The 57,004-nt window shown below is 73.6% G+C and carries 46 protein-coding genes (1 of these 46 cut by a window edge); 17 read left to right on the forward strand and 29 right to left on the reverse strand.

The genetic code is table 11. From position 1 onward, the window contains the following. Positions 1 to 83: 83 nt before the first annotated feature. On the reverse strand, positions 84 to 494 hold the full coding sequence (locus ACFVU3_RS22825) for a cobalamin B12-binding domain-containing protein (protein ID WP_030494332.1): 411 nt from the start codon (positions 492 to 494) through the stop codon (positions 84 to 86). A 302-nt stretch (positions 495 to 796) separates the two neighbouring features. On the opposite strand from ACFVU3_RS22825, the gene ACFVU3_RS22830 reads away from it, so the two are divergent. Both ACFVU3_RS22830 and ACFVU3_RS22835 read left to right on the forward strand, forming a co-directional pair. Beyond that, the gene (locus tag ACFVU3_RS22830; protein ID WP_390068802.1) at positions 797 to 1,591 is read left to right on the forward strand and encodes an esterase/lipase family protein; all 795 of its coding nucleotides are present in this window, start codon (positions 797 to 799) and stop codon (positions 1,589 to 1,591) included. Positions 1,592 to 1,832: 241 nt separating this feature from the next. Beyond that, positions 1,833 to 3,470 carry a M23 family metallopeptidase gene (locus ACFVU3_RS22835; protein WP_390068804.1) on the forward strand — a complete coding sequence of 546 codons (1,638 nt, stop codon included), beginning with the start codon at positions 1,833 to 1,835 and terminating at the stop codon, positions 3,468 to 3,470. Positions 3,471 to 3,527: 57 nt separating this feature from the next. Here ACFVU3_RS22835 and pcrA read toward each other — a convergent pair whose 3' ends face one another. Both pcrA and ACFVU3_RS22845 read right to left on the reverse strand, forming a co-directional pair. Continuing rightward, the gene (gene pcrA / locus ACFVU3_RS22840) at positions 3,528 to 6,044 is read right to left on the reverse strand and encodes a DNA helicase PcrA (protein WP_390068806.1); all 2,517 of its coding nucleotides are present in this window, start codon (positions 6,042 to 6,044) and stop codon (positions 3,528 to 3,530) included. A 113-nt stretch (positions 6,045 to 6,157) separates the two neighbouring features. After that, positions 6,158 to 6,511: a hypothetical protein gene (locus tag ACFVU3_RS22845; protein WP_390068808.1), complete on the reverse strand. Its 354-nt coding sequence runs from the start codon at positions 6,509 to 6,511 to the stop codon at positions 6,158 to 6,160. Positions 6,512 to 6,856: 345 nt separating this feature from the next. Between ACFVU3_RS22845 and ACFVU3_RS22850 the strand changes: the two genes are divergently transcribed. Further along, positions 6,857 to 7,966, forward strand: coding sequence for an NlpC/P60 family protein (locus ACFVU3_RS22850; RefSeq protein WP_390068810.1), 1,110 nt, complete (start codon positions 6,857 to 6,859; stop codon positions 7,964 to 7,966). Between the two features lie 57 nt (positions 7,967 to 8,023). Here the strand turns inward: ACFVU3_RS22850 and ACFVU3_RS22855 are convergent, their stop codons facing one another. Both ACFVU3_RS22855 and ACFVU3_RS22860 read right to left on the reverse strand, forming a co-directional pair. After that, complete coding sequence (locus ACFVU3_RS22855) at positions 8,024 to 8,764, reverse strand: LuxR C-terminal-related transcriptional regulator (protein WP_390068812.1); 741 nt, start codon at positions 8,762 to 8,764, stop codon at positions 8,024 to 8,026. Further along, on the reverse strand, positions 8,761 to 10,026 hold the full coding sequence (locus ACFVU3_RS22860; RefSeq protein ID WP_390068814.1) for a PspC domain-containing protein: 1,266 nt from the start codon (positions 10,024 to 10,026) through the stop codon (positions 8,761 to 8,763). Before ACFVU3_RS22860 ends, ACFVU3_RS22855 begins: the two co-directional genes overlap by 4 nt. 157 nt (positions 10,027 to 10,183) lie before the next feature. On the opposite strand from ACFVU3_RS22860, the gene ACFVU3_RS22865 reads away from it, so the two are divergent. Continuing rightward, entirely contained in the window at positions 10,184 to 11,551 is a 1,368-nt protein-coding gene (locus ACFVU3_RS22865; protein WP_390068816.1) for a PspC domain-containing protein, read from the forward strand. A gap of 156 nt (positions 11,552 to 11,707) precedes the next feature. Here the strand turns inward: ACFVU3_RS22865 and ACFVU3_RS22870 are convergent, their stop codons facing one another. From ACFVU3_RS22870 to guaA, 4 genes are all read right to left on the reverse strand, one after another. After that, the gene (locus tag ACFVU3_RS22870; protein ID WP_390068818.1) at positions 11,708 to 12,223 is read right to left on the reverse strand and encodes a DoxX family protein; all 516 of its coding nucleotides are present in this window, start codon (positions 12,221 to 12,223) and stop codon (positions 11,708 to 11,710) included. A 94-nt stretch (positions 12,224 to 12,317) separates the two neighbouring features. Beyond that, positions 12,318 to 13,577 carry a hypothetical protein gene (locus tag ACFVU3_RS22875; protein ID WP_390068820.1) on the reverse strand — a complete coding sequence of 420 codons (1,260 nt, stop codon included), beginning with the start codon at positions 13,575 to 13,577 and terminating at the stop codon, positions 12,318 to 12,320. A 158-nt stretch (positions 13,578 to 13,735) separates the two neighbouring features. Continuing rightward, positions 13,736 to 14,524, reverse strand: coding sequence for a class II aldolase/adducin family protein (locus tag ACFVU3_RS22880; RefSeq protein ID WP_390068821.1), 789 nt, complete (start codon positions 14,522 to 14,524; stop codon positions 13,736 to 13,738). Positions 14,525 to 14,634: 110 nt separating this feature from the next. Beyond that, a complete protein-coding gene (gene guaA, locus ACFVU3_RS22885; RefSeq protein WP_390068823.1) occupies positions 14,635 to 16,227 on the reverse strand; it encodes a glutamine-hydrolyzing GMP synthase in 1,593 nt (530 codons plus the stop codon). Between the two features lie 348 nt (positions 16,228 to 16,575). Between guaA and ACFVU3_RS22890 the strand changes: the two genes are divergently transcribed. Beyond that, entirely contained in the window at positions 16,576 to 16,866 is a 291-nt protein-coding gene (locus ACFVU3_RS22890) for a chorismate mutase (RefSeq protein ID WP_390068825.1), read from the forward strand. A gap of 758 nt (positions 16,867 to 17,624) precedes the next feature. Here ACFVU3_RS22890 and ACFVU3_RS22895 read toward each other — a convergent pair. The 6 genes from ACFVU3_RS22895 to ACFVU3_RS22920 all read right to left on the reverse strand — a co-directional run bounded on the left by ACFVU3_RS22895 (position 17,625) and on the right by ACFVU3_RS22920 (position 30,664). Further along, the gene (locus tag ACFVU3_RS22895; protein WP_390068827.1) at positions 17,625 to 19,433 is read right to left on the reverse strand and encodes a GMC oxidoreductase; all 1,809 of its coding nucleotides are present in this window, start codon (positions 19,431 to 19,433) and stop codon (positions 17,625 to 17,627) included. 53 nt (positions 19,434 to 19,486) lie between these two features. Continuing rightward, complete coding sequence (locus ACFVU3_RS22900; protein ID WP_390068829.1) at positions 19,487 to 21,151, reverse strand: succinic semialdehyde dehydrogenase; 1,665 nt, start codon at positions 21,149 to 21,151, stop codon at positions 19,487 to 19,489. A gap of 151 nt (positions 21,152 to 21,302) precedes the next feature. Further along, positions 21,303 to 22,991, reverse strand: a complete 1,689-nt coding sequence (locus ACFVU3_RS22905; protein WP_390068830.1) for a protein kinase — start codon at positions 22,989 to 22,991, stop codon at positions 21,303 to 21,305. A gap of 101 nt (positions 22,992 to 23,092) precedes the next feature. Next, positions 23,093 to 26,386 carry a protein kinase gene (locus ACFVU3_RS22910; RefSeq protein WP_390068831.1) on the reverse strand — a complete coding sequence of 1,098 codons (3,294 nt, stop codon included), beginning with the start codon at positions 26,384 to 26,386 and terminating at the stop codon, positions 23,093 to 23,095. Positions 26,387 to 26,441: 55 nt separating this feature from the next. After that, the gene (locus ACFVU3_RS22915) at positions 26,442 to 28,760 is read right to left on the reverse strand and encodes a serine/threonine-protein kinase (RefSeq protein WP_390068833.1); all 2,319 of its coding nucleotides are present in this window, start codon (positions 28,758 to 28,760) and stop codon (positions 26,442 to 26,444) included. A 197-nt stretch (positions 28,761 to 28,957) separates the two neighbouring features. Continuing rightward, a complete protein-coding gene (locus ACFVU3_RS22920) occupies positions 28,958 to 30,664 on the reverse strand; it encodes a glycerol-3-phosphate dehydrogenase/oxidase (protein WP_390068835.1) in 1,707 nt (568 codons plus the stop codon). A 293-nt stretch (positions 30,665 to 30,957) separates the two neighbouring features. On the opposite strand from ACFVU3_RS22920, the gene ACFVU3_RS22925 reads away from it, so the two are divergent. Both ACFVU3_RS22925 and ACFVU3_RS22930 read left to right on the forward strand, forming a co-directional pair. Beyond that, entirely contained in the window at positions 30,958 to 32,199 is a 1,242-nt protein-coding gene (locus tag ACFVU3_RS22925) for a nucleotide sugar dehydrogenase (protein ID WP_390068837.1), read from the forward strand. Between the two features lie 150 nt (positions 32,200 to 32,349). Then, positions 32,350 to 32,928: a hypothetical protein gene (locus ACFVU3_RS22930; protein WP_390068838.1), complete on the forward strand. Its 579-nt coding sequence runs from the start codon at positions 32,350 to 32,352 to the stop codon at positions 32,926 to 32,928. A 74-nt stretch (positions 32,929 to 33,002) separates the two neighbouring features. On the opposite strand, the gene ACFVU3_RS22935 is transcribed toward ACFVU3_RS22930, so the two are convergent. From ACFVU3_RS22935 to ACFVU3_RS22950, 4 genes are all read right to left on the reverse strand, one after another. Beyond that, the gene (locus tag ACFVU3_RS22935; protein WP_376599565.1) at positions 33,003 to 34,127 is read right to left on the reverse strand and encodes a GuaB3 family IMP dehydrogenase-related protein; all 1,125 of its coding nucleotides are present in this window, start codon (positions 34,125 to 34,127) and stop codon (positions 33,003 to 33,005) included. 106 nt (positions 34,128 to 34,233) lie between these two features. Next, positions 34,234 to 35,736 carry an IMP dehydrogenase gene (gene guaB / locus ACFVU3_RS22940; RefSeq protein WP_390068840.1) on the reverse strand — a complete coding sequence of 501 codons (1,503 nt, stop codon included), beginning with the start codon at positions 35,734 to 35,736 and terminating at the stop codon, positions 34,234 to 34,236. Between the two features lie 140 nt (positions 35,737 to 35,876). Further along, positions 35,877 to 36,479, reverse strand: a complete 603-nt coding sequence (locus ACFVU3_RS22945) for a sigma-70 family RNA polymerase sigma factor (RefSeq protein WP_030750140.1) — start codon at positions 36,477 to 36,479, stop codon at positions 35,877 to 35,879. 243 nt (positions 36,480 to 36,722) lie between these two features. Then, a complete protein-coding gene (locus ACFVU3_RS22950; protein ID WP_003948568.1) occupies positions 36,723 to 37,334 on the reverse strand; it encodes a response regulator transcription factor in 612 nt (203 codons plus the stop codon). Between the two features lie 447 nt (positions 37,335 to 37,781). On the opposite strand from ACFVU3_RS22950, the gene ACFVU3_RS22955 reads away from it, so the two are divergent. Further along, positions 37,782 to 38,165, forward strand: a complete 384-nt coding sequence (locus tag ACFVU3_RS22955; RefSeq protein ID WP_390068842.1) for a WhiB family transcriptional regulator — start codon at positions 37,782 to 37,784, stop codon at positions 38,163 to 38,165. A gap of 82 nt (positions 38,166 to 38,247) precedes the next feature. Here the strand turns inward: ACFVU3_RS22955 and ACFVU3_RS22960 are convergent, their stop codons facing one another. Continuing rightward, positions 38,248 to 39,147 (reverse strand): LysR family transcriptional regulator, encoded by a 900-nt coding sequence (locus tag ACFVU3_RS22960; RefSeq protein ID WP_390068843.1) that lies wholly within the window; start codon positions 39,145 to 39,147, stop codon positions 38,248 to 38,250. A 91-nt stretch (positions 39,148 to 39,238) separates the two neighbouring features. Here ACFVU3_RS22960 and ACFVU3_RS22965 point away from each other — a divergent pair, with 91 nt between their 5' ends. Beyond that, the gene (locus ACFVU3_RS22965) at positions 39,239 to 39,925 is read left to right on the forward strand and encodes an MOSC domain-containing protein (RefSeq protein WP_390068844.1); all 687 of its coding nucleotides are present in this window, start codon (positions 39,239 to 39,241) and stop codon (positions 39,923 to 39,925) included. A 52-nt stretch (positions 39,926 to 39,977) separates the two neighbouring features. Then, positions 39,978 to 40,751 carry an SDR family NAD(P)-dependent oxidoreductase gene (locus ACFVU3_RS22970; RefSeq protein WP_390068846.1) on the forward strand — a complete coding sequence of 258 codons (774 nt, stop codon included), beginning with the start codon at positions 39,978 to 39,980 and terminating at the stop codon, positions 40,749 to 40,751. A gap of 78 nt (positions 40,752 to 40,829) precedes the next feature. Here ACFVU3_RS22970 and ACFVU3_RS22975 read toward each other — a convergent pair whose 3' ends face one another. Then, complete coding sequence (locus ACFVU3_RS22975) at positions 40,830 to 42,665, reverse strand: DUF2264 domain-containing protein (RefSeq protein ID WP_390068848.1); 1,836 nt, start codon at positions 42,663 to 42,665, stop codon at positions 40,830 to 40,832. Between the two features lie 205 nt (positions 42,666 to 42,870). On the opposite strand from ACFVU3_RS22975, the gene ACFVU3_RS22980 reads away from it, so the two are divergent. The 6 genes from ACFVU3_RS22980 to ACFVU3_RS23005 all read left to right on the forward strand — a co-directional run bounded on the left by ACFVU3_RS22980 (position 42,871) and on the right by ACFVU3_RS23005 (position 48,918). Then, on the forward strand, positions 42,871 to 43,980 hold the full coding sequence (locus ACFVU3_RS22980) for a substrate-binding domain-containing protein (protein ID WP_390068850.1): 1,110 nt from the start codon (positions 42,871 to 42,873) through the stop codon (positions 43,978 to 43,980). A gap of 108 nt (positions 43,981 to 44,088) precedes the next feature. Further along, on the forward strand, positions 44,089 to 45,405 hold the full coding sequence (locus tag ACFVU3_RS22985) for an ABC transporter substrate-binding protein (protein WP_390068852.1): 1,317 nt from the start codon (positions 44,089 to 44,091) through the stop codon (positions 45,403 to 45,405). 4 nt (positions 45,406 to 45,409) lie between these two features. Then, the gene (locus tag ACFVU3_RS22990; RefSeq protein WP_390068853.1) at positions 45,410 to 46,300 is read left to right on the forward strand and encodes a carbohydrate ABC transporter permease; all 891 of its coding nucleotides are present in this window, start codon (positions 45,410 to 45,412) and stop codon (positions 46,298 to 46,300) included. Then, the gene (locus ACFVU3_RS22995) at positions 46,297 to 47,139 is read left to right on the forward strand and encodes a carbohydrate ABC transporter permease (RefSeq protein WP_390068855.1); all 843 of its coding nucleotides are present in this window, start codon (positions 46,297 to 46,299) and stop codon (positions 47,137 to 47,139) included. The genes ACFVU3_RS22990 and ACFVU3_RS22995 overlap by 4 nt, the downstream gene beginning before the upstream one ends. Positions 47,140 to 47,156: 17 nt before the next feature. Continuing rightward, entirely contained in the window at positions 47,157 to 48,176 is a 1,020-nt protein-coding gene (locus ACFVU3_RS23000) for a hydroxyacid dehydrogenase (protein WP_390068856.1), read from the forward strand. A gap of 43 nt (positions 48,177 to 48,219) precedes the next feature. After that, positions 48,220 to 48,918, forward strand: coding sequence for an ester cyclase (locus ACFVU3_RS23005; protein ID WP_390068857.1), 699 nt, complete (start codon positions 48,220 to 48,222; stop codon positions 48,916 to 48,918). A 90-nt stretch (positions 48,919 to 49,008) separates the two neighbouring features. On the opposite strand, the gene groL is transcribed toward ACFVU3_RS23005, so the two are convergent. The 4 genes from groL to ACFVU3_RS23025 form a co-directional block, all read right to left on the reverse strand. After that, positions 49,009 to 50,637, reverse strand: a complete 1,629-nt coding sequence (groL, locus tag ACFVU3_RS23010; RefSeq protein WP_390068858.1) for a chaperonin GroEL — start codon at positions 50,635 to 50,637, stop codon at positions 49,009 to 49,011. Between the two features lie 105 nt (positions 50,638 to 50,742). Continuing rightward, positions 50,743 to 51,051: a co-chaperone GroES gene (gene groES, locus ACFVU3_RS23015; protein WP_390068859.1), complete on the reverse strand. Its 309-nt coding sequence runs from the start codon at positions 51,049 to 51,051 to the stop codon at positions 50,743 to 50,745. A 455-nt stretch (positions 51,052 to 51,506) separates the two neighbouring features. Beyond that, entirely contained in the window at positions 51,507 to 51,671 is a 165-nt protein-coding gene (locus ACFVU3_RS23020) for a hypothetical protein (RefSeq protein ID WP_390068860.1), read from the reverse strand. Beyond that, positions 51,668 to 52,582, reverse strand: a complete 915-nt coding sequence (locus ACFVU3_RS23025) for a polysaccharide deacetylase family protein (protein ID WP_390068861.1) — start codon at positions 52,580 to 52,582, stop codon at positions 51,668 to 51,670. The genes ACFVU3_RS23020 and ACFVU3_RS23025 overlap by 4 nt, the downstream gene beginning before the upstream one ends. Positions 52,583 to 52,723: 141 nt before the next feature. On the opposite strand from ACFVU3_RS23025, the gene ACFVU3_RS23030 reads away from it, so the two are divergent. Next, positions 52,724 to 53,917, forward strand: a complete 1,194-nt coding sequence (locus ACFVU3_RS23030; protein WP_390068862.1) for a methyltransferase domain-containing protein — start codon at positions 52,724 to 52,726, stop codon at positions 53,915 to 53,917. Here ACFVU3_RS23030 and ACFVU3_RS23035 read toward each other — a convergent pair. From ACFVU3_RS23035 to ACFVU3_RS23050, 4 genes are all read right to left on the reverse strand, one after another. After that, a complete protein-coding gene (locus ACFVU3_RS23035; RefSeq protein ID WP_390068863.1) occupies positions 53,853 to 54,518 on the reverse strand; it encodes a hypothetical protein in 666 nt (221 codons plus the stop codon). The genes ACFVU3_RS23030 and ACFVU3_RS23035 overlap by 65 nt on opposite strands. Before the next feature lie 10 nt (positions 54,519 to 54,528). Further along, complete coding sequence (locus tag ACFVU3_RS23040; protein WP_390068865.1) at positions 54,529 to 55,788, reverse strand: RNA polymerase sigma factor; 1,260 nt, start codon at positions 55,786 to 55,788, stop codon at positions 54,529 to 54,531. Positions 55,789 to 55,804: 16 nt separating this feature from the next. Continuing rightward, positions 55,805 to 56,170 (reverse strand): YciI family protein, encoded by a 366-nt coding sequence (locus ACFVU3_RS23045; RefSeq protein ID WP_390068866.1) that lies wholly within the window; start codon positions 56,168 to 56,170, stop codon positions 55,805 to 55,807. Positions 56,171 to 56,266: 96 nt separating this feature from the next. Further along, a protein-coding gene (locus ACFVU3_RS23050; RefSeq protein WP_390068868.1) for a polysaccharide deacetylase family protein crosses the window boundary here: on the reverse strand, positions 56,267 to 57,004 show its 3' portion. 99 nt of this gene lie beyond the right edge of the window; the window shows 738 of its 837 coding nt (coding positions 100-837); its start codon lies beyond the right edge, outside the window; its stop codon occupies positions 56,267 to 56,269.

Here is a 57,004-nt window from a genome sequence, read left to right on the forward strand (position 1 = left end):
GGCCGGCGTGCCGCCGGCCCGCGCACGGGGACGGCCGGGAGCCCCGTCGGAGGGGGCTCCCGGCCGTCGGGCCCGGGCGGGTGTCAGGCGGCCGTCACGCGGACGTTCGCGTTCACCCAGTCGACGATCGACGCGGTCGTGGCGCCCGGCGTGAAGATCTCCGCGACACCCTTCTCCTTCAGCGGCGGGATGTCCGCGTCGGGAATGATGCCGCCGCCGAAGACCTTGATGTCCTCCGCGTCGCGCTCCTTGAGGAGCTCGATGACCTTGACGAAGAGCGTGTTGTGCGCGCCCGAGAGGATGGAGAGGCCGATCGCGTCGGCGTCCTCCTGGATCGCGGTGTCGACGATCTGCTCGGGCGTCTGGTGGAGCCCGGTGTAGATCACCTCCATGCCGGCGTCGCGCAGGGCGCGCGCGATGACCTTGGCCCCGCGATCGTGGCCGTCGAGACCCGGCTTGGCGACGACCACGCGGATCGGACCGGTCACACCCATCACTGCCTCCACATGCGACCCCCGCGCGTCTGTGCCGGGGAGGTGAACGAACGTTATCGACAGCATCCCGCAACGGACCGTTTCGCGGTGCCCGTCGAGGGGGAAATCACACGTGGGACACGTTCGTTCCGCGGCCTACCCCGCTCCGGGCCCTCCTCCTGGGCCCTCCAGCCGCCCGCGGGGCCGGTCGCGAAAGGAGCCGCGACGCCGGTCGCCGGGGCTCCGTGCCGCCGTCCGTACGGCACGGAGCCCCGGCGTCCCGGCGTACCGCACGGCCCCATGTGCCGCACGGGAGGTCGGCGATGGAGCTCGCCAAGGTCACCGCCCTGTTGAAGGCCACCACGCTCGAGGTCGCGATCCTCACCGGCCGTCTCGTGCTCTATCCGTCGGGGATCGTCCCCGACGGTCACGGGCGGCCCGACGACTCCGCGAGCCCGCCCGTGACCGTGGGGGACGGCGGTGGGCGGCCGGTCGTGCTGCTGCACGGCTTCGTCGACAACCGCTCCGTCTTCCTGCTGCTGCGCCGCACGCTCGCCCGGCACGGCCGCACCCGTGTCGAGTCGTTCGACTACTCACCGCTCACGTGCGACCTGCGGTCCGCCGCCGAGGCCCTGGGGCGGCGGATCGACGCGATCCGGGAGCGCACCGGACGGGCGGAGGTGGATCTGGTGGGCCACAGCCTGGGCGGACTGATCGCCCGTTATTACGTACAGCGGCTGGGCGGTGACGCGCGGGTGCGGACCCTGGTCACGCTCGGCACCCCGCACGCGGGGACGACGGTCGCGCCGCTCGCCTCGGCGCACCCGCTGGTGCGGCAGATGCGGCCGGGGTCGGAGGTGCTGCGGGCGCTGGCCGCTCCGGCGCCGGGCTGCCGGACGCGGTTCGTGAGCTTCTGGAGCGACCTGGACCAGATCATGGTGCCGGTGGAGACGGCCCGCCTCGACCACCCCGACCTCCTGGTGCACAACGTGCGGGTGAGCGGCATCGGCCATCTCGCCCTGCCGGTCCATCCGACGGTCGCGGCCGGGATCCTGGAGGCGCTGGACGCCGGCGGGACGGAGGAGGCGGCCGACGAGGGGACGGCCTCCGTGGCCTGAAGTCGCCAGGACACGCGACACCCCCGACCCTGTTCTTCGAACGTTTCTCGAACACAAGGCCAAAGCTCTGTGCATGAGCTGGCGAAACACGGCCGATTGCCCGTTTCCGGCGCCCGCGAACCCTTCCGAAGATTGTCGGCCCCGCATACCGCCGGGTACAGTCGCGCCACTGCTTCCCCCCGGGACACCCCTGTCGGGCCCGCCCCGGACTGGTCCTGCTGCCGAGGCGAGAGAGACGTTGGTGAACGACCAGCACCCCCACGCCGGGTACGCCGGAGACGGCGCCCACACCACCGGCTACGCGACCGACCCGCTCTTCGGGACCTGGTCCGACCCCGGGCAGACCGGCCACAGCGGCCAGTGGGACCTCGGCCAGTACGCCGCCACCGGTACGTACGACACGACCGGCGCGTACGAGACGGGCGCCTGGGCCGCCACCGCGGCCGGCCACGACACGACGGGCCAGTGGGACACCACCGGCCAGTGGACCACCGCCACCACCACGGACGCCTACGCGCAGGGCACGGCGTACGCGCAGCCCGAGCAGTACGACACGACCGGCCAGTGGGACGCCTCCGCCTGGACCGAGGCCCGGCACACCGGCCAGTACGAGACCCTTCACTCCGGCGCCTACGCGGCGCAGGGCGCCTACGGGCACGAGCAGTACGACGCGACCGGCCAGTGGGCCGCCCCCGCCTTCGCGACCGACACCGGCGCCTACGACGCCACCGCCTGGAACCAGGCGTCCGCCCCGGCCGAGCCGGTCGTCCCCCAGCAGTACGTCCCCCAGGCCGAACAGGTCGACCGGACCTCCGAGTTCGCGTTCTCCTACGAGCCGCACCCGGAGCCGGAAGCGGCCTACGAGACCGGGACGTACGAGACCGCCGGGTACGAGGCCGGGACCTACGCGCCGGAGACGTACGAGGCCGAGACGTACGAGGCCGAGACCTTCGAGCCCGAGGCGCACGGGACCGGGGCCTACGGGACCACCGCGCACGAGGCCCCCGAGGCCGGATCCGGGGACGACGCCGAGGACGCCGGGACCGAAGGCCCCGCGCCCGCCGCCGAGGTCCGCACCGACGCCGCCGCGGCCCGCCCCGTACGCCGCTCCTCCGGCGGCAGCCGCGCCCGGCGCCGTACCCCCGCCAAGCGCTCCGCCCTGCTGACCGTCGCCGTCCCCTCCGCCTGCGTGATGGGCGTCGCCGGCATCGCCGCCGCCTCCGTCAGCGGACTCACCGGCGCCGGCACCGAGGGCCAGAAGCAGAAGGACACCACCGCGCTCGCCGCCGCCGACCCGGCCGCCGTGAAGCAGGTCCCGGCCAACACCGCGCTGGACACCCAGCTCAGCGCCCTCGACGCCGACGTCCGCGACTTCGGCGACCGCGCCAGCCGCACCCAGGAGCGCATCGACCTCAAGGCCCGCCAGGCCGCCGAGAAGAAGAAGCGCGAGGAGGAGGCGGCCCGCAAGGAGGCCATGCGCCCCAAGTACATGCTTCCGGTGAAGCTGCACCAGCTCAGCGCCCGCTTCGGCCAGTCCGGCGTCAACTGGATGTCCGTGCACACCGGCATCGACTTCCCCGTGCAGTACGGCACCCCCGTCATGGCCGCGACCGACGGCACCGTCCGCACCCAGTGGAACCCGGCCTACGGCAACATGGCGATCGTGACCGCCGCCGACGGCACCGAGACCTGGTACTGCCACCTGAGCAGCACCAAGATCCGCTGGGGCCAGGTCAAGGCCGGCGACGTCATCGCCTACTCCGGCAACTCCGGCAACTCCACCGGCCCGCACCTCCACTTCGAGGTCCGGCCCGGCGGCGGCTCCGCGATCGACCCGCTGACCTGGCTGCGCAGCAAGGGCCTCGACCCCACCAGCTGACACCCGCGCGTACGGGAGAGGGCCCGGTCCGATGGACCGGGCCCTCTCCCGTACCGCCTACAGCTTCTCGACCGGCGCGTACCGCAGCAGCAGCCGCTTCGGCTTCTCGTCGCCGAAGTCGATGGTCGCCTGCGCGTCCGAGCCGGAGCCCGTCACCGCGAGGACCGTGCCCAGACCGAACTGGTCGTGGGTGACCCGGTCGCCGATCGTCAGCGAGACCACCGGCTTCTCCGTCCCGCCCGCGCGGCGCGTCGCGAAACCGGACGGGCCGGAGCGGGCGCGCGAGGAGGAGAGCGAGGACGTCAGCGAGGAGGTGATCCCGGACGTCGGGCCCGCCGGCTTCGCCACCGGCCCGGTCCGCTTCCACTCCAGGTACGCGGGCGGGATCTCCTCCAGGAAGCGGGAGGCCGGGTTGTACGAGGGCTGGCCCCAGGCGCTGCGCATCGACGAGCGGGTCAGGTAGAGCCGCTCGCGGGCGCGGGTGATGCCCACGTACGCCAGGCGCCGCTCCTCCTCCAGCTCCTTCGTCTGGCCGAGGGCCCGCATGTGCGGGAAGACGCCGTCCTCCATGCCGGTGAGGAAGACGACCGGGAACTCCAGGCCCTTCGCGGTGTGCAGGGTCATCAGCGTGACGACGCCGGCGCCCTCCTCGTCCTCGTCCGGGATCTGGTCGGAGTCGGCGACGAGCGCGACCCGCTCCAGGAACTCGGCGAGCGTGCCCGCCCCGGCCGCCGGCGTCCCGGCCTCCGCTTCTCCGGCCCCGTCCTGCCCGGCGGCCTGCGCCCGCTCCTGCTCGAACTCCAGGGCCACCGCGGCGAGTTCCTGGAGGTTCTCGATCCGGGTCTCGTCCTGCGGGTCGGTGGACGCCTGGAGCTCGGCGAGGTAGCCGGTACGCTCCAGGACGGCCTCCAGGACGACGGCGGGGCCCGCGCCGGACTCGGCGATGGTGCGCAGCTCGTCCATGAGCGTGTTGAACCGCTTCACGGCGTTGGCCGAGCGGGCGGCCATGCCGTACGCCTCGTCGACCCGCTTGAGGGCCTGCGGGAAGGTGATCCTCTCGCGCAGCGAGAGGGCGTCGATCATCGCCTCGGCGCGCTCGCCGATGCCGCGCTTCGGCACGTTGAGGATCCGGCGCAGCGGCACGTTGTCCTCGGGGTTGGCGAGGACGCGCAGGTAGGCGAGGACGTCCCGGACCTCCTTGCGCTCGTAGAAGCGCACGCCGCCGACGACCTTGTAGGGCAGGCCGACGCGGATGAGGATCTCCTCGAAGACGCGGGACTGCGCGTTGGTCCGGTAGAAGATCGCCACGTCGCCGGCCTTCGCGTCGCCCGCGTCGGTGAGCCGGTCGATCTCGTCGGCGACGAACTGGGCCTCGTCGTGCTCGGTGTCCGCGACGTAGCCGGTGATCTGCGCGCCCGCGCCGGCGTTGGTCCACAGGTTCTTGGGACGGCGCGACTCGTTGCGCTCGATGACCGCGTTGGCGGCGGAGAGGATCGTCTGGGTGGAGCGGTAGTTCTGCTCCAGCAGGATCGTCGTCGCGTCCGGGTAGTCCTCCTCGAACTGGAGGATGTTGCGGATGGTCGCGCCGCGGAAGGCGTAGATCGACTGGTCGGCGTCGCCGACGACGCACAGCTCGGCCGGGCCGAGGTCCTCGTAGCCGGTGCCGACCAGCTCGCGCACCAGGGTGTACTGGGCGTGGTTGGTGTCCTGGTACTCGTCGACGAGGACGTGGCGGAAGCGGCGGCGGTAGTGCTCGGCGACGTCCGGGAACGCCTGGAGCAGATGGACCGTCGTCATGATGATGTCGTCGAAGTCCAGCGCGTTCGCCTCGCGCAGGCGCGCCTGGTACATCCGGTACGCCTCGGCCAGCGTCTTCTCGAAGCCGTCGGCGGCCTGGTCGGCGAAGGACTCCTCGTCGATCAGCTCGTTCTTCAGGTTGGAGATCTTGGCGCTGAAGGACTTCGGCGGGAACTTCTTCGGGTCGAGGTCCAGGTCGCGGCAGACCAGCGCCATCAGGCGCTTGGAGTCGGCGGCGTCGTAGATCGAGAAGGACGAGGTGAAGCCGAGCCGCTTGGACTCGCGGCGCAGGATGCGGACGCAGGCGCTGTGGAAGGTCATGACCCACATCGCGTTCGCGCGCGGGCCGACCAGGTGCTCGACGCGCTCCTTCATCTCGCCGGCGGCCTTGTTGGTGAAGGTGATCGCCAGTATCTGGCCGGGGTGGACGTGCCGGGTGCCCAGGAGGTGGGCGATGCGGTGGGTGAGGACCCGGGTCTTGCCGGAGCCGGCGCCGGCCACGATGAGCAGCGGGGAGCCGGTGTGGACGACGGCGGCGCGCTGCTGCTCGTTCAGCCCGTCCAGCAGGGCCGCCGGGTCCACGACCGGGCGGTGCGCCCCGTCGCGGTAGTACGGGTCACGGGGCGGGGGCGCGTCGAAGTGCTCCCCGAACAGGTCGTGCGGAACCTCCTCCGCGGCCGGGGCGCCGTGCTCGTCGTCCTCGGGCGGGGGCGGGGCGTCCTCCGGGGAGTGGGACTGGAGGCCGGCCAGGAAGCTGTCGTCAAAGAGGCTGCTCATCGCCTCACGAGTCTAGGACGCCGCGCCGACAACCGGGCCCGCCTTCGGCGTGCTCCCGGTGTGAGCGCGCACACCGGGAGGGACCGGGACCGTGCCCCGGAGGGCCCGGGGGCTCAGACCCAGAGGGTGGCGATGAAGATGTTCGCCATGGTCAGGCCGCCGACGGCGGCGAAGAGGCCCTTGTCGGCGGTCTCCTCGTCGCGCTTGACGTAGACGATCCCGAGGATCACCACGAGGATCAGCAGCTTGATGCCGACCTTGAGGTTGTTGACCGTCTGGTCGTCGGCCTGGTTGAGGCCGACGAGCGCGACGCCGGTGACCAGCATGGTGAGCGCGCCGTGCAGCATGGCCGGGGTGAAGCGGGCCGTGCCGGCCCCGATCGCCTTCATCTGGGTGAGGAATCCGCCCAGGAGGGAGGCGATGCCGATGATGTGGAGCGCGACGAAGACATTGATGAGGACGTCCATGGGGCGGAGCCTAACCGGGCCCTTAGCACCGCTCTCCGGCCGGGTCCACCCACTCCCGCGCTTCGGTCGCCCGCCCCATGGAAACCATCGCCGAACGCCCTGGCGGACGACAACGAACGGTCCCCGAGGGTCATCCGTCGCCAATAGCGGTCAACCCGCCGCCGGGGCGTGACCCCCGGGTCTAGCGTCCTGCCCCAGGTGGTCGGCTCCCCACCCCGCCGGACCACCCGGCGGTGCCGGCCGCCCCCGCCGGAGAACCCCGGCGGCGGTCCGTCTCCCCTGTGCGGTCCGCCGCCGGCCCCGGCCGGCACCGTCCCCCACAGGCAGAGGATGTGACCCGCCCTCGTGGCAGCTCACCGAAAGCCCCGGCCGTCCCCGCTCGGCCGCCCCGCGGCCCGCACGGCCGCCACGCTCGCCCTGGCCTCGGCCGCCACCGCGACCCTCTTCGAGGGCTCGGGACACGCCGACCCGGCCCGCCCCGAGCGCACCCCCGCCCAGGTCAGGGCCGAGGTGGACCGGCTCTACCAGGAGGCCGGGGCCGCCACCGAGCGCTACAACGGCGCGAAGGAACGGGCCGACGCCGCCCGCACCTCCTTCGACGAGCTCCGCGACGAGGCCGCCCGCCGCACCGAGCGGCTCAACACCGCCCGCCGGAGCCTCGGGGCCGTCGCCGCCGCGCAGTACCGCTCCGGCGGACTCGACCCGACCGTCCAGCTCGCCCTCACCTCGGACCCCGACCAGTACCTGGAGCGGGCGGCGCTCGCCGAGAAGGCCGGCGACCGGCAGGCCACCACCGTCACCGCCGTACGCCGGGAGCTCGCCGCCCTCGCCCAGCTCCGCGCCGAGTCCGCCGGCCGGCTCACCGCGCTGCGCGGCCACGAGACCGAGCTGCGCCGCCAGAAGGCCGCCGTCCTCGGCAAGCTCGCCGCCGCGCGGGAGCTCCTCGCCCGGCTCACCGCCGAGGAGCGGGCCCGGTACGAGGCGGCCGTCGCCGCCCGCTCGGGCACGGCCACCGCGACGGCCGCCACGGCCCGCGCCGGCACCACCGCCCCGGCCACCCGCGCGGACCGCGCCTCAGGCGACCGGCTGCCGGTGACCGCCACCACCGGCCGCGCCTCGGCCGCCCTCGCCTTCGCCCGCGCGCAGATCGGCAAGCCGTACATCTGGGGCGCCACCGGCCCCTCGGGGTACGACTGCTCGGGGCTCACCCAGGCCGCCTGGCGCGCCGCCGGCGTCTCCCTGCCGCGCACCACGTACACCCAGATCAACGCCGGACGCCGGGTCTCCCGCTCCGAGCTCGCCCCCGGCGACCTGGTCTTCTTCTACTCCGGGATCAGCCACGTCGGCCTCTACATCGGCGGCGGCCAGATGATCCACGCACCCCGGCCGGGCGCCCCGATCCGCATCGCGCCCATCGACGAGATGCCCTTCGCTGGCGCCACCCGGGTCGCCTGACCCCGGGCGGAGCCGGGCTGCGGGGCGGAGCCGGGCTGCGGGGCGGAGCCGGGCGGCTCAGACCAGACGGCGGGCGGTGGCCCAGCGGGTCAGCTCGTGCCGGTTGGAGAGCTGGAGCTTGCGGAGCACCGCGGAGACGTGCGACTCGACGGTCTTCACCGAGATGTAGAGCTGCTTGGCGACCTCCTTGTACGCGTAGCCGCGGGCGATCAGCCGCAGCACCTCGCGCTCCCGCTGGGTCAGCCGGTCCAGGTCCTCGTCCACCGGGGGCGCGTCGGTGGAGGCGAAGGCGTCCAGGACGAAGCCGGCCAGGCGCGGGGAGAAGACGGCGTCGCCCTCCTGCACCCGGAAGATCGAGTCCACCAGGTCGTCGCCGGTGATCGTCTTGGTGACGTAGCCGCGGGCGCCGCCCCGGATCACGCCGATCACGTCCTCCGCCGCGTCCGAGACGGAGAGCGCGAGGAAGCGGACCGGGTCCTCGGCCGCGCCCATCAGCCCGACGCACCGGCGCAGCACCTCGACCCCGCCGCCGCCGGGCAGGTGGACGTCGAGGAGGACGACCTCCGGCCTGGTCGCGGTGATCACGGTGACGGCCTGGTCGACGTCGGCGGCCTCGCCGACGACCTCGACCCCGGTGATCTCGGTCCGGCCGATCTCCGCCTGCACACCGGCACGGAACATGCGGTGGTCGTCGACGAGGACGACCCGCACCCGGCGCCCGGCCCCGTCCGCCGCACCCGTCGTGCCCGGCCCCGTCGCTCCGTCGGCCCCGGTCGTCGCCCCGGTCTCGTCGCTCATCCGTCCGCCCTCTCCATCTCCAGCTCGACTTCGGTGCCCCCGCCCGGTACGGCCCGCAGGCGGGCCGTACCGCCGTTGCGCTGCATCCGGCCGATGATCGATTCTCGTACGCCCATTCTGTCCTCGGGGACCTCGTCCAGGTCGAATCCGGGGCCCCGGTCGCGCACCGAGACGAACACCGCGCGCCCCTCCACCTCGGCGTACACCTGCACCGCCCCTCCCTCGCCACCGTACTTCGCGGCGTTGACCATCGCCTCGCGCGCGGCCTGCATCTGCGCGGTCAGCTTCTCGTCGAGGGGGCAGTCGCCGACGACGACGACCTCCAGCGGCACGCCGTGCTTGTCCTCGACCTCGGCGGCGGCCCGCTTCACCGCCTCGGCGAGGGTCTCCGGCTCCTCGTCCTTGCCGGTGCCCTCCGGCTTGTACAGCCAGTTCCGCAGCTCCCGCTCCTGGGCGCGGGCGAGCCGGCGGACCTCGCCGGCGTCGTCGGCGTTGCGCTGGATCAGGGTGAGGGTGTGGAGCACCGAGTCGTGGACGTGGGCGGCGACCTCGGCCCGCTCCTGGGCCCGGATGCGCAGGGTGCGCTCCGCGGTGAGGTCCTGCGACATCCGTATCAGCCAGGGGCCGGCGAGCAGCGCTATGCCGGTGAGGACGGCGACGGAGGCGGTCAGCGCGGTGCCGATCTGGGCGACCGAGCCGCGCACCACGACGAAGACGGCGAGGCCGGTGCCGACCAGGGCGACGCCGACGAGCCCCCGCAGCAGGTGGAAGCCGCGCCCGTGCTTGACCGCCCGGCCCTTCCAGGTCTCGGCGCGGGCGTTGTCGGCCTGGCGCCACACCAGGACGACGCCGACGCCGATGAGCAGCGTCGGCCACACGTAGCGGCCCGTCTCGCCGTCGATCCGCAGGTTCGCGATGAAGATCGCGGCGCCTATCGCGAGGGCGACGAGGGCGAGGATCTGGCCCCGGTCGGGCTTGCGGAGCCGGCGTCTGCCGTCCTCGGTGATCTCGAAGACGGGGCGGGGCTCGGCCCGGCCGCCGACGCCGAGCGGGACGACGATCCAGAAGACCGCGTAGAGCAGCAGCCCGAGGCCCTCGGTGAGGACGAGCACCGCGAAGACGGCGCGCACCCAGGCGACGGGCAGGCCGAGATGTCCGGCGAGGCCGCGGGCGACACCGCCGAGCCACCGCCCGTCGGCGCTCCGGTAGAGCCTGCGCACGGGAGGTTCGTCGAGGTCGGTGACGCGAGCGGTTGCGGACATGCACCGATCGTCACACGCCCGGCCCTCCCGGGGTATCAGGGTCGGCCCTGAGATCCACCCCGGGTTCGCCTCGGGGTCGGCGCGCCGTCGAATCTCAGGGTCGTGCCAGGGTCCTTCCCGGTGTCGGCCGGGGGACACGGGGAGTCACCATGGACGCATGACGAGTTCGACGCCTCCGCGGCCCGCGGAGCACGAGGCCCCACCGGCGACCGAGGACGCCGCCGCAGCCCCGCTGCGCCGCTCGCGCGGCAGCCGGGTGGTCGGCGGCGTCTGCGGCGGTCTCGGCCGGCACTTCGACATGGATCCGGTGATCTTCCGGATCGTGCTGGCGGTGCTGGCGGTGACGGGCGGCATAGGACTGATCTTCTACGGCTTCGCCTGGCTGCTGATCCCGCTCGCGGGCGAGGAGGAGAGCGAGGCGCGGCGGCTGCTGACCGGCCGGGTGTCGGGCGCCACGCTCGCGGCGATACTGATGGCGCTGGTCGGCTGCGGGATCTTCCTGTCGATGCTGCGCACGGGCTCGCTGCTGGGCTTCGCGGTGGTGCTGCTGCTGGTGACGGCCGGTGCCGCGTACTGGTCGCAGCGCCGGCACACGGCGGAGGCGGAGACCGAGGGCGACGCGGAGGTGCGGCCGAAGGCCCCGCACGGGCGGGTCCCGGTGCCGCCGGAGGCGAAGGCGCCGCCGCTGACGCCGCTGGAGGCCCAGATGACGTCGTGGTGGCGGGATCCGATCGTCAAGGACGGTTCCACGGGCCGGGTGGCCTTCGGCTACATGTGGGGGCCGCACGGGATCGTCGACGCGGAGGGCCGGGTCGGCGGCGAGGTGCCGAAGCCCGGCAGCCGGTGGGCCGCGCCCGCCGATCCGGCGCGGCCGGAGCCTTCGGTGCGGCGCAGCCCGTACTCGATCGCCGGTCTCGTCCATCTCTGCGCGCTGGCCGCGGCGATCACGGGTACGGCCCTGACATGGGAGTCCCAGCCGCTGGGCACCAGCCTGGCGACGGGTCTGGCGGCCGCGCTGGCCGTGTTCGGTCTCGGTCTCGTGGTCAGCAGCTTCCTGGGCCGCACCGGGTTCGGCACGATCCTCCAGGTGGTGGTGACGGCGGCGCTGCTGGCCGGTGCGGTCGCGCTGCCGGACCGGATCACCACGGACTGGACGCGCCAGACGTGGACGCCGGTGACGGTGGCCGCCGTGCAGCCGCACTACGACCTGGGCGCGGGGGTCGGGACGCTGGATCTGTCCCGGCTGTCGGTGCCCGAGGGGACGACGGTGTCGACGGCGGTCGACGTGGGCGCGGGGAAGCTGGAGGTGGTCGTGCCGGAGGACGTGGTGGTGAAGCTGCGCGCGCAGGTGGGGCTCGGTGATCTCCAGCTGCCGGGGCAGGCGCCCGACGACATCGACATCGCTCCGGACCGCGACGAGACGCGGACGCTGAACCCGCCCGCCGGTACGGAGCCGGCGGGGACGCTGGACCTCTCGCTGGAGGTCGGTCTCGGACAGGTGGAGGTCACCCGTGCTGCTTCATGAGTTCCGTCCGGGCCGGCTGGTCGTCGGCGTGGCCGCCCTCGGTCTCGCCGGGGCGTACGGCGGGGACCTCGCCGGCTGGTGGTCGGTCCCGTGGTGGCTGGCGATCCCGGTGATGTGCGGCGGCCTCGGGGTGGCGGGCCTGCTGACCTGGATCGCCTACGGCATCCGGCGCCGTTCGGCGAGGAGCCGGTCGGCGGAGAGCACCGGGGCCCCGGCGAGCAGCAGCGGCAGCCAGGCCATGAGGTAGGCGAGGTCGTTGCCGAGGTAGTACGGGGTCACCTGCCAGCTCACGGTGAGCCAGAGGCTCAGCGAGATGAGGGCGCCGCCGAGGGCGGCCACTCGGGCGAAGAGGCCGAGGAGGGTGCCGAGGCCGACGGCGAGCTCGCCGAGGGAGATGGCGTAGCCGAAGGCGGTGGGGCTGTTGAGGGCGAGGTCGACGAGCCAGGGGACGGCCGAGGAGTCGCGGACCCCTCGCATGGTCTCGCCGATGGAGCCGGTGCCGGAGTCGGCGAGGAAGGCCGGGTCGGTGAGTTTGTCGAGGCCGGCGTAGACGAAGGTGACGCCGAGGAAGATCCGGAGGGGCAGCAGGGCGTAGCGGGAGGCGGTGGCCCGCCACCCGTCCAGGCGGCCTCGCAGGGAGGTCCCGCCGGCGCGGCCCGGATACTCGGTCATGATCGCTCACCTCTCCACACCCCGTACGACAGTTCGCGGATCGATTGTCTCCGCTGGCCCTGTGAACGGACACAGGAGGAGGGGATTCGGGTGTTCAGTCGGCGACGTCGATCGTGACGCGGTTGGTCTCGAAGCCGGCGGCGGTGACGACGGAGACCTCGACCCGGCCGGGCTCGACGTCGGCGGGGAGGGGGACGGTCAGGACGGTGTCGGAGGGGTTGGCGAAGCCGCCGGGGACCGGGACGAGCGGGACGTGGGTGTGGACGGGCCCGATGCGGACGACGAGCCGGGTCAGCGGGTCGGGGGCGGCGGCGCCGGGCGGGACGAAGCCGTGGCCGCGGATCTCGATGTCGTCGCCGGTGCGGATGGGGGCGTCGAGGTCGCCGGCCTCCCGGGCGCGGACGACGGCGTGGACGGCGGGCCGGCCGCCCTCGGTGCACTTGGCGGCGAGGTGCCAGGCGGCGGAGACGGCGACGAGGAGCGCGAGGGACCAGGGCAGCGCGGGGAGGCGGGCCGGGTCGGCGGCGAGGCGGACGGCGGCGAAGACGAGGACGGCGCCGGAGACGAGGACGTACTGGACGTCGGCGAGGTCGGCGCGGCCGTTGTCGTCGCAGAGGAGGTCGGCGGCGCGGGGCCGGTCGGCGCGGACCTTCTGGAGCCGCAGGGCGGCGATCCGGGTGGAGACGACGAGCCGGGCGGTGACGGCGACGGCGGAGACGACGGCGAGGACGGTGACGAGTCCCGCGGCGCCGGCGAGGCCGAAGGCGGTGGTGGTGAGCGAGCGGAAGGTGAGGAGAAGGGGGAGGAGGAGGGCGTAGCAGAGAAGGAGGAGCCAGGCGGCGGCGACGGCGCGGGTGGTGGAGAGCCGGTTGTCCTCGCCGGTGAGGGCGGCGAGGAGGCCGCCGCGGGCGCGATGGGCGTGGGCGGCGGCGGTGAGCGGGACGGCGAGCAGGAGGGCGGTGCAGAGGCCGGCGGTGCGGGCGGCGGTCCAGCCGGTGCCGAGGGCGGTGAGGGCCTGGCCCAGCAGGAGGGCGAGGACGGCGGCCCAGATCGCGGCGAGGCTGCCGGTGCGGACGCGGGCGAGCCAGGCGAGTCCGGCCTCCCGGCCGTGGGCGGTGACGGCCCGGGCGGACTGGGCGAGTTCGTCGGAGACCCACTGTCGGGCGGCGACCGGGGAGTGGGCGACGGCGGCGGGGACGCCGTGGCCGGCGGCGAGTTCCTCGCGGCGGGCGAGGAAGGCGGCGACGGCGCGGCGGTGGCCGGTCTCGCCGCAGTGGGCGCAGCCGGCGCAGGCCGTCGGATGCTCGCCGGCGCCGTGGCGCCCGCCGTACTGTCTCGCCTCTTGGATCGCCACGGTGCCGCCACTTCCCGAGTCCGAGGTTTCGAGCTCAACCTGCCGCTGATTCCTGGGAATTGTGCCGCACCGAGGGTGCTCGCGAGGGCTGCGTGCGCCCCGCCGGAGAGTGATTGCCGCGCCATCGCATTGACGTACAGAAGGGTGAAGCGATGGTGTTACGACAGGAGTTCGGGCTCCGCTCGGCTGATCCTGCGCCAGAGGGGCTGGTAGTTGATCCAGGCGACGAGGTCGCTGCCGAGCTGTTCGCGGGTGGCGACGGCGTCCTTGTGGTCGATGAGGACGGGTTTGCCGGCGGCGCGGGCGGCGAGCTGGATGCGGGCGCAGCGGTCCATGGCGATGAACCACCAGGCGGCGGCGTCGACGGTGGAGCCGACGGTGAGGAGGCCGTGGTTGCGCAGGACGATGCCCTTGAAGGGGCCGAGGGCGACGGCGACGCGGCGGGCTTCCTCGGCGTCGACGGTGACGCCGGTGTAGGCGTCGTAGAGGGCGTGGTCCTGGTAGAAGGCGCACGCCTCCTGGGTGAGGGGGTCGAGGAGTTCGCCGAGGGCGGCCAGGGCGCGGCCGTGGGTGGAGTGGGTGTGGGCGACGGCGACGGCGTCCGGGCGGGCGCGGTGCACCTGGGCGTGGACGGTGAAGGCGGCCTGGTTGACGTGCTGGCCGCCGAGGACGACCTGGCCGTCCCCGTTGGCGAGGACGAGGTCGCTCGCGGTGAGGTCGCCGAAGGGGGCGCCGAAGGGGTTCACCCAGTAGCAGTCGTCGTACTCGGGGTCGCGGACGGTGATGTGGCCGGAGACGCCCTCCTCGTACCCGAGCCGTCCGAAGAGCCGGAGCGCGCCGGCGAGCCGCTGTTTGCGGTGGGCGCGTTCCTCCTCGGCCGTCGCGTGGACGGGAGGCATGGCGAAGTGGAGCCGGTCGACGGGGACGGGGGCCGGTATCTCGGTCATGCGCCGGAAGGTAACGCCCGGCCGGTCAAGTCACCAGAGTCCGGACGGGATCACGGCGAAGCCGCCGCCCCCGGGGCGGGGGCGGCGGCTTCATCGGCGTGCGGGAGGGGTCACTCCCACTCGATGGTGCCCGGGGGCTTGCTGGTGACGTCGAGGACGACGCGGTTGACGTCGGCGACCTCGTTGGTGATGCGGGTGGAGATCCGGGCGAGGACCTCGTAGGGCAGGCGCGACCAGTCGGCCGTCATGGCGTCCTCGGAGGAGACCGGGCGCAGGACGATCGGGTGGCCGTAGGTGCGGCCGTCGCCCTGGACGCCGACGGAGCGGACGTCGGCGAGCAGCACGACCGGGCACTGCCAGATCTCGCGGTCGAGACCGGCGGCGGTCAGCTCCTCGCGGGCGATGGCGTCGGCGTCGCGGAGCAGGTCCAGGCGCTCCTTGGTGACCTCGCCGACGATGCGGATGCCGAGGCCGGGGCCCGGGAAGGGCTGGCGCTGGACGATCTCCTCCGGAAGGCCGAGCTCCTGGCCGACCATGCGGACCTCGTCCTTGAAGAGCTGGCGCAGCGGCTCGACGAGCTCGAACTCGATGTCGTCGGGGAGGCCGCCCACGTTGTGGTGCGACTTGATGTTGGCGGTGCCGGTGCCGCCGCCGGACTCGACGATGTCCGGGTAGAGGGTGCCCTGCACGAGGAAGGCGACCTCGGGGCCCTCCTCCTGGAGGATCTCCAGCTGCGCCTGCTCGAAGACGCGGATGAACTCACGGCCGATGATCTTGCGCTTGGTCTCCGGGTCGGAGACGCCGGCGAGGGCGGTGAGGAAGCGCTCCTGCGCGTCGACGACGACCAGGCGGGCGCCGGTCGCGGCGACGAAGTCCTTCTCGACCTGCTCGGTCTCGCCCTTGCGCATCAGGCCGTGGTCGACGTAGACGCAGGTGAGCTGGGAGCCGATGGCCCGCTGGACGAGGGCGGCGGCCACGGCGGAGTCGACGCCGCCGGAGAGGCCGCAGATGGCGCGCTTGTCGCCGACCTGGGCGCGGATGGCCGCGACCTGCTCCTCGATCACGTTGCCGGTGGTCCAGGTGGGCTGGATGCCGGCGCCGCGGTAGAGGAAGTGCTCCAGGATCTGCTGGCCGTGCGTGGAGTGCAGCACCTCGGGGTGGTACTGGACGCCGTAGAGCTTCTTCTCGTCGTTCTCGAAGGCGGCGACCGGGACCACGTCGGTGGAGGCGGTGACGGTGAAGCCCTCGGGGGCGGCGGAGCAGGCGTCGCCGTGCGACATCCACACGGACTGCTCGACCGGGGTGCCCTCGAAGAGGGTGGAGCCGGCCTTGGAGACGTGCAGCGGGGTGCGGCCGTACTCGCGGGCGCCGGTGTTGTCGACGGTGCCACCGAGGGTCGTCGCCATCAGCTGGAAGCCGTAGCACATGCCGAAGACGGGGACGCCGGCCTCGAAGAGCGCGCGGTCGAGGCGCGGGGCGCCCTCCGCGTACACGGAGGACGGGCCGCCGGAGAGGATGATCGCCTTCGGGTTCTTGGCCAGCATCTCGGCCACCGGCATGGTGGACGGGACGATCTCGCTGTAGACCCGTGCCTCGCGGACGCGGCGGGCGATGAGCTGGGCGTACTGGGCGCCGAAGTCGACAACGAGGACTACGTCCGGGTTGGTGACGTCGGGCGCGGCAGCGTGGGGCGCTGAGGACACTACGGCGGCCTTCCGGCGGGAGAGGGTTCCCCCGAAGGGGGGCTATTTGTCGATTCTACCGGCGCGCGCGTGACGCTTTTCGTCTCACCATCCGAACCCGGGTGGCTTTCGTCTCACCATCCGGGCCCGGTTTGCCCCGGGGTGGAGCGCGGGGTCCATACTGGGCGCCATGCGCAAGCACCCGACCTTCCTGTTTACCTATGGCAACCGGCCCACCGGCTGCCATGGTCGTGCTGCTTGAGCAACTGACAAGCGACTTCCCAGGCGCCCCGGGCCGACAAGGCCCGGGGCGTCTGGCGTCTCCCGGGCCGTGCCGATCCGGGGCCTCCACACCACCAGGAGCCCCGCATGACCACGAAGACCCCCACCGAGCAGACCGGCGCCCGCACCGACGAGGCGGCCTCGCTGATCGGCGACGCCCGCGAGCGGATCGACGCGCTGGACGACCGGATCATCGGCCTCATCCAGGAGCGGGTGGCGATCTCGGCGGTGATCCAGGAGGCCCGGATCTCCTCCGGCGGCCGGCGGGTGAACCTGGCGCGCGAGATGGACGTGCTCGCGCACTACCGGGACGCGCTGGGCAAGCCCGGTACGGCGCTGGCGATGACGATGCTGGAGCTGTGCCGCGGCCGCATCTGAGGGGCGCGGGGGCGTGGCGGTGCGGGCGGGACGCGTCTGAGTGGGCGCCCGCACCCGCGTTCGGTGCCGGTCTCACCCGTACGGCGCGTGACCGGCGCCCGCCGGGCTTCGTTGAGCGGGGTGTCCGTGCCAGCCAGGGGCGGGCCCGCAGAAACCACGCGTGGCTTTCGCTGGGGCGTGTGGCGTGCTTCTGGCACGTCGTGGGACCTCGCTCCAGCGCGCGTGACCGGACGGCAGGGGACAGCAGCCCGGTCACCCAGAAAGGGCGGTCGGTCCCGGGGACGCCCGGGGCCGGCCGCAACCGGCTCACCGGTCGCGGCTCCCGCGGCCCGCACCCCCTTCTCCGTACCGGTCCCCCTCGACCCGTCCCCCTCGGTCCGTCCCCCTCCGCCTTCCCTCCCCCGACGCGGCGCGACCCCCCGGCGCCGCTCCGTTCGGCACCGCCGCTGCCCTGACACCGGTGCCGATCCAGGGCCCGTGCCGCGACCGGAATCGCGGCACGGGCCCTTCTCCGTGCCGCCCGGCATACCCCTCCACCCTATGTGACGCGCGTCACACGAAGATCGGGCGCAACGCCTACAACCAAAGGCGGGGGCCGGTGGTCATCTATGCAGCAACACCGGAAAGCCGGAAGGGCGCTGCACTCGGAGGGGGGTGCAGCGCCCTTCTGTCGTCCGGATCCGGCTTGCGCGTCCGGCTTGCGCGTCCGGCTTACGCCCGCGGGCCCGCACGGCCCGCGGCGGAAGCCGGAGACGGCTCTAGGGGGCGTTCTTCGGCGGGACCGCCGGGATGCCCAGGAAGGGCAGCCGGAGGGCGCCGAACGCCTCGGCCGGGACCGCGGGGGACTTCGGCTCGACCGCCGCCACGCGCGCGTACGCCTCGCCCTGCCGCGGGCGCGGGTCCTCCTCGCCCTTGTTCGGCCAGAAGGACATGGCCCGCTCCGCCTGGGCGGTGATCGTCAGGGAAGGGTTCACGCCGAGGTTGGCGGAGACCGCCGAGCCGTCCACGACCGAGATGCCGGGGTGTCCGTAGAGGCGGTGGTACGGGTCGATGACGCCGGACTCCGCGTCGGCGCCGATCGGACAGCCGCCGAGGAAGTGCGCGGTCAGCGGGGTGCCCACCAGTTCGCCGACGTTGGAGCCGGCGAAGCCGTTGATCTCCTCGGCGAGCCGGGTGGCGGCCAGGGTCGCCGCCTCGATCTGCGTCGGGTTCGGCGCCCCGTGCCCCTGGCGGGCGGTGAGCAGGCCCTTCCCGATGCCGCCGGGCTTGCGGTAGGTGGTGAGCGAATTGTCGAGGGACTGCATGACGAGGCCGATGATGGTCCGCTCGGACCAGCGCCGGTTGGAGAGCGAGCGGAGCGCCAGGAGGGGGTGGCGGGCCATGTTGAGGGCCCAGTTGCGCACCCGGTGGGCGCCGTAGGGGACCTGGAGGACGGTGAGGCCGCCCATCGAGTTGGAGCCCTTGCCGTAGCGGACCGGCTCGATGTGGGTGTTCTCGTCGGGGTGGACGGACGAGGTGATGGCGACGCCCCGGGTGAAGTCGGCCTTCGCCGCGCCGTGCTTGCGCCGGTACCGGCGGTCGGTGGTCTGCGCGCCGACCAGGCCCTCGGAGTTGGTGCGGGTCAGCTCGCCGAGGCGGGCCGAGACGCGGGGCAGCAGGCCGCTGTCCTTCATCCGGTGGAGCAGGGTCTGGGTGCCGTAGGTGCCGGCGGCGATCACCACCCGGCGGGCGGTGAAGGTGCGGCCCTTGCCCTTCTTCCGGTTGTCGGTGGGGAGGGTCTTCACGGCGTAGCCGCCGCGCGAGTCCTCGGTGAGGGCGACGACCGAGGTCATCGGGTGGACGACCGCGCCCGCCTTCTCCGCGAGGTAGAGGTAGTTCTCGTTGAGGGTGTTCTTGGCGCCGTGGCGGCAGCCGGTCATGCACTCGCCGCACTCGGTGCACGCCTTGCGGGAGGGGCCGGCGCCGCCGAAGAACGGGTCGGCGACCTCGGCGCCCGGCTTCGCCCTCGCCGCGCCGTCGGCGTCCTTCCCGTCCCCGAAGAAGACGCCGACCGGTGCCATGTGGAAGGTGTCGCCGATGCCCATGGCCTGGGCGGCGGACCTCAGGTGCACGTCGGAGGGGGTCATCGTCGGGTTCAGCCGGACGCCCAGCATCCGCTTCGCCTGGTCGTAGTGCGGGGCGAGTTCGTCCCGCCAGTCGGTGATGTCCTTCCACTGCGGGTCGTCGAAGAACGGCGCGAGGGGCTCGTAGAGCGTGTTCGCGTAGTTGAGGGAGCCGCCGCCGACGCCCGCGCCCGCCAGCACCATCACGTTGCCGAGCAGGTGGATGCGCTGGATGCCGTACAGGCCGAGGGCGGGGGCCCACAGGAAGTTCTTCAGGTCCCAGGAGTTCTTCGGCAGGGTCTCCCGGGTGAAGCGGCGGCCGGCCTCCAGGACGCCGACCCGGTAGCCCTTCTCGGTGAGCCGGAGGGCGGTGACCGAACCGCCGAAGCCGGAGCCGACCACGAGGACGTCGTAGTCGTACGAGCCTTCCTCGTCCAGATTTCGGGCAGGGGGTACCGCGGTCATGGCTCTCCTCGTAAGGAAAAGGGCGAAAACGGGCAGGGCGTGAGGGCGGTGCGTCAGCTGAGACGCAGGGCCTTCAGCGCCCTCAGGGAGAGGGTCATCACCTTCGCGTACGCCTCGTCGTCCATCCCGAAGGAGGGCGCGAGCGGCATCAGGCGCTGCTGGGCGACGGTCTGGGCCTCGGTGTACTTGAGGATGCCCTCGGAGCCGTGGCGGCGGCCGAGACCGGAGTCCTTCATGCCGCCCATCGGGGCGCGGACGCTGCCGTACGCGGGCGAGTACCCCTCGTTGATGTTGACGGTGCCGGTGCGCAGCCGGGCGGCGACGGCGTGGCCGCGGCGCGCGTCCTTGGTCCAGACGGAGGAGTTGAGACCGTACGGGGTGGCGTTGGCGCGGTCGACGACCTCGTCCTCGTCGGTGAAGCGGTAGACCGAGACGACCGGGCCGAAGGTCTCCTCGGCGCAGACGGACATCGGGGCCTCGACGCCTTCGAGGATGGTCGGCTCGTAGAAGAGCGGGCCGATGTCGGGGCGGGCGACGCCGCCGGCGACGAGCCGGGCGCCCTTGGCGACGGCCTCGTCGACGTGCTTGACGACGGTCTCCAGCTGCCGTTCGCCGACGAGGGAGCCCATGTCGGCGCCGTACGCGAGGGAGTTGCCGAGCCGCATGGCCTTGGTGCGGGCGGCGAAGCGCTCGACGAAGGCGTCGGCGATCGACTCGTGGACGTAGAGGCGCTCGATGGAGATGCAGAGCTGGCCGGCGGAGGAGAAGCAGGCGCGGGCGGCGCCGGCGGCGGCCTTCTCGATGTCGGCGTCCTCGAGCACCAGCATGGCGTTCTTGCCGCCGAGTTCGAGGGTGACGCCGACGAGGCGGGCGGCGGCGCCCTGGGCGATCTCGCGGCCGGTGCGGGTGGAGCCGGTGAAGGAGACGTAGTCGGCGTGGCGGACGACCTCGGGGCCGACGACCGGACCCTCGCCGAGCACGACCTGGAAGACCTCGGCGGGCAGACCGGCCTCGATGAGCAGGTCACGGGCCCACAGCGCGGTGAGGGCGGTCTCGGTGTCGGGCTTCATGACGACGGCGTTGCCGGTCACGAAGGCGGGCAGGGCGTCGCCCGCGGAGAGTTCGAGGGGGTAGTTCCAGGGGGAGATGTGGCCGACGACCCCGCGCGGCTGGCGCAGCTCGGTGACCTTGGTGAGGGTCGGGACGACGCCGGTGTGACGCTTGGGGCGCAGGTACGAGGACGCCTTGCGGCCGTAGTGACGGGCGACGAGCGCGACCGCGAGCACCTCCTCGTGGGCGTGCAGGCGGGCCTTGCCGGTCTCCAGCTGGATGAGGTCGAGGACCTCGGACTGGCGGGCGAGGACGAGGTCGTGGAAACGGAGCAGCACGGCGGCGCGGGCCCGGACGGGGGTGGCGGCCCAGGCGACCTGCGCGGCGCGGGCGCGCGCGAACGCCTCGGCGACGTCCTCGGGGGTGGCCTCGGGCAGGTCCGCCAGCTTCTCCCCGGTGAAGGGGGTGTGGTTGGCGGTGCGGCCGGAACCGGCGACACCACGGGTGAGCCGGGCGACCAGCTCGGGCGTCACGACGTCGGCGGCGGTCCGGGCGCCGACCGGAGCGGGCGCGACCGGGTTGGTCGCGCCGGCCGGCGCGGCGGGGCGGGCCGCCTGCGCGGCGTCGGCGGTAACCGTGGGGGCGGCGGTGGCCTGCGTGTCCGTCATGACGCCGAGGGTAAGCGCCGTTCCGGTCTTTGGGTACCCGTCGGTAACGCGTTTTCACCCCCCGCGCACATCACGCCAGTGATCACTGGCACATAAGCCCTGATCAGGGGCTTACGGCCGCCAGGGGCCCGGCGGGAAGATTTCCCCGGCGTCACGAGGCGGGCGGCCGCCAGTGCTGGAGGACCGTGTCGAACTGCTCACGGGTCGTGTCCCAGCTCTCCTCCGGGGAGGCCATGTAGATCGCGTACTCGGTGCCGTTCGCGTCGAAGTACATCTGGTCGATCGCGTGCCGGGGGCCGGGGAAGTTCTGCTTCTCGGTCCAGGTGAACTCCCAGAGCGCGGCCTTCACCTGGTCGCGGTAGGTGTTCTGGTTCAGCCACACCCGCCGGTAGTCCATCCGCTTCTGGAGCGTCTTCTCCAGGTCCAGGAGGTGCATGTACGGGTTCTCGAAGTCCGGGCTGCGGTCGATGCTGATCCGCAGCCGGTGGCGGCCGCCGTCCGGGGTGTAGTCGATGTTGGTGTCACCGTCCGCCTGGCGCTTCCAGCCGTCCGGGACGATCAGGCTGAAACCCGCCGGGTCCTCGACGCGGTGCCAGCCGTCCGGCACGCCGTCCGCGGACACGCCCTTGCGGTCGGTGGGGGCGGGGGCCGCGGTGCTGCTGGTGGTCGGGGCGGGTCCGGGCGTGCCGCCCCCGCCGCCGTACTGCATCACCGCGAAGACGGCGCCGCCCGCGACGGCGGCGGCGAGCACCGCGGTGAGCACGGCGGAGCGCCAGCGGCCCTTCCCCGCGGCGGGCGGGGGCGAGGACGGGGCGAGGGTGGGCGGCGAGACCGGGTGCGGCCGCCGCGGGTCGGACGCCTCGGCCGGCGTGGGCCACTCGACGGTGCGGGGGGTCACGGACGACACCGGGGTCGGTACGTCCTCCGGCTCCGCCGCCCCGGGCGTCCGCCCCGTGTCCAGGTTCATCCGCTGCGTCGGCACGTACGCCTGGGCGGTCTCCGGGCTGCGGCCCTCCATCGCGTCGAGCAGCATCCGCTCGGCCTCGTCCGCGTGCGGCCGCTGGTCCGGGTCCTTGCGGAGCAGCGCCACGATGACGGAGGCGAGCGGTCCCGCGCTGGCCGGGTAGGGCGGCTCCTCGCCGACGACGGCCTGCATGGTGCTGATCGGGGAGGTGCGGCGGAACGGCGAGGAGCCCTCGACCGCCGTGTACAGGGTGGCGCCGAGCGACCAGAGGTCGGAGGCCGGGCCCGGGTCGCCGCCCCGCACCCGCTCGGGCGCCAGGTAGTCGATGGAGCCGACGAGTTCGCCGGTCCGGGTGATGGTGGAGTCGCCCTCGATCGCCGCGATGCCGAAGTCGGTGATGAGGACCCGCCCGTCGCGGGCGAGCAGGACGTTGCCGGGCTTCACGTCCCGGTGGAGGACACCGGCCGCGTGCGCGGCGCGCAGCGCGCCGACGACGTGCAGGCCGACCCGGGCCGCCTCGCGGGGCGCGATCGTCCCGGCCTCCTTGACCGCGTCGGCGAGCGAGGGGCCGTCGACGAACTGCATGACGATCCACGGACGGTCGTCGTGTTCGAGGACGTCGTGGACGGTCACCACACCGGGGTGGGTGATCCGGGCGGCGGCCCGCGCCTCCTTCTGGGTGCGGGCGTGCAGCACCAGCCGGTCCGCCTCCGCGACGAACCGACCCGCCGTCAGCTCCTTCACCGCCACCACGCGGTGCAGCACCTCGTCGTGCGCGCGCCAGACCTTGCCCATGCCGCCGCGCCCGATGGACTCGCCGAGGCGGTACCGCCCGGCGAGCAGCAGCCCCGCCCCTGTGCCCTGAGAGTGTTCCACGTGCCCCCGCCCCGTTGCTTCGGATGCCAGGTTACGGAGGAGGGGACGGCGGACGGAACCGCGGGGCCCGCAAAGGAACCGCACTGTGACCGCCGACGGCCTCAGCGGCCCGCCCTGAACCCCTTCACCGCCTCCTCGTACACCTCCGAGACCTTGTCCCGCTCGCTCTCCGGTCCGATCACCTGGACGACGTGGTACCGGCCGCCGTCGATCAGCGCGAGGTTGCGGACGAAGACCTCGCGGCCCGTGCTGTCCAGCCAGGTGTAGTGCCCCTCGGCGGTGGGCGTGCGGCCGATGTCCACCCGCCGGGCCTTCACCAACTGCGCCCAGCTGGACTGCCGGTAGGGCTCCAGCTCGCGCTCCTTGGAGCTCTGGTACTCCAGCGGGTCGGAACCGTGGTCCCGGACGCTGTCCCGCCCCGGGACGACGATCATCGTGAAGTCGCCGCCGGTGTAGCGGACTTGCCCCGCGTCGTTGATCGGGCTGCGCCGCCAGTCGCGCGGGACGCCGATCCGGAAGCCCTCCGGGTCCTCGCGCAGCACGTAACCGGCGGCCAGGGCCGGGCCGGAGGCGGGCGGGGCGGGCTTCCCCGACGGCGTGGCCGGGCTCCGCGGCGGTGTCGTCCGCGGGGCGGGCGGCGCGGTGGTCGCGGGGGCGGACGGGGCCGTGGCCGCGGGCGCGGTGGCCGTCGGGCGGGCGCCGGCGGGCTCCTCGCCCGTCCGGGGCAGCGCGACGGCGGCGTACGCGAGGGCGCCGCCGAGCAGCAGGAGAACCACCATCAGCAGCCGCCGCCCGAGCGAGCGCGGGGCGGCCGGGGCGCGGGAGGACCCGCGCGGGGGCCCGGGCTCGGCGTCCTCGTCTCCGTACGCGTACCCCGTCCCGGACTCGTACCCGCGCCCGGTCTCGTACCCGCGCCCGGTCTCGTACCCCGTCCCGGTCTCGTAGCCCTGGCGGGGCTCGTACGGCCCGTACCGCGGCTCCGGCTCGTGCGGCGGCTGCGGCTCGTAGGGCGGCTCCGGCTCGTACGTCGGCTCCGGTTCGTGGCGTCGCCGGAAGCCGTCCTCGTACGCCTCGACGCGCTGCGCCGGCGGCTGTTCCTCGGCCGCGGGAACGGGCGGGGCGGCCTGCTCGCGGCGGGGCTCCTTGCCGCGCCGGTGCCGGTGGCGGCCGGAACCGGCGGCCGCGCGGCGACGGCGCACCAGCTCGCCGCGGCGGCGCAGGATCGGCAGCCGCTTCGCGTCGAAGCGGGGCGGGGGCGCGGCCGCGAGGTCCGGCTCCGGTTCCGGCGCGGAGCGAACCAGCGACCGCAGCCAGCCGCGCAGCTCCTCGAAGTCCGGCCGCTCGGTGGGGTCCTGGCGCAGCAGCGACTCCACCACCGGGCGCAGCGGGCCGCACTCCTCGGCGAAGGCGGGCGGCTCGGCGCAGACCAGCTGGACCAGTTCGGCCGCGTTGTCCTCGGGGTACGGGGCGTGGCCCTGGACGGCCCGGTAGAGCAGCGCCCCGAGCGCCCACAGGTCGGTGGCGGGGCCGATGGGCGGGGCGAGCCGCCAGTTCTCGTGCACGGGGCCGGCCTGCTCCGGCGCCCAGCGCTCGGTGACGGCGCCGACGACCGCGATCCGGGTCTGCCGGGCCCGCTCGGCGGCGAGCCGGGTCGCCGGACCGCGGTACCGGTCCGCCGGGGGCCCCGGCCGCGCGGGGACGCCGTCCCCGGCGGGCGGCGGGGCCGGCCGGCCGGGCCCGGGGGCGGCGGCCGTGTACCCGGCGGGCAGCGCGGGCCGTCCGGAGCCGGGCAGCACGGAGCCGCCGCCGGCCGGGACGTGCGGGGCGCCGTCCCGGGAGGCGTGCGGGCCGTCGCTCCAGGTGCCCTTGAGCATCAGGCGGGGCGGGCGCGGACCGCCGCCGTACGGCCCCCGGTCCCGGCCGTCGCCCTCGGCGTCGTCCTCGTCGTCCCCGTCGTCATCGTCGTCCTCGTCGCTCGCCGTCCGCGCCCACCACTGCGGGGCCGGACCGGGCCGGGTGGCCCCCGGGAGGACGGGCACCCCGGGCGCGGGCTCGGGGCCGGGCTCCGTCGCGGAGTCGGCTCCGGGTGCGGGTGCGGGTGCCGGTACGGGGTCGAGGCCGGGTCCGGGTTCCGAGGGGCGCTGGGCCGGGAGCGGGCCGGTGTCGCCGAGCCGCGCGGCGGCGGCGCGGGTGGCCGCGCGATAGGCGGCGATGGCGCCCGCCCGGGCCGCCCGCAGATCGGCGCTGGGCGGCACCGCCGGAGCCTCCGGCGGGCTCGCGGGGCGGGGCACGGGCGTCGCCCGGCCGTAGGGGTCGGCACCGTACGGGACGGGCTCCGGGTCCTGCGGCGGCTCGGACGCGGCCGGCCCGGGCCCGGCGGGCAGCGCGGCGACGGCCCCGGGAGCCGCGTACTCCCCGGTCTCGTACACCTCGGCCCCGTAGGGCTGGGGCTGGGGCTGGTGGGTCCCGGTCTCGTACGGTCCGGTCTCGTACGGTCCGGTCTCGTACACCTCGGGCTCGTACGGTCCGGTCGCGTGGGTCCCGGTCTCGTGCGGCTCGTACGGCCCCGGTTCGTCCACCTCGGCCTCGTACGCCGCGGCTCCGTGGGTCTCGTACGCCTCCTCCGCGTACGCCTCCTCCGCGTACGCCTCCTCCGCGGACGTCTCCCCGGCGTACTCCTCCCGCTCCTCGTCCTCGTACTCCTCCGGGTCCCCGTACTCCCCCGATGCGCCGTACGGCTCGTCGTCGCCGTACGCCTCGTGGTCCGGCGCGGGTGCCCGGAAGGCGGGGTCGTCGGGGTCCGGGACGGGGGCGTAGCCGCAGAGGGCCTCCTCGGCGGCGCCGGCGGCGAGGCCGGTGAGGAGGACACGGCCGTCGTCGCAGACCAGGACCGTGCGGGCGGTGATGTTGCGGTGGACCCAGCCGTGGGCGTGGAGGACGCGCAGGGCGGTGAGGACGTCCGCGGCGATCTCGGCGGCGCGGAACGGGTTGAGCGGGCCCTCGGCGAGGAGGGCGGAGAGGGGGCGGGCGGCGACGTGTTCGCTGACTATCCACAGCGAGCCGGCTTCCGCGAAGACGTCGAAGACCTGGTCGAGTAAGGGGTGGTCGGGGATCTGGGCGGCGGCCTGCGCCGCCTCGATCGCCCGGCGCACCACCGGCTCGGCCGGTCTGCGGGTGGCGCCCCCGCCCCCGTACGGGCCCGCGGGGGCGGGCCCTTCGCCGAGGACCTCGGCGTCCACGATCTCGGGCAGCGGGACCTGACGGACCCGCACCTCCTGCCCGCTGTACGTGTCGAAGGCGCGGGTCTCGACGAGGTCCACGAGGGCGCCGGCGCCGGCGGGCGGCAGCGGAAGGCGGTAGCGCTCAGCGAGCACTCTTCCCGCGTACTCGTCCACGGCGCCTCCCCCTGCGCGTCGGTCGTCCCCCGTCCCTCACGATACGGGGCCCCGGTCAGTCCTTGGGGCTGAACGTGGCGAACGCCGTGTCACGCAGCGTCCGGCACTCCGCGCCGTCCCACTCGGCGGCCTTGCAGGTGATCATGATCGAGTAGCCGTGCTTCGCGTCCGCCTTGAAGCCGCGGTTGAGGACGCGGACCCGCTCGCCCTTCTGGTTCCGCTCGAACTTCCAGTCCGCGACGGTCGGGTAGCCCTTCCACGACACCGTGTCGATGCCGAGGTGCCGGTAGCCGCTGCTGGTGAGCCGTACCCCGCCGACGGCGGCGAGCCAGGCGGCCTTCGCGTCGTCCTTGGGGCTGCCGTTGAAGTCGACCTGGACGCGCGGGAAGCCGCCGCTCTCGCTCCATATGGCGCCCCCGCTGTACCCGTCTATGGGCCGCATGACGAAGGACGAGGGCATGGCCATGGAGAAGTGGAAGCGGTCGTTGGTGACCATCGCGTAGCCGGCCGGGAGGGCGGCGCCCGCGCCGCCGCTCGGCTTGGCGCTGGGCGTGGCGCCGGTCTGGCCGGTGGACGTGCCCGGGGAGCCCGTCGAGCCGCCCGTGGCCGCCGCGCCGCCGTCGGCCGCCGCGCCCTCGCCGCCGGGCTGGGCGCTGCCCTGCTGGCCCGGGTCGCTGGGCGAGCCGCTCGTGCCGCCGTCGGTGCCGGAGCCGCCGTCGCCGCCGGCGGTGGTCCCGGCGGAGGCGGTGGTGTCGCCGCCCTTGCCCTGGTCGCCCTTCTCGTCGTCGCCGTTCAGGGAGACCGCGAGGATGGTGCCGAGCACGGCGAGGACGGCGATCGCGGCGATGATCACCAGGGTGCGCCGGGGGACGACGTCGGTGAGCGAGGCCCGGGACGGCGCGGGGCGGGAGCCGCCCCGCGGGGCCGCGGCCCCGGCCGCACCGGCGGCCTTCGCCGCGTCCTTGCCCTTGGCCCGGTCCTTCGCCTCGGCCTTGGCCGTCGCGGCCGCGTTCCGTACGGAGGCGAGGGCGCCCCGCATCCGGTCGGCGGCGGGCTCGGCGGCCTTCTCCCGGGCGGCGGCCGGGACGGCCGGGTCCCGCTCGGGGCGGGCCGGCAGCGGAACGACCCTGGTCACCTCGGGCGACGGCTCCGGCGCCGCCTCGGGGGCGTCGAGCACGGCACGCAGCAGCACCCGGGCGCGGGCGTCGTCGAGCCGCTGCGCCGGGTCCTTGGCGAGCAGCCCGTAGATGACCTGCTCCAGCTCGGGGCCCGCGTTCTTCGGCGGGTCGACGGGCTCGGTCATGACGGCGGTGAGGGTCGCGATCGCGGAGCCCTTGTCGTACGGCGGGCAGCCCTCGACCGCCGCGTACAGCAGACCGCCCAGCGACCACATGTCGGCGGCCGGGCCGGGCTTGTGGCCGCGGGCGCGCTCCGGCGAGATGTACGAGGGGGCGCCGACGAGCATGCCGGTGGAGGTGATGGAGGGGTCGCCCTCCACCTGGGCGATGCCGAAGTCGGTGAGGACGACGCGGCCGTCGTCGGAGATGAGGACGTTGGACGGCTTCACGTCGCGGTGCAGGATGCCCTCGCGGTGCGCGGAGCGCAGCACGTCGAGGATGGCGAGGCCGACCTCGGCGGCGCGGCGCGGGGTGAGGACGCCGTCCTCGCGCACGGCGTCGGCGAGCGACTTGCCCTCGATGAGCTCCATGACGATCCAGGGGCGGTCGTCCTCGTCGACGACGTCGTAGACGGTCACGGCGCCGTTGTTGCGGATCTTGGCGATGGCCTTGGCCTCGCGCAGGGTCCGGGTGATGAGGCGGCGCTTCTCGTCGTCGTCGATGCTGGTGGGGAAGCGGAGTTCCTTGACGGCGACGGTGCGGCCGAGGGTCTCGTCGACGGCGCGCCAGACGGTGCCCATGCCGCCGCGGCCGAGGAGGGCGCCGAGCCGGTAGCGGCCGGCGAGCAGCCGGCCCTCGGTCTCGGCGGTGGTGGACGAGGCGCCCTTGCGGAGCCGGTCGGCCGCGGGCCGCTGCCCGTCGCCGTCCCCGGCGCCGAAGCCGGCCCGGCCGGTGGACGGCTCGGTCCCCGGCACCCGGTCCCGCGGCGCGCCCGCGCCGCCCTGCGGCTTCGCGTCCCGAGGCGCGGCGTCCCGAGGCGCGGCGTCCTGGGGTACCGCGTCCCGCGCCGTGGCGTCCTGGGGCTGCGTGCCCTCCGGCGCGGCGTCCTGGGGCTTCCCGGCCCCGGCGGACCCGGTGTCCCGTTCCGCCTCGCGCGCGGCCGGAACCGTCCCCCGACCGCCGTCGGTCGCGGCCCCCGCGGCGGCGTCCCGCCGGGGGTCCTTCGCCGTGTCCCGCGACTGCTCCGACTCCGACATGCGTCCCCTCTGCGATCCCTGATCTCCGCCGCGCCCGCCGCACTCCGCACGCTGCGGCAACCCGCCCTGGAAGAGAGCCCATTGTCCCTCACCTCGCGGCGGGGGGCGCCCCCGGGTCCAGACTCCGGTATGACGACGCGCCACCGGCGCCCCCGGGTTCCCCGCCGCCCCGGACGTACCGTCAGACGGAACCCCCGTCAGATCGGGACGATGTCGGGCGCACCGAGCCGCGCGGCGTCCGCCGTGAGGTCGTCGGGCTGCCGCTGGGACTCGCGCTCCGCCTCCACCCGCTTCTCGTAGTGCTCGACCTCCTTGTCGATCCGGCTCTCGTCCCAGCCGAGGACCGGCGCCATCAGCTCCGCCGCCTCGCGCGCGCTGCGGGTGCCCCGGTCGAAGGTCTCGATGGAGACGCGGGTGCGGCGGGTGAGGACGTCGTCGAGGTGGCGGGCGCCCTCGTGGGAGGCGGCGTAGACGACCTCGGCGCGCAGGTAGTCGTCGGCCGCGGCGAGCGGCTCGCCGAGCGAGGGGTCCTCGGCGACGAGGGCGAGCAGTTCCTCCGTCAGGGAGCCGTACCGGTTGAGCAGATGCTCCACGCGGACGACGTGGAGGCCGGTGCGGGCGGCGATCCTCGCCCGCGCGTTCCACAGCGCCCGGTAGCCCTCGGCGCCGATCAGCGGGGTGTCCTCGGTGACGCAGGGGGCGACCCGCTGGTCGAGCCCGTGCACGGCCTCGTCGACGGCGTCCTTCGCCATCACCCGGTAGGTCGTGTACTTGCCGCCGGCGACGACGACCAGGCCGGGCACGGGGTGGGCGACGGTGTGCTCGCGGGAGAGCTTGCTGGTGGCGTCGGACTCGCCGGCGAGCAGCGGGCGCAGGCCCGCGTAGACCCCCTGGACGTCGTCGCGGGAGAGCGGGGTGGCGAGCACCGTGTTGACGTGTTCGAGGAGGTAGTCGATGTCGGCGCTGGAGGCGGCGGGGTGGGCCTTGTCGAGGTCCCAGTCGGTGTCGGTGGTGCCGATGATCCAGTGCCGTCCCCAGGGGATGACGAAGAGGACGGACTTCTCGGTGCGCAGGATCAGGCCGGTGGTGGAGTGGATCCGGTCCTTGGGGACGACGAGGTGGATGCCCTTGGAGGCGCGGACGTGGAACTGGCCGCGCTCGCCGATGAGGGCCTGGGTGTCGTCGGTCCACACCCCGGTGGCGTTGACGATCTGCTTGGCGCGGACGACGTACTCGCCGCCGGTCTCGACGTCCTGGACGCGGGCGCCGACGACCCGCTCGCCCTCCCGGAGGAAGCCGACGACCCGCGCGCGGCCGGCGGCGAGGGCGCCGTAGGAGGCGGCGGTGCGGACGAGGGTGAGGACGAAGCGGGCGTCGTCCATCTGCGCGTCGTAGTACTGGAGGGCGCCGGTGAGGGCGTCCTTGCGCAGGCAGGGGGCGACGCGGAGGGCGCCCTTGCGGCTGAGGTGGCGGTGGACGGGGAGGCCACGGCCGTGCCCGGAGGAGACGGACATGGCGTCGTACAGGGCGACGCCGGAGCCGGCGTAGAACCGCTCCCAGCCCTGGTGCTGGAGCGGGTAGAGGAACGGCACGGGCTTCACCAGGTGGGGGGCGAGCCGCTCCAGGAGGAGTCCGCGCTCCTTGAGGGCCTCGCGGACCAGGGCGAAGTCGAGCATCTCCAGGTAGCGCAGCCCGCCGTGGATGAGCTTGCTGGAGCGGCTGGAGGTGCCGGAGGCCCAGTCGCGGGCCTCGACGATGCCGGTGGAGAGCCCGCGCGTGACCGCGTCGAGGGCCGTGCCGGCGCCGACCACGCCGCCGCCGACGACGAGCACGTCCAGCTCGCGCTCGGCCATGGCCGCCAGCGCCGCGGCGCGCTCGGCGGGTCCCAGTGTCGCTGTCCTCACGGCTGCCGCCTCCCGTCGTCCCGTGCGTCCGTCCGTGCCTCGCCGCGGCGGTCACGGCCTCCGGTCCGGTCCGGTCCGCGTCCGCGCAGCGGCGAACCGGACCGCGATGTGGCCCGGCTCACAGTCCCGATTCTGGACCGGTCCGCCCGCTTCGGCCACCGCCCCCGCGCAGACCTGTGGATAACACTCGGCGACCTTCGATCATGCAATGCCGCATATCGGTCATATTTACTCCTAGTCTGACATTGCTTACGCACCAGGCAACGGCTATCGGGAAGGACGGCCCACCCCCCATGCCCGCAGACCTCGCCGTCATCGGCCTCGGCCACCACGGACTCCCCCTCGCCCAGGCCGCGACCGCCGCGGGCATCGCCACCGTCGGCTTCGACACCGACCCCCGCCCGGTCGCCGAACTCGCCGCGGGCCGCCCCCCGGTGGACGGCTCCCTCACCGCCTCCGAGATCCGCCGCATGCTCTCCCGCGGCTTCCGGGCCACCACCAGCCCCGCCGAGCTCGGCCGGGTCCGCACCGCCGTCCTCTGCGCCCCGACCCCCCTGGGCCCCGACGGCGCCCTCGACCTCACCGCCGTCACCGACGCCGCCCGCGCGCTGGCCGCCCGGCTGCGCCCGCACACCACCGTGGTCCTGGAGTCCCCCGTCCCGCCGGGCACCACCGAGGGCCTCCTCCGCGACCTCCTGGAGGAGGGCTCGGGCCTGCGGGCCGGCCGCGACTTCCACCTCGCCCACTCCCCCGGCCGCATCGACCCCGGCAACCGTCTGCCCGGCCTCGCCGGCACCCCGAAGGTCATCGGCGGCCTCACGCCCGCGTGCACCGAGTCCGCCGCCGCGTTCTACGGCCGCTTCACCGACAAGGTGGTGCGCGCGCGCGGCCCCCGCGAGGCCGAGACGGTCAAGCTCCTGGAGACCAACTTCCGGCACGTCAACATCGCCCTCGTCAACGAGATGGCGGTGCTCTGCCACGAACTCGGCGTGGACCTCTGGGACGTCATCCGCTGCGCCGAGACCAAGCCCTTCGGCTTCCACGCCTTCCGCCCCGGCCCCGGCGTCGGCGGCCACGGCGTCCCCGTCGAGCGGCTGGGGACCCACCGCCCGCTCCGCCTCGTCGAGCTCGCGGGCCAGGTCAACCAGCGGATGCCGCAGTACGTCGTCCAGCGCGCCGCCACGCTCCTCAACGAGCACGGCAAGTCCGCCCGCGGCGCCCGGATCCTGCTGCTCGGCGTCACGTACAAGCCCGACCTCGCCGACCGCGAGGGCTCTCCCGCCGACGAGATCGCGGGCCGCCTCATGGACCTCGGCGCGACGGTCGGCTTCCACGACCCGCACGTCCCCGACTGGCGGGTCCGGGACCTGCCCGTCCCCCGCGCCGACGCGCTCTACGAGGCCGCCGCCCACGCCGATCTGACGATCCTGCTCCAGCACCACCGCGTCTACGACCTCCAGGGCCTCGCGGTGAAGGCCCAGCTCCTCCTCGACACCCGCGGCGCCACCCCCGCCGGCACGGCGCACCGCCTCTGACCAGCGCCGGAAAGAAACGAAAGGAACCGGCCACGGCCCGCCCCCGGGCGGCACCCCGGGTAACGGGTGGGCCACTGTCCGAACGGACTGCTAGTCTCCGGCCCTCTCGATCGCACACCCGTGCGTCATCCACCGTAGGGGGACCCCGTCATGAGCCAGCCCGTTCCGCCGCCCGGCAACCCGTACTCCGACGGCACGCCCGGCCAGCAGCCGGCCGGCCAGAACCCGTACGGCCAGCCCCCCGTCGGCCAGAACCCCTACGGCCAGGCTCCCGCGGGCCAGAACCCCTTCGGCGCCTACCCGCCGGCGCCCGCCCCCCGCCGGAACAACGTGGGCCTCGGCATCCTCACCGCCGTCGTCGCCGCGCTGGTCACCGCCGGCATCTACGGCGCCATCCTCGGCGGCATCGAGGCCGAGATCGGCTGGGCCGCCGTCGGCGTCGGCTTCGCGGTCGGCTTCGCCGCCGGCAAGGTCGGCGGCAACAACCCGGTGCTGCCGGTCGTCAGCGCGATCCTCTCGCTCGGCGCCGTCTACCTCGGCCAGCTCGTCGGCATCGCCGTCTTCGCCTCCAAGGAGTTCGGCGCCTCCTTCACCCAGCTCTTCTTCGAGGAGTTCGGGATGCTGACCGAGGCGTGGAGCGAGGCCAAGGACCCGCTGACCTTCCTCTTCCTCGCGCTCGGCGCCGTCGCCGCCTTCTCCGGCGCCAAGAAGGCCGGCGCCTCCGACTGACCCCGGAGCACGCGTGTACGCGAGAGGGCCCCGCACCGGTCGGTGCGGGGCCCTCTCGTCTGCGTGCCGGGGCGTCAGCGCTTGTGCTGCGCGTCCGCGACGGTGACCTCGACGCGCTGGAACTCCTTGAGCTCGCTGTAGCCCGTGGTGGCCATCGCGCGGCGCAGGGCGCCGAAGAAGTTCATCGAGCCGTCCGGGGTGTGCGACGGACCGGCGAGGATCTCCTCGGTGGTGCCGACGATGCCCAGGTCGACCAGCTTGCCGCGCGGCACGTCCTCGTGGACGGCCTCCATGCCCCAGTGGTGGCCCTTGCCGGGCGCGTCCGTGCCGCGCGCCAGCGGGGAGCCGATCATCACGGCGTCCGCGCCGCAGGCGATGGCCTTGGGCAGGTCGCCGGACCAGCCCACGCCGCCGTCGGCGATGACGTGCACGTACCGGCCGCCGGACTCGTCCATGTAGTCGCGGCGGGCCGCGGCCACGTCGGCGACGGCGGTCGCCATCGGGACCTGGATGCCCAGGACGTTGCGGGTGGTGTGCGCGGCGCCGCCGCCGAAGCCGACCAGGACGCCCGCGGCGCCGGTCCGCATCAGGTGCAGGGCGGCGGTGTACGTGGCGCAGCCGCCGACGATGACCGGGACGTCCAGCTCGTAGATGAACTGCTTCAGGTTGAGCGGCTCGGCCGCGCCGGAGACGTGCTCGGCGGAGACCGTGGTGCCGCGGATGACGAAGATGTCCACGCCCGCGTCGACGACGGCCTTGGAGAACTGGGCGGTGCGCTGCGGGGAGAGCGCGGCGGCGGTGACGACGCCGGAGTCGCGCACCTCCTTGATGCGCTGCCCGATCAGCTCCTCCTTGATCGGAGCGGCGTAGATCTCCTGCAGACGGCGGGTGGCGGTGGCCTCGTCGAGCTCCGCGATCTCGTCGAGCAGGGGCTGCGGGTCCTCGTACCGGGTCCACAGGCCCTCGAGGTTCAGCACGCCCAGGCCACCGAGCTCGCCGATCCGGATGGCGGTCTGCGGGGAGACGACCGAGTCCATCGGGGCGGCCAGGAAGGGCAGCTCGAAGCGGTAGGCGTCGATCTGCCAGGCGATCGAGACCTCCTTCGGGTCCCGGGTGCGCCGGCTCGGTACGACGGCGATGTCGTCGAACGCGTACGCCCTGCGGCCGCGCTTGCCGCGCCCGATCTCGATCTCAGTCACGATGTGTGGCCTTTCCCTCTATGTCTGCGCCTACCAGTATCCCCGACACACGCGCGGGGGGCGGCTCCGGCCACATGCCGGAACCGCCCCCTCCCGTGCGCGCGGACTACTTCCTGCTGTAGTTCGGCGCCTCGACCGTCATCTGGATGTCGTGCGGGTGGCTCTCCTTGAGGCCCGCCGAGGTGATCCGGACGAAGCGGCCCTTGGACTCCATCTCCTCGATGGTGGCGGCGCCCACGTAGCCCATCGTCTGGCGCAGGCCGCCGACGAGCTGGTGGACGACGGAGGAGAGCGGACCGCGGTACGGCACCTGGCCCTCGATGCCCTCGGGCACGAGCTTGTCGTCGGAGGTGATGTCGGCCTGGAAGTAGCGGTCCTTGGAGTAGGACCGGCCCTGGCCGCGGGACTGCATGGCGCCGAGCGAGCCCATGCCGCGGTACGACTTGAACTGCTTGCCGTTGATGAAGAGCAGCTCGCCGGGCGACTCCTCGCAGCCCGCGAGGAGGCTGCCGAGCATCACGGTGTCGGCGCCGGCGGCGAGCGCCTTGCCGATGTCGCCGGAGTACTGGAGGCCGCCGTCGCCGATCAGCGGGACGCCCGCGGCGCGGGCCGCGAGGCCCGCCTCGTAGATCGCGGTGACCTGCGGGACGCCGATGCCGGCGACCACGCGGGTGGTGCAGATGGAGCCGGGGCCGACGCCGACCTTGATGCCGTCGACACCGGCGTCGATCATCGCCTGCGCGCCGTCGCGGGTGGCGACGTTGCCGCCGATCACGTCGACGTTCACGCTCGACTTGATCTTCGCCATCCAGCTGAGGGCGTTGCTGTTGTGGCCGTGCGAGGTGTCGACGATGAGGAAGTCGACACCGACGGCGGCGAGCGCCTGCGCGCGCTCCAGCGCCTCGGGGCTGGCGCCGACGGCGGCGCCGACGAGCAGGCGGCCCTCGGCGTCCTTGGCGGCGTTCGGGTACTTCTCCGCCTTGACGAAGTCCTTGACGGTGATGAGGCCCTTGAGCACGCCCTCGCCGTCGACGAGCGGAAGCTTCTCGATCTTGTGGCGGCGCAGCAGCTCCATGGCGTCGACGCCGGAGATGCCGACCTTGCCGGTGACCAGCGGCATCGGCGTCATGACCTCGCGGACCTGACGGCTGCGGTCGGTCTCGAAGGCCATGTCGCGGTTGGTCACGATGCCGAGGAGCTTGCCGTCGGGCGCGGTGACCGGGACGCCGCTGATGCGGAACTTGGCGCAGAGCGCGTCCGCCTCGGCGAGGGTCGCCTCCGGGTGGACCGTGATCGGGTCGGTCACCATGCCGGACTCGGAGCGCTTGACGAGGTCCACCTGGTTGACCTGGTCCTCGACGGACAGGTTCCGGTGGAGCACGCCGACGCCGCCCAGGCGGGCCATGGCGATCGCCATGCGGGACTCGGTCACCTTGTCCATCGCCGCGGAGAGCAGCGGGATGTTGACCCGGACGTTACGAGAGATGCGGGACGAGGTGTCGACCGCGTTGGGGAGTACCTCGGAGGCTCCCGGCAGCAGCAGCACGTCGTCGTAGGTCAGCCCGAGTGTCGCGAATTTTTCGGGCACTCCGTCGACGTTGGCAGTCATGACACCTTCCCAAATGGCCTTGATCGGTGCGGGATGTCCATGCTAACGGGCTGGAGCGGTGTCTCATTCCACGATCAAGATCAGCGGCAAGCTTTGGACGTTCGCACGTGGACGAAAGGGACGACGGGGCCCGGCGAGGCTTACTGCTCGGCCAGGGCCCGCAGCCGGCTGAGGGCGCGGTGCTGGGCGACCCGGACGGCGCCCGGGGACATGCCGAGCATCTGGCCGGTCTCCTCGGCGGTCAGCCCGACGGCCACCCGGAGGACGAGGAGCTCGCGCTGGTTCTCCGGGAGGTTGGCGAGGAGCTTCTTGGCCCATTCGGCGTCGTCGCTGAGGAGGGCGCGCTCCTCGGGACCGAGGGAGTCGTCGGGCCGCTCGGGCATCTCGTCGGACGGCACGGCGGTGGAGCCGGGGTGGCGCATGGCGGCCCGCTGGAGGTCGGCGACCTTGTGCCCGGCGATGGCGAAGACGAACGCCTCGAAGGGGCGGCCGGTGTCCTTGTAGCGCGGCAGGGCCATCAGGACGGCGACGCAGACCTCCTGCGCGAGGTCCTCGACGAAGTGGCGGGCGTCGCCGGGCAGCCGGTTGAGCCGGGTGCGGCAGTAGCGCAGCGCGAGGGGGTGGACGCGCGCGAGCAGGTCGTGCGTGGCCTGCGCGTCCCCTTCGACGGCACGGTGGACGAGCGCACCGATCTCCCCCTGCCCGGCAGGCATGGGGGAACCCATGGTCTCGTCGTCGCGCATCGCTCCATGGTGCCTTGACGCCTGTCCGTCCGTGGCACCCTGTCCGTAGTTGTGCACCGAAGCGTTATGAGCAGGTGCGCCGGTATTCATCTCTGGCGCCCTCCCCTTCCGCTCGATCGACTCGTCCCCGAGGAACTCCACACCTCAAGGATGCGGCATCGGGCGGGGAAGTGACACAGGCCCGCCCCGTCCGCCCCTCGGCGGACGGGGGAACGGACGGGAGGGCGGGCGGTGTCCGCCGATTCAGCGGACCAGGCCCCAGCGGAATCCGAGCGCGACGGCGTGCGCCCGGTCGGAGGCTCCGAGCTTCTTGAAGAGGCGTCGGGCGTGGGTCTTGACGGTGTCCTCGGAGAGGAAGAGCTCGCGCCCGATCTCCGCGTTGGACCGGCCGTGGCTCATGCCTTCGAGGACCTGGATCTCGCGCGCGGTGAGGGTGGGCGCGGCGCCCATCTCGGCCGAACGGAGCCGGCGCGGGGCGAGCCGCCAGGTCGGGTCGGCGAGCGCCTGGGTGACGGTGGCCCGCAGCTCGGCGCGCGAGGCGTCCTTGTGCAGATAGCCACGGGCACCGGCGGCGACCGCGAGGGCGACGCCGTCGAGGTCCTCGGCGACGGTGAGCATGATGATCCGGGCGCCGGGGTCGGCGGAGAGCAGCCGGCGGACGGTTTCCACACCGCCGAGGCCGGGCATGCGCACATCCATCAGGATGAGGTCCGAGCGGTCCGCGCCCCAGCGGCGGAGGACTTCCTCGCCGTTGGCCGCGGTGGTCACGCGCTCGACGCCGGGCACGGTCGCCACCGCGCGGCGCAGCGCCTCTCGGGCAAGCGGGGAGTCGTCGCAGACGAGGACGGACGTCATGACTGACCTCCGCGGCTCTCGCAGCTGTAGCGCGTCACCTTGAGCCTCCAGGGCTGTACGTATCGTCACCTGTGCGGTTGACGCTCCCGGACACCTGCCCGATCGCTTGTTCATTCAACCGCCTCGCACTCTCAACGATGGTCACTCGAAAGAGTTACGGGTCGGACGAGACCTTCGGCACTCCTCGTGAGGGGCCGTGCACGGAGAAGAGCGTCGCCGGCCATACGTCCGTCGCCAGATGCCATCACCAGAAGCTATGCCCCATTTAGCGGGTTTTCTTCCCTTTTCGCGGTGTCTGTGGCTAGATTCGCAATGAGTCATATTTACATCTACTTCGACAGCAGTCGGACACATCCGGACCCACCGGGGCCCGAGGAACCCCGAAGGGCAGCCAACTCCCGCCCACCCACCAACCCGTTTCGACACGGTTTCAAGGGGACTAGCGCAATGGCAGATTTCTCCCGGCTTCCCGGACCCAACGCCGATCTGTGGGACTGGCAACTGCTCGCGGCCTGCCGCGGGGTCGACAGCTCCCTGTTCTTCCACCCCGAGGGAGAGCGCGGCGCGGCACGGAGTGCGCGTGAGAACTCGGCGAAAGAGGTCTGCATGCGGTGCCCGGTCCGCGCGGAGTGCGCGGCACACGCACTCGCCGTGCGGGAGCCCTACGGCGTATGGGGCGGCCTCACCGAGGACGAACGCGAGGAACTCATGGGACGCGCGCGCAACCGCCTGATCGCGGCGGCGCCGGCGACGTCGGTCGCCGGACGGACGACGCCCGCGGCGGCGGCCACGGCGTCGTCGGCCGTACGACCGATCCTGGGACACGCCTGAAGGAACGTTTCCTCATGAGATGAGCCCCTGAGCCAGGCCCTGGAGGGCCCGGGCCGCCACGCGCGTGGCCCCCGGGCGCGGGCTACGCGCGCGCGGCGGCCCGGGTCAGCTCGTCGAGGGTGGCCGCGACCGCCGGGACCTGGGCCAGGTCCGGCAGGGTCAGCGCCACGATCTCCCGCTCCACTGCGGGCTCGACCGCGACGGTCCGCGCGCCCTTGGGCCGCACGGACTCGATGGCCAGCTCCGGCAGGACGGCCACGCCGAGCCCCGCGCCGACCAGGCCCACCACCGCCGGATAGTCGTCGGTGGCGAAGTCGATGCGCGGGGCGAAGCCGGCCTCCTCGCAGACGTCCACGAGCTGGCGGCGGCAGCGGGGGCAGCCGGCGATCCAGGAGTCCCCGGCGAGTTCGGCGATGCCGACGGAGCCGGCCCCGGCGAGCGGGTGCCCCTCGGGGACCAGGCCGACGAGCCGGTCGGTGAGCAGCGGGCGCACCACCAGGTCGTCCCACTCGCCCGGCGTCTGGCCCGATCCGTACCGGAAGGCGAGGGCGATGTCGCAGTCGCCCTCGCGGAGCATCTCGACGGAGCGCGGCGGTTCGGCCTCGACGAGGGAGACCCGGGTGCCGGGGTGGGCGGCGCGCAGGGCGGCGAGCGCGGTGGGGACGAGGGTGGAGCTGCCGCTGGGGAAGGAGACCAGGCGGACGCGGCCGGCCCGCAGGCCCGCGATGGCGGCGACCTCCTCCTCGGCGGCGGTGAGTCCGGCGAGGATCCCGGCGGCGTGCCGGACGAGGACCTCGCCGGCCTGGGTGAGGCGCATCTCGCGGCCGGTCCTGATCAGCAGCGGAGTGCCGGCCGAGGTCTCCAGGGCCTTCATCTGCTGGCTGACGGCGGGCTGGGTGCAGCCGAGTTCGCGCGCGGCGGCGGAGAAGGAGCCGGTGGCGGCGACGGCCCGCAGGACGCGGAGATGGCGTGCCTCGATCATGAGTCGAGCATAAGCGACGCTTGGGTCCGGATGTGAATGTTCGATCAAATCTTTGAGGTCGTGGGCGAAAGGACCCGCCTACGCTGCCCTCATGACCTTGCTGAGTGTGAACGCGGGCCGGGCGAAGCGCGTCGGCTACACCGACTCCGCCTCCGGGATGACGGGCATCGACAAGCACCCGGTCGACGGGCCCGTACGGATCGAGGCGCCGGGTCCCGCCGGGACCGGGGCGAGCGGAGTCGCCGGGGACGACGTGTGCGACCTGCGCTTCCACGGGGGCGCCGACCGCGCGGTGTACGCCTTCGCGCGCGAGGACCTGGACCGGTGGGAGCGGGAACTGGGCCGGGAGCTGGCCAACGGCTCCTTCGGCGAGAACCTGACGACGAGCGGCCTGGACGTGAACGGGGCGCTGATCGGCGAGCGCTGGCGGATCGGCGAGGACGTGGTCGTCGAGGTCACCGGCGGCCGGATCCCCTGCCGCACCTTCCAGGGCCATCTGGAGGAGCAGGGCGTCGACGCCAGGGGCTGGGTGCGCAGGTTCACCCGGGCGGAGGCCGGTCCGGGCGCGCTGCTGCGGGTGATCGAGCCGGGCGAGGTGCGGGCCGGCGACCCGGTCACGGTGGTGCACCGGCCGGACCACACGGTCACGGTCGCCTTCCTGCACCGGGCGGCGACCACCGAGCGGGAGCTGCTGCGGGAGACGCTGGTGGCCGCCGAGTGGATGGAGTCCGGACTCCTCGCGCTCGCCCGCCGGCACGCGGAGAAGCACGACGGCTGAGGCCGGCCCGCGCGGTGGCCGGGGGTCCGGTTCCGGGCACTACGGTTCCGGTATGACGACTGCACTGATCACGGGAGCCACCGCCGGCATCGGGGCCGCCTTCGCACGCCGGCTGGCGGCCGACGGCCACGATGTCGTCCTGGTGGCGCGGGACCTGAAGCGCCTGCGGGAGCAGGCCACCGAGCTGCACGACCGGCACGGGGTGGAGGCCGAGGTGCTCGCCGCGGACCTCTCCGGGGAGGAGGGGATCGCCTCGGTCGAGGCCCGCCTCTCCGACCCGCGCCGCCCGGTCGACCTGCTGGTGAACAACGCGGGCTTCGGCAACAAGGGCCGCTTCCTCGACGTGTCGATGGCCGACGAGCTGAAGATGCTGACCGTGCACTGCGAGGCGGTGCTCCGGCTCACCTCGGCCGCGGCCGCCGCGATGAAGGGGCGCGGGCGCGGCGGGGTGGTGAACGTGGCCTCGGTGGCGGCCTTCGTGCCGCGCGGCACCTACGGGGCCTCGAAGGCGTGGGTCGTGCAGTTCACCCAGGGCGCTGCCCGCGACCTCGCGGGCAGCGGGGTGCGGCTGATGGCGCTCTGCCCCGGCTTCGTGCGCACCGAGTTCCACGAGCGGGCCGGGATGGGGACGGACAACATCCCCGGCTGGATGTGGCTGGACGCGGACAAGCTGGTGGCGGCGGCCCTGTCGGACCTGGCGCGGGGGAAGACCCTGTCGATCCCGGACCCGCGCTACAAGGCCCTGATGGGCGTGGTGAAGCTGGCGCCGCGCGCGCTGCTCGGCGGGGTGTCGTCGAAGGCGGGCCGCAAGTACGGCCCGCAGTAGAACGGGGCCGGGCACGGGCACAGGGCCGGGAACGGGGCGCGGGGCCCGGCGGGACCGTGCGCGTCGCGCGGGCGCCGGTCACGGCGTGGGCGGAGCGGCGGGGCCGGGCAGCGCGAGGCGCGAGGCGGCACCGTCCCGCCATGTGACGTGCAGGGTGGGTCCGTCGGTGATCCGGACGTCCGCGAGCGCGGCGGCCGGGGCCGGGCCGGGCTCGCCGGTGAGCGAGGCGAGGGCGACGAAGAGGGACGCGGGTCCGCGGGTGGTGCCGTGGACGGCGGGGGTACGGGTCGGGGCCGGGCCCTGGAGGGTGGTCCCGCTCGGCAGGGCCGCGGTCCCGGGGTCGTAGCCGTGGACCGGGTGGAGCTGGGAGACCGGCGCGCCCGGTCCTTCGGAGACGGCCCAGCCGGTCTGCCGTACGGGGGTGCCCTCGGGGGCGTCGAGGACGAGGTGGGCGCGGAGTTCGGCGCGGCCGTGGGCGAGGGTGGCGGAGACGACGCGGACGCCGGGGAGCGGGCGGTGCGCGGAGAGGGCCCGGTCGGGGCCGCCGGGGAGCGGTTCGGCGGGGCCCCGGTCGGTGGCGGTGCCGTCGGGGCGGAGCAGCGCGAAGTGGTTGTCGGCGGGGGCGGGGGCGGCGGTCGGGCCGGTGCGGGTGGCGTAGGCGAAGCGGGCGTAGCCGGGGTCGTCGCCGTCGGCTCCGCCGCCGACGTGGTTGCTGCCGTGGTTGTGGAGGCGGACGAGACCGTCGGCGGCGGTGGTCTGGACGAGCAGGCCGGTGGGGCCGAAGGGGCGGACGGTGTCGGCGCGTTCGGCGGGGAGCGGTTCCTCGGGGGCGGTCCAGGCGGGGTGGTCCGGGGGGAGCAGCAGGCCGAGGAAGCCCTTGGCGGCCCAGTAGGGGGAGCCGGGGCCGGAGTAGGGCTGGACGAGCGGCGGGTGGGGGCCGTGCCAGCCGAGGGTGAGCAGGCCGCGGTCGTCGGTGGCGCCGCGGTCGAGGAAGTACCGCAGGGAGCCGGAGGCGAGGCGGCGGGTGGCGCCCGGGGTGAGCGGGGTGTGGCCGGTGAGGGTGCCGAGCCAGGGGGCGGCGGCCGCGGCGAAGCGGTAGATCAGGGAGCGTCCGTACGGGACGGGGGCGCCGTTCGCGTCGAAGAGGCGGGTGTGGTCGTCGAGGTGGGCGCGGAGCCGGGGCCCGTACCGGTCGAGGAGGACGCGGTCGCCGGCGAGGTGGGCGTGGAGCACCGGGTAGAGGTGCAGGGCCCAGGAGTTGTAGTGGTCGAAGGCGCGGTTGGCGCCGTCGCTGTACCAGCCGCCGCCGAGGTACCAGTCCTCGATCCGGGCGAGGGAGCGGGCGGCGGTGGCGGCGGCGCGGTCGGTCTCGACGCCGGCGTCCTGGAGGAAGCCGGCGACGGTGAGGCCGAAGAGCCACCAGTTGTTGTCGACGGGGGACGGGCCGAGGGCGGGGAGCAGCCAGTCGGCGACGCGGTGGCGGGTGCGGTCGTCGAGGCGGTCCCAGAGCCAGGGGCGGGTCAGGCGCAGGGCGAGGGCGATCGAGGCGGACTCGACGATCGCCTGGCGGGTGCCGGCCATCGGGGGCCAGGCGTCGGGGTCGTGGTCCGCGCCGGGCGCGGCGGTGCCGGCGGCGAGTCCGGCGGCGTACCGGTCGAGGTGGCCGTGGGGGTCCTCGCCGCGGGCGCCGGCGACGCGGAGGGCGGCGAGCAGGAAGGTGCGGGCGAAGCCCTCCAGGCCGTCGGAGCGGGCGCCGGACCAGCTGGGGCGGGGGCCGGGGAGGTCGATCCGGCCGCCGCGCGGTGAGGCGTGGGGGCGGACGGCGAGGAGGAGCCGGTCGGCGGCGTGCTCCCAGTGGGCACGGGTCCAGCCGGTGTGCGGACTGAGCTCACGGTCCTCCGGTGGCATGGGCATGATGCTCCCTGGGATCCGTGGGGGTGACGGCCGCGCCGCCGGGGCCCCGGCGGGCTTCGGCCGGTCGCCGGAATCCTCGGCGGGGGCCGATCGAATCGTCAAGAGATCTGGATCGAATGATCGAAACTCCCGCCGTTCGATCATTTCGTCTATGGTCAGGGGATCCCAGGCCGGGAACCACCACCACCGCGAGGGGGAACCGCACGTGCGCGAGAGTGCCGCCGAACGACACGCCCGACTGCTGGACCTGGTGCGCGAGCGCGGCACCGTCCGCGTCGCCGAGCTGGCCGGCCTCCTGGGGGTCTCCCCCGTCACCGCCCGCCGGGACGCGGAGGCGCTGGCCTCGCGGGGCCTGCTCGACCGGGTGCACGGCCAGGTCTCCTGGCCGCGCGCGACCGCGCCGGGCGCCCCGCACTCCGGGCCGGGGGCCGGCGAGGGCCTGGTCCTCGGCCTGCTCGCGCCCTCCGCCACGTACTACTTCGCCGAGGTCATCCGGGGGGCGCACGAGGCGGCCGCCCGGGCCGGCGCGCGGCTGGTGCTGCGGATCTCGGACTACCGCCCCGAGGAGGACCGGGCGCGCACCGAGGGGCTGCTCGCGGCCGGCGCCGAGGGGGTGCTCGTGGCGCCGGGCTGGCGCGGCCCCGAGGACCGGCTCGCCTACGGGGACTGGCCGGCCGGCCTGCCGGTGCCGGTCGTGCTCCTGGAGCGGCGGGCCGAGCCGGGCAGCGCGCTCGACGGGCTCGACCGGGTCTCCTCGGACCACGCCCACGGGGTGCTGCTCGCCCTGCGCCACCTGCTCGGCCTCGGTCACGCGACCCCGCTCCTGGTGGCCCGGAGGGACTCGCCGACGGCGCTCGCGGTGCGGGCCGGGTACACGGAGGCGCTGGCGGTGCTGGGCCTGGAGGAGCCGCGGCCGGTGATCGACTCGGTGCCGGCCGAGGCGGATCCGGAGGGGTTCGAGCGGGCGGTGCGGGCGCTGTACGAGGCGGTCCGTTCGGGGTCGGCGAGCGCGGCGCTCGTCCACAACGACGTGGACGCGATCGAGATCATGCAGCGGCTCGCCCCGCTCGGGGTGCGGGTCCCGCGGGACCTCGCCCTCATCGCGTACGACGACGAGGTCGCCGCGCTGGCCGACATCCCGCTGACGGCGGTCGCCCCGCCGAAGCGGCAGGTGGGCAGGCACGCCACGGAACTGCTGGTGGAGCGGCTGACCGGGGGCGCGGACGAGGACGCGGCGGGCCGGCACGTGAGCCTGCTGCCGCGGCTGCGGGTGCGGGCGTCCTGCGGGGCCGTCCCGCCGGTCTCCCTCCGCTGATCGATCTGATCTTTTTTCGATCATTCAATCTTTCGCTCTTGACTTCGTTCACGAACGGTCCCAGGATCACGGCCAACCCCGTCCACGCCGCCGATCAGGAGCCGTGCCGTGAGCCTCACCTGGAGCAGAACGTCCCGCGTCATAGCCGGCACCGCCACCGCCCTCGCCGTGCTCACGGCCTGCGGCGGGGGCGGTGACGACGCCGATTCCGCCGGCGGGAAGCCCGTGACCATCACCTTCTGGGGATGGGCCAAGGGCTCCAAGGACGTCGTCGACGCCTTCAACGCCTCCCACACCGACATCAAGGTGACCTTCGAGGAGATCCCCTCCGGCAACGCCGGCGGCTACGCCAAGATCTCCAACGCCGTGAAGGCCGGCAACGCCCCCGACCTCGTCTCCATCGAGTACCCCTCGCTCCCCGAGTTCGTCTCCTCCGGCGCCCTCCAGGAGATCGGCGACGTCTTCCCCGAGTCCGCCCGGGCCGGACTCCTCCCCCAGGCCGTCGAACTCACCACCCTCGGCGGCAAGAACTGGGCCGTCCCCTTCGACGCCGCCCCGCAGGCGTTCTACTACCGCAAGGACCTCTTCGAGAAGCACAGGATCGAGGTCCCCGCCACCTGGGACGCCTTCCGGAAGGCCGCCGAGCAGGTGAAGAAGGCCGACGCCGAGGCCCGTATCGCCACCTTCTTCCCCGACGACCCCACCACCTTCGAGGCCATGGCCTGGCAGGCCGGCGCCCAGTGGTTCAAGGCCGAGAACGACACCTGGAAGATCGACACCACCGACCCGGCCACCACCAAGGTCACCGGCTACTGGCAGGGCCTCCTCGACGACGGCCTCGTCCACAAGAACGCCTCCTTCAGCCCCGAGTGGACCGGCTCCCTCAAGAACGGCACCACCCTCGGCTACCTCGGCGCCTCCTGGGGCGCGGGCGTCCTCAAGGGCACCCTCCCCGAGCAGACCGGCAAGTGGGCCGTCGCCCCCATGCCCACCTGGGACGGCGAGCCCGCCTCCGGCATGCTCGGCGGCTCCACCTTCGCCGTGCCGAAGAACAGCGCGAAGAAGGCGGCGGCCGTCGAGTTCGCGACCTGGATGGCCACCACCGAGGAGGGCGTCAAGGCCCGCATCACCTCCGGCACCTCCAGCGCCTTCCCCGCCGCCACCGCCCTGCGCCCCGCCGCCAAGAAGGCGTTCGACGCGAGCTTCTACGGCGGCCAGGACATCTACGCCCTCTTCGAGACCGCCGGCGCCTCCATCTCCTCCCAGTGGTCCTGGGGCCCCACCACCGGCACCACCAACACCGCCATCAAGGACCGCTTCGGCGCCGTCGCCGCGGGCGGACCGACCCTCGCCGACGCGGTGAAGGCCGGCCACGACGCCACCGTCGCCGAGCTCACCAAGCGCGGTCTGAAGGTCGAGGGCTGAGCACGTGAAGGCCCGCACCCGTGCCGCGGCACTCCTGCTGACCCCGTTCTTCCTGCTCTTCACCGCGGTGCTGGTGGTGCCGATCGGATACGCGGTCTGGCTGAGCCTGTTCACCGAGAAGCAGTCCGGACTGGGCTTCGGCGGCTCCGAGACCGTCTTCACCGGACTCGGCAACTACGCCGCGGCACTGGGTGACCGGGCCTTCCGCGACGGCTTCGGCGTCCTGCTCGGCTACTGCCTGCTCTACCTGCCGCTGCTGCTCGGCGGCGCCCTCGGCCTCGCCCTGCTCCTCGACACCGCCCTCGCCCGCGCCCGCCGCTTCTTCCAGCTCGCGCTCTTCCTGCCGCACGCCGTGCCCGGCATCATCGCCGCCCTGATCTGGGTCTACCTCTACACGCCCCAGCTCAGCCCGGTCGTCCAGGCGATGGAGGCCGGCGGGATCGGCTTCGACTTCTTCTCCCCCGAGGGCGCCCTGCCGTCCGTCGTCAACATCGCCCTGTGGGAGTGGCTCGGCTACAACCTGATCATCTTCTACGCCGCCCTCCAGGCCATCGACCGCTCCGTCCTCGAAGCCGCCACCGTCGACGGGGCCGGCGCCTGGCGCACCGCCTTCTCCGTGAAGATCCCGCTGCTCCGCGGCTCCCTGGCGATGGTCGGCCTCTTCACCGTCATCGGCTCCCTCCAGCTCTTCACCGAACCGCTGATCCTCAGCAGGGGCACGGGCTCCGCCGTCACCTCCACCTGGACGCCGAACATGTACGCGTACTCCGCCGCCTTCGACCGCAACGACTACGGCCTGGCCGCGGCCGCCTCGATCCTGCTGGCGCTGACGGCCGCGCTCCTCTCCTTCGCCGTCACCCGCCTCACCAGGGACCGGAAGGAGAAGGCCGCGTGACCACCTCCCGCTGGCTCTCGAAGACCGCCGTCAACGGCGTCCTCCTCCTCGCCACCTGCTACATGCTCTTCCCGCTCGTCTGGCTGGTCACCGCCGCCACCAAGGACGCCGGCGGACTCCTCGCCGGGAACGCCTTCTCCTTCGACGGCTTCGACCTCGGCGGCAACCTCGCCCGGCTCGCCGAGTACAACGACGGCGTCTACTTCCGCTGGTACCTCAACAGCCTGCTGTACGCCGGGGTCGGCGCCGCCGCCTGCGCGCTGATCAGCGTCGCCGCCGGATACGCCTTCCACGTCTACGACTTCCGCGGCAAGGAGAAGCTCTTCGGCCTCGTCCTCCTCGGCGTCCTCGTCCCCACCACCGCGCTCGCCCTGCCGATGTACCTGCTCGCCAGCGAGATCGGCATCGTCAACACCTACGCCGCCGTCCTCCTCCCGGTCCTCGTCAACCCCTTCGGGGTCTACCTGTCCCGGGTGCTGTGCGCCGCCTACGTCCCCGAGGAGGCGCTGGAGGCGGCCCGGATCGACGGCGCCGGCGAGATGCGCGTCTTCTGGTCGATCGGTCTGCGCACGGTCATGCCGGGCTTCGTGACCGTCTTCCTCTTCCAGTTCACCGCCGTCTGGAACAACTTCTTCCTCCCCCTGGTGATGCTCTCGGACCAGAAGCTCTTCCCGCTGAGCCTCGGCCTCTACGCGTGGAACAGCAACGCCCACGCCGAACCCGACTACTACCCGCTCGTCGTCACCGGCTCGCTGCTCGCCGTCGTCCCCCTCGTCCTCGCCTTCGTCTCGCTCCAGCGGCACTGGAAGGCCGGTCTGACCGCCGGCAGCGTCAAGTGAGGAGCCCAGGTCCCCCCATGCGTCCCACCACCGACACCCGCCCGTCCCTCCTGCTCGCGATGGGCCCCGGCGTCGCCGGCCGGCTCCTCACCGACGTCCACCGCGGCCGCCTCGCGGCCCTCACCCGCACCGATCCGCATCTGGTCGCCCACGACCTGACCGCCCCGGACCCGCGCACCGCCGCCGCCCTCGCCGAGGCCGAACTGCTCCTCACCTGCTGGGGCGCCACCCCGCTCACCCCGGAGGTGCTGGCCCGCGCACCGCGCCTCAAGGCCGTCGTGCACGCGGCCGGTTCGGTCAAGCACCACATCACCGACGCCTGCTGGGAGCGCGGCCTGAAGGTCACCAGCGCGGCCGCCGCCAACGCGCTGCCGGTCGCCGAGTACACCCTCGCCGCGATCCTCTTCGCCGGGAAGCGGGTGCTGCGCTCCGCCCAGCGGTACGCCGAACTCCGCGCCGGCCACGCCTGGCTGGCCGAGTCCGCCACCTGGGGCAACTACCGCCGCACGGTCGGCATCGTCGGCGCCTCCCGCATCGGCCGCCGGGTCGTCGAACTCCTCCGCCCCTTCGACGTCGAGGTGCTGCTGTACGACCCGTACCTGACGGTCCCGCCGCCGGGCGCGGTCCTCGCCGGCCTGGACGAACTCTGCTCCCGCAGCTCGGTCGTCTCCGTGCACGCGCCCCAACTCCCGTCCACGTACCGCATGATCGGGGCCCGCCAGCTCGCCGCCCTGCCCGACGGCGCCACCCTGATCAACACCTCCCGGGGCTCCCTCGTCGACGAGGACGCCCTCCTCCCCCACCTGACCACCGGCCGCCTCCACGCCGTCCTCGACGTGACCGACCCCGAACTCCCTCCCCCTGACTCCCCCCTCTACACCCTCCCCAACGTCCTGCTCACGCCCCACATCGCCGGCTCCCTGGGCAACGAGCTCCACCGCATGACCGACCAGGCACTGGACGAGGTCGCCCGCTACACCCGGGGCGAACCCTTCGCCGAGGAGGTCAGGGCCGCCGACCTGACGCACTCGGCCTAGACTGGAGGGGTCCATCCGCGGCTTCGCCCGGTCGGAGGCGGCCATGACCTTCGTGCAGATCATCGATTGCAGGACGAGCCGGGTCGAGGAGCTCAACCGGCTCATGGACCGGTGGGTCGAGCAGACCCGGGGGAAACGGACCGCCACCCACAGCATCGTCGGGACCGACCGGTCCGACGCCTCGCACGTCGTGGAGATCGTCGAGTTCCCCTCGTACGACGTGGCGATGCGCAACTCGCAGCTGCCGGAGACCGACCGGATCTTCCGGGAGATGGTCGCCCTCTGTGACGAGATGCCGACCTTCACCGACCTGGACGTGGTCCGGGACGAGGCGCTGTACAAGGCGAACGCGCGGCAGATGTTCGAGCGGTTCGCGAACGGATCGGACCTGGCGCTGCTCGACAGCCTGCTGGCCGAGGGGTACCACGACCACGATCCGACCAACCCGGTGGACACCCTCGGGATGGACGCGGTCCGGCGCGAGGTGGAGCAGTGGCGCGCGGGCTTCGACTTCGCGTTCACGGTCGAGGACCAGATCGCCGACGGCGACCGCGTGTGCACCCGGTGGACCTGGAAGGGGACCCACGTCGGGGACTTCATGGGCCTCCAGCCGACGGGGATGGAGGTCACCATGACCGGGACCACCATCCACCGCTTCCGCGACGACGGGAAGATCGTCGAGGGCTGGTGGCAGTACGACCTGCTCGGGCTGATGGGACAGCTCGGCGCGGTGGAGGGCTGAGGAAGGCTCCGGCAGGGCCCGGGGAACGGGCGAGGCCCGGTGCTCCCGCGACGGGAGCACCGGGCCTCGTGACGCGCGGGGCGTCAGGGGTCAGTGGGAGTGACCGTGACCGTGGCCGTGACCGTGGTCCGCCGGCTCCTCCTCCTTCTTCTCCACCACGAGGGTCTCGGTGGTGAGGAGCAGGGAGGCGATGGAGGCGGCGTTCTCCAGGGCGGAGCGGGTGACCTTGACCGGGTCGATGACGCCGGCCTTGACCAGGTCGCCGTACTCGCCGGTGGCGGCGTTGAAGCCCTGGCCCTTGTCGAGCTCGGAGACCTTGGAGGTGATGACGTAGCCCTCCAGGCCGGCGTTCTCGGCGATCCAGCGCAGCGGCTCGACCGCGGCGCGGCGGACGACGGAGACACCGGTGGCCTCGTCGCCGGTCTTGCCGAGGTTGTCCTCCAGCACCTTCACGGCGTGGACGAGCGCGGAGCCACCGCCGGAGACGATGCCCTCCTCGACCGCGGCGCGGGTCGCGGAGATGGCGTCCTCGAGACGGTGCTTCTTCTCCTTCAGCTCCACCTCGGTGGCGGCGCCGACCTTGATCACGCACACGCCGCCGGCCAGCTTCGCGAGGCGCTCCTGGAGCTTCTCGCGGTCCCAGTCGGAGTCCGTGGCGTCGATCTCGGCCTTGATCTGCGCGACGCGGCCCACGACGTCCTCGGACTTGCCGCCACCGTCGACGATGGTGGTGTCGTCCTTGGAGACGGTCACGCGGCGGGCGGTGCCCAGCACGTCCAGACCGGCCTGGTCGAGCTTGAGGCCGACCTCCTCGGCGATGACGGTGGCACCGGTGAGGGTGGCCATGTCCTGGAGCATCGCCTTGCGGCGGTCACCGAAGCCGGGCGCCTTGACGGCGACGGCGTTGAAGGTGCCGCGGATCTTGTTGACGACGAGGGTGGAGAGCGCCTCGCCCTCGACGTCCTCGGCGATGATCAGCAGCGGCTTGGAGCCACCGGACTGGATGACCTTCTCCAGGAGGGGCAGCAGGTCCTGGATGGAGGAGATCTTGCCCTGGTTGATCAGGATGTACGGGTCGTCGAGGACGGCCTCCATACGCTCCTGGTCGGAGACCATGTACGGGGAGAGGTAGCCCTTGTCGAAGGCCATGCCCTCGGTGAACTCCAGCTCCAGGCCGAAGGTGTTGGACTCCTCGACGGTGATGACACCGTCCTTGCCGACCTTGTCCATCGCCTCGGCGATGAGCTCGCCGACCTGCTGGTCCTGCGCGGAGAGCGCGGCGACGGCGGCGATGTCGGACTTGTCGTCGATCGGGCGCGCGGTGGCGAGCAGCTCGTCGGAGACGGCCTTGACCGCGGCGTCGATGCCCTTCTTCAGGGCGGCCGGGGAGGCGCCGGCGGCGACGTTGCGCAGACCCTCGCGGACGAGCGCCTGGGCGAGCACGGTGGCGGTGGTGGTGCCGTCACCCGCGATGTCGTTGGTCTTGGTCGCCACCTCCTTGACGAGCTGGGCGCCGAGGTTCTCGTACGGGTCCTCGATCTCGACCTCGCGGGCGATCGTGACACCGTCGTTGGTGATGGTGGGGGCGCCGAACTTCTTGTCGATGACGACGTTGCGGCCCTTGGGGCCGATCGTCACCTTCACCGTGTCGGCCAGCTTGTTGACGCCGCGCTCAAGGGCGCGACGGGCGTCCTCGTCGAACTTCAGGATCTTCGCCATGGGAGCGATTCAGCCCTCTCGGAAATCGTGTGGGAAAACAAACCGCGCCCCGGACGCCCAAGAGATCAAGGGGTCAGGGGCGCGGTTCAATGCAGGTACGTCGTCTTACTTCTCGATGACCGCGAGCACGTCGCGGGCCGAGAGGACGAGGTACTCGTCGCCGTTGTACTTCACCTCGGTGCCGCCGTACTTGCTGTAGAGCACGACGTCGCCGACCTTGACGTCGAGCGGCAGGCGCTCGCCGTTCTCGAAGCGGCCCGGGCCCACGGCGAGGACGGCGCCCTCCTGGGGCTTCTCCTTCGCGGTGTCCGGAATGACCAGGCCCGAGGCCGTGGTCTGCTCGGCGTCGAGCGGCTGGACCACGATGCGGTCCTCGAGCGGCTTGATGGCAACCTTGGAGCTGACGGTCGTCACGATCCGACCTCCCCCTTCGGAGATCTCGCGGGGTTAACTGTCTGAGGTGGCGACCAGGTGGATCCGTCGTCGCGGGTGCCGGACCTGCCCGTCGCTGTGTTGGCACTCTCCAGTGGGGAGTGCCAGAGCCGAGACTATGACCGCGATTAGCACTCGGTCAAGCGGAGTGCCAATTCCTCACCTCGTGGCGGTCCCGGGAGGGCCCGGCCGCGCCGCGATCCGGCCTCGATCGGGGGAACGTGCGGGCGGAGGCCGGTGTTCCGTACGAAGGTGCGGGCAGGAGCCTCCCCGGCCCCGGGTCCACCCGTCCGCCGATCCCGCCCTCACCGTGATCGCGGCGGCGGCCGGCCGGGCGCTGCGGAGCCACGGCCGGCGCGTGGCGGGGCCGGCCCGGCCGGGCTGTCCGCCGTCGCCGCCGCCGTGGCCGCGGGCCGGGTGCGGCCGGGTCCGGGGGCTCAGCTCCCGGCGCCCTCCGCCCGGACCCGCCCGGTGTCGCCCGCCTCCCGGTCGCCGACGCGCTCGACCGCCTTGCGGCCGAGGCGTTCGAGGGGGTCGACGGCGGAGGCGCAGCCGGTGAGGCCCAGCAGCAGGGCCGCGACCACGAGCGGGCGGAGCCTCATACGTAGTCCTCCAGCTTGCCGACCGCGTAGCCCTTGGACGTGATCACGTTCATCACCCGGCGGATCATGTCGGGCATGCTGCCCTTCCAGTCCTCCTCGCCGCGGAAGTGGGTGAGGACGATGTCGCCGGGGTGCAGGTCGCGGTCCCACTCGCGCCACTCCATGTGGTCGGGGAACGCCTCGGAGGCCCAGAGCGGGACGGCCTTGACGCCGCAGGACTTCGCGGCGCGCAGGGTGTCCTCGTTGTAGTTGCCGTACGGGGGCCGGAAGAGCTCGGGGCGCTTGCCGTACTTCTTCTCGATGACGTCCTGCATCCCGCAGATCTCCCGCTTCTGGCGCGCGTAGGAGAGTCCGGGCAGGTACTTGTGGTTCAGCGTGTGGTTGTGGAGCGCGACCCCGCCCGGCTGCGACTTCTGCATCCGCGCGAAGTAGGGGTAGTCGTCGCTGACCACGTAGTCGCTGAGGAAGGCGCTGTACGGGATCTTCAGGTCGCTCATCATCCGGATGAGCTCGGGGTCCTTCTCGGCGCCGTCGTCGATCGTCAGGAAGACGACCTTCTCCTTGGTGGGGACCGTGGTGAAGACGGGCGGGAGGCCCTCGCCGTCGGTCTCGAAGCCCTTCCGGGTGGTGATCCTCGGCTTGGTCCGCGGCGGGGCGGGCGCTTCGAGGGGGGTCAGCTTGAGGCCCCACTTCTTCGCGGCGGCGGCCCGGACGGCCCGCCGCTCGGCCAGCGCGGCCTTCTTCTCGCGGGCGAGCTGGGCGGCGGTCTTCGCCGGGGCCTGCTGGCCGGCGGCGGGGGCGGGCGGGCCGGAGGACCCGGGTTCGGAGCCGCCCGCGCAGGCGGCGGTGGAGGTGAGCGCGGCGACGAGGAGCGCGGCACCCAGGGCACGACGCGGCTGACCCTTTGCCATCATTTCTTCCTTTTGTCGTACGACCGGTATGGCGCCGCATCCTGTCAGCGCGACCGCCCCGTCCGGCCACGACACCGCCGTACCCGCCGCACCGTCCCCCGCCCGGCCCACAGCCCGGCCCCGCCGGCCCGAGGCAGCACAATGGGACGGGTGACCGACCTCGCCGCCTTCCACGCCCTGCTCTCCCCCGAGGGCCAGACGCTCCTCGCCGCCCTGCGCGACTACGACCCCGCCCAGGAACTGGCGGTCGCCTCCCGGCTGCGCCGCGACCACCCCGCCGCGCTGGTCTCGGCGGCGCTCGGGCAGGCCCGGCTGCGGCAGCGGGCGGTGGCGAAGTTCGGCGCCGAGGACGCGTACCGCATGTACTTCACGCCGAACGGCGTCGAGCAGTCCACCCGCGCGACCGTCGGCACCTACCGCGCCGCCCGGCTCAAGGCCCTCGGCGTCACCGGAGTCGCCGACCTCTGCTCCGGGATCGGCGGCGACGCGCTCGCGCTCGCCCGCGCCGGCATCTCCGTCCTCGCCGTCGACCGCGACCCGCTCACCGCCGAGGTCGCCCGCGCCAACGCCGCCGCGCTCGGCCTCGCGGAGCTGATCGAGGTCCGCTGCGCCGACGTCACCGAGATCGACACCAGCCCGTACGACGCCGTCTTCGTCGACCCGGCGCGGCGCGGCGGCCGGGGCCGGATCTTCGACCCCGAGGCGTACTCCCCGCCGCTCTCCTGGGCCATGGAGGCCGCCCGCAAGGCCCCGCGCGCGGCGCTGAAGATCGCCCCCGGCATCCCCCACGAGACCGTCCCCGCGGAGGCCGAGGCCGAGTGGATCTCGGACGGCGGCGACGTGAAGGAGGCGGTCCTCTGGTTCGGCACGGAGCCGGGCGCCCGCCGCGCCACCCTGCTGCCGTCCGGCGCCACCCTCACCGGCCGCGGTCTGCCCGACCCGGCGGTCCGCCCGGTCGGCCGCTACCTCTACGAGCCGGACGGCGCCGTCATCCGCGCCCATCTGGTCGCCGAGGCCGCCGAGGAGCTGGGCGGCGGCCTGATCGACCCGACGATCGCCTACGTCACCGCCGACACCCTGACCCCCACCCCGTACGCCTCCGCCTACGAGATCACCGACGTGCTGCCCTTCAACCTCAAGAAGCTGAAGGCCCTGCTCCGGGAGCGCGAGGTGGGCACGCTGACCGTGAAGAAGCGCGGCTCGGCCGTCGAGCCCGAGGAGATCCGCCGGAAGGTGCGGCCGAAGGGCCCGCACTCGGCGACGGTCCTGCTCACACGTGTCGCGGGGGCCCCGACGATGCTGATCGGGCACCCGGCCGCAGCGGGACGGTCCTGATCGCCATCCGGTAGTGCCCGACGGACTTGAACAGCCCGATCAGGCCGTTGATCCAGAAGATGAGCGCGGCGCCCATGCCGTACGCGACGAAGTAGTGGCCCCCGTCCCGCAGCGTCGCCCCGGCCGGCACGGCGAAGCCGAGCCACAGCCCGAGGCCGCACAGGACGGCGGAGAGCAGCATCCAGCAGGCGCTCAGGACGGGTCGGCGCAGCCGCGCGTCGGCCGCCGCGTCCCGGTCCAGCACGGCCCAGGCGAGGAGCCGCGCGCGCATCACGCGGTCCTGCCGCACCCCGCGCACCACGAGCCAGACCCCCGGCGCCATCACGCCGAGGCCGAGGAGCGCGGCGGTCAGACCGATCAGGAAGGTGATGGGGTCGAGGATCGCCTCGCCGGCGTCGATCAGCAGCATGCCCACCATGCCCCAGCCCACCTGGAGCAGCAGCACCGCGCAGCCGAAGAGGGCGAGCCGCCCGCCGCCGAGCAGCCGGTTCCCCAGCACGTCGAGCGCGAGCGCCCGGTCCGCGAGCCGCGCGTGCCGGTCGGGCCAGCTCCGGAGCTCGGCGGGCGGGGGCGGCGGGGGCAGGGGCGTGCGCGGGGACATGCCGAGCAGCCTACGGCCCCTCCCCGGACGGGAGTTCACCCGCCCGCGCCCGCAGCAGCGCCCGCTCCCGCTCGTTCCGCGTCAGCTCCGCCGCCCGCGCGAACTCGGCGCGTGCCTCGTCCGCGCGGCCCAGCCGGGCGAGCAGGTCGCCGCGGACGCTCGGCAGCAGGTGGTAGCGGGCCAGGGCGGGTTCGGCGGCGAGGGCGTCGACGAGCGGGAGCGCCGCGGCGGGCCCCTCGGCCATCGAGACGGCCACCGCCCGGTTCAGCTCGACCACCGGTGACGGGGCCAGCTCCATGAGCCGCCCGTACAGCCCGGCGATCACCGCCCAGTCCGTCTCCCCGTACGAGCCGGCCCGGGCGTGGCAGGCGGCGATGGCGGCCTGGAGGGCGTACGGGCCGTAGCCGCGTCCGTCGCCGGCGCGGGCGAGGGCGTCGTAGCCGCGCCGGACGAGGAGCCGGTTCCAGCGCCGCCGGTCCTGCTCGGCGAGGAGCACCGGCCGCCCGTCGGGGCCGGTGCGGGCGGGGACGCGGGACGCCTGGAGTTCGAGGAGGGCGGCGAGACCGTGCACCTCGCTCTCGCCGGGCATGAGGGCGGCGAGGCCGCGGGCCAGCCGGAGCGCGTCCTCGCAGAGCCCGGGCCGCAGCAGGTCGTCGCCGGCGGTGGCCGCGTACCCCTCGTTGAAGATCAGGTAGACGACCTCCAGGACCGAGCCGAGCCGGGCCGCCCGCTCGGCCCCGTACGGCACCTCGAACTCGACGCCGGCCCGGGCGAGGGACCGCTTGGCGCGGGTGATCCGGGCGGCGACGGTCGCCTCCGGGACGAGGAAGGCGCGGGCGATCTCGTCCGTCCCGAGCCCGCCGACGAGCCGCAGCGTGAGCGCCGCCCGGGCCTCGGCGGAGAGCACCGGGTGGCAGGTGGTGAAGACGAGCCGGAGCACGTCGTCGTCGATGTCGCCGGGGCCGGAGGGCTCGGGGTCGTACGTCTCCTCCGGGAGCCCCCGGCCGACCTCGGCGAGCTTGCGCGCGTACGTCTCGCGGCGCCGCACGAGATCGACGGCGCGGTGCTTGGCGGTGGCCGTCAGCCAGGCTCCCGGGCTGTCCGGGACGCCCGACCGCGGCCACTGCTCCAGGGCGGCGACGAGCGCGTCCTGGGCGATCTCCTCGGCGATGCCGACGTCCCGGACGATCCGCGTCACCGTGGCGATGATCCGCGCCGACTCCATCCGGAAGACCGTCTCCAGCGTGCTCCGCACCGTCACGCCCCCCATGACAGCACAGGGCGGGTCAGCCCTCCGGCATCTCCTCGACCTCGCGGACCTCCAGGCCGACCGTCCACTGCGGCGGGTGGACGGCGAGGAACCGCTTGCCCCACTCGACGGCCTCGGCCATGTCCTTGCACTGGAGCATCGCGTAGCCGCCGACGACCTCCTTGGTCTCGGTGAAGGGGCCGTCGGTGAAGGACAGCTTCCCGTCCGACCAGGTGATGCGGGTGGACTCGGCGGTCGGCCGGAGGCCGGCGGTGTCGACCATGACGCCGGCCTTGGTGATCTCCTCGAAGAGCGCGCCCATCCGTGCCTCGAAGCCGGGGTCGGCGCTCTCCATGTCGATGGTGTTCTCCTCGATGCGGACGAGGGAGAGGAAGCGGGGCATGGTGACTCCTGGGGGTGCGGTGGCGGGGCCGTTCCCCGCCTTCCACACATACGTCGAACGGGCCGGGCCCGCATCGACACCGCGCCCGGAGAATTTCTAGACGTAGTCCTCCAGGCGGGCCACCGTGAAGCCCTGTTCCTGGATCTTCCGCAGCAGGGTGGCGGTCATCTCGGTCATCGTGCGGCCCTTGAGCTCGGCGGGGCCGCGGAAGTGGGCGAGGACGATGTCGCCGGGGTGGAGCTTCCGGTCGCCGCGCTGGTACTGCATGTTCTTGATCTGCATGGACTCGCGCCAGAGCACGATCGCGTCCACCCCGCAGGTGCCGGCGGCGGCGCGGGTCGCCTCGTTCCAGTTGCCGAACGGCGGTCGGAAGAGGCGCGGGGCGGAGCCGTACCGTTTCCGCAGCTTCTCCTGCTGGCCGCATATCTCCCGGCGCTGGGCCTCCGGCGCGAGGGTGCGCAGGTTCGGGTGGGTGAGGGTGTGGTTGGCGACGCCGTGGCCCTGGGCGACGAGCGGGTCGAAGTAGCCGTAGTTCCCGCTGATCACCGAGTCGGTGAGGAACATCGTGAAGGGGACGTCCAGCTCGTCCATCATCCGCACGAACCCGGGGTCCTTCTCGGCCCCGTCGTCGATGGTGAGGAAGACGACCTTGTCCTCGGTGGGGATGTCGCTGATCACCGGGACCGGGCCGCCGGGCGCCCGCACCACCGGCTTGACGGCGGGCGGGGCGGGCGGCGCCGCGAGGGGCTTCAGGCCCCACTTCCGGTACGCGGCGGCCCGCGCGGCCTCGGGGGCCCGGGCCGGCTCCGGGGCGGCGGCCTCCGGGGAGGGCGC

Source organism: Streptomyces sp. NPDC058052 (assembly GCF_042885515.1).
Lineage (GTDB): Bacteria > Actinomycetota > Actinomycetes > Streptomycetales > Streptomycetaceae > Streptomyces.

Excerpts from the sequence above, each read along its gene's own strand:
- ACFVU3_RS22825 (WP_030494332.1), bottom strand. The coding sequence starts at position 494 with ATGGGTGTGACCGGTCCGATCCGCGTGGTCGTCGCCAAGCCGGGTCTC.
- ACFVU3_RS22830 (WP_390068802.1), top strand. The coding sequence starts at position 797 with ATGGAGCTCGCCAAGGTCACCGCCCTGTTGAAGGCCACCACGCTCGAG.
- pcrA (WP_390068806.1), bottom strand. The coding sequence starts at position 6,044 with ATGAGCAGCCTCTTTGACGACAGCTTCCTGGCCGGCCTCCAGTCCCAC.
- ACFVU3_RS22845 (WP_390068808.1), bottom strand. The coding sequence starts at position 6,511 with ATGGACGTCCTCATCAATGTCTTCGTCGCGCTCCACATCATCGGCATC.
- ACFVU3_RS22855 (WP_390068812.1), bottom strand. The coding sequence starts at position 8,764 with ATGAGCGACGAGACCGGGGCGACGACCGGGGCCGACGGAGCGACGGGG.
- ACFVU3_RS22860 (WP_390068814.1), bottom strand. The coding sequence starts at position 10,026 with ATGTCCGCAACCGCTCGCGTCACCGACCTCGACGAACCTCCCGTGCGC.
- ACFVU3_RS22865 (WP_390068816.1), top strand. The coding sequence starts at position 10,184 with ATGACGAGTTCGACGCCTCCGCGGCCCGCGGAGCACGAGGCCCCACCG.
- ACFVU3_RS22870 (WP_390068818.1), bottom strand. The coding sequence starts at position 12,223 with ATGACCGAGTATCCGGGCCGCGCCGGCGGGACCTCCCTGCGAGGCCGC.
- ACFVU3_RS22880 (WP_390068821.1), bottom strand. The coding sequence starts at position 14,524 with ATGACCGAGATACCGGCCCCCGTCCCCGTCGACCGGCTCCACTTCGCC.
- ACFVU3_RS22890 (WP_390068825.1), top strand. The coding sequence starts at position 16,576 with ATGACCACGAAGACCCCCACCGAGCAGACCGGCGCCCGCACCGACGAG.
- ACFVU3_RS22895 (WP_390068827.1), bottom strand. The coding sequence starts at position 19,433 with ATGACCGCGGTACCCCCTGCCCGAAATCTGGACGAGGAAGGCTCGTAC.
- ACFVU3_RS22900 (WP_390068829.1), bottom strand. The coding sequence starts at position 21,151 with ATGACGGACACGCAGGCCACCGCCGCCCCCACGGTTACCGCCGACGCC.
- ACFVU3_RS22915 (WP_390068833.1), bottom strand. The coding sequence starts at position 28,760 with ATGTCGGAGTCGGAGCAGTCGCGGGACACGGCGAAGGACCCCCGGCGG.
- ACFVU3_RS22925 (WP_390068837.1), top strand. The coding sequence starts at position 30,958 with ATGCCCGCAGACCTCGCCGTCATCGGCCTCGGCCACCACGGACTCCCC.
- ACFVU3_RS22930 (WP_390068838.1), top strand. The coding sequence starts at position 32,350 with ATGAGCCAGCCCGTTCCGCCGCCCGGCAACCCGTACTCCGACGGCACG.
- guaB (WP_390068840.1), bottom strand. The coding sequence starts at position 35,736 with ATGACTGCCAACGTCGACGGAGTGCCCGAAAAATTCGCGACACTCGGG.
- ACFVU3_RS22945 (WP_030750140.1), bottom strand. The coding sequence starts at position 36,479 with ATGCGCGACGACGAGACCATGGGTTCCCCCATGCCTGCCGGGCAGGGG.
- ACFVU3_RS22950 (WP_003948568.1), bottom strand. The coding sequence starts at position 37,334 with ATGACGTCCGTCCTCGTCTGCGACGACTCCCCGCTTGCCCGAGAGGCG.
- ACFVU3_RS22955 (WP_390068842.1), top strand. The coding sequence starts at position 37,782 with ATGGCAGATTTCTCCCGGCTTCCCGGACCCAACGCCGATCTGTGGGAC.
- ACFVU3_RS22960 (WP_390068843.1), bottom strand. The coding sequence starts at position 39,147 with ATGATCGAGGCACGCCATCTCCGCGTCCTGCGGGCCGTCGCCGCCACC.
- ACFVU3_RS22965 (WP_390068844.1), top strand. The coding sequence starts at position 39,239 with ATGACCTTGCTGAGTGTGAACGCGGGCCGGGCGAAGCGCGTCGGCTAC.
- ACFVU3_RS22970 (WP_390068846.1), top strand. The coding sequence starts at position 39,978 with ATGACGACTGCACTGATCACGGGAGCCACCGCCGGCATCGGGGCCGCC.
- ACFVU3_RS22975 (WP_390068848.1), bottom strand. The coding sequence starts at position 42,665 with ATGCCCATGCCACCGGAGGACCGTGAGCTCAGTCCGCACACCGGCTGG.
- ACFVU3_RS23000 (WP_390068856.1), top strand. The coding sequence starts at position 47,157 with ATGCGTCCCACCACCGACACCCGCCCGTCCCTCCTGCTCGCGATGGGC.
- ACFVU3_RS23005 (WP_390068857.1), top strand. The coding sequence starts at position 48,220 with ATGACCTTCGTGCAGATCATCGATTGCAGGACGAGCCGGGTCGAGGAG.
- groL (WP_390068858.1), bottom strand. The coding sequence starts at position 50,637 with ATGGCGAAGATCCTGAAGTTCGACGAGGACGCCCGTCGCGCCCTTGAG.
- ACFVU3_RS23020 (WP_390068860.1), bottom strand. The coding sequence starts at position 51,671 with ATGAGGCTCCGCCCGCTCGTGGTCGCGGCCCTGCTGCTGGGCCTCACC.
- ACFVU3_RS23025 (WP_390068861.1), bottom strand. The coding sequence starts at position 52,582 with ATGGCAAAGGGTCAGCCGCGTCGTGCCCTGGGTGCCGCGCTCCTCGTC.
- ACFVU3_RS23030 (WP_390068862.1), top strand. The coding sequence starts at position 52,724 with ATGGGACGGGTGACCGACCTCGCCGCCTTCCACGCCCTGCTCTCCCCC.
- ACFVU3_RS23035 (WP_390068863.1), bottom strand. The coding sequence starts at position 54,518 with ATGTCCCCGCGCACGCCCCTGCCCCCGCCGCCCCCGCCCGCCGAGCTC.
- ACFVU3_RS23040 (WP_390068865.1), bottom strand. The coding sequence starts at position 55,788 with ATGGGGGGCGTGACGGTGCGGAGCACGCTGGAGACGGTCTTCCGGATG.
- ACFVU3_RS23045 (WP_390068866.1), bottom strand. The coding sequence starts at position 56,170 with ATGCCCCGCTTCCTCTCCCTCGTCCGCATCGAGGAGAACACCATCGAC.